Origin of the sequence: Lacrimispora sp., assembly GCF_031982545.1 — a bacterium.
Lineage (GTDB): Bacteria > Bacillota > Clostridia > Lachnospirales > Lachnospiraceae > Lacrimispora.
The window spans coordinates 229,667-287,337 of sequence record NZ_DALYXB010000005.1; the positions used below are offsets into that span (position 1 = coordinate 229,667).

Annotated in this window: 59 protein-coding genes (1 of these 59 cut by a window edge); 9 read left to right on the forward strand and 50 right to left on the reverse strand. The window is 42.3% G+C overall.

The window, feature by feature from the left end; translation table 11 throughout:
* Nucleotides 1–89 precede the first annotated feature (89 nt).
* The 7 genes from prmA to hrcA form a co-directional block, all read right to left on the reverse strand.
* Complete coding sequence (gene prmA / locus ABS301_RS10495; RefSeq protein WP_349672182.1) at nucleotides 90–1,052, reverse strand: 50S ribosomal protein L11 methyltransferase; 963 nt, start codon at nucleotides 1,050–1,052, stop codon at nucleotides 90–92.
* 9 nt (nucleotides 1,053–1,061) lie between these two features.
* On the reverse strand, nucleotides 1,062–1,808 hold the full coding sequence (locus ABS301_RS10500) for a sulfite exporter TauE/SafE family protein (RefSeq protein WP_349672183.1): 747 nt from the start codon (nucleotides 1,806–1,808) through the stop codon (nucleotides 1,062–1,064).
* 452 nt (nucleotides 1,809–2,260) lie between these two features.
* The gene (locus ABS301_RS10505) at nucleotides 2,261–2,821 is read right to left on the reverse strand and encodes a glucan-binding protein (protein ID WP_349672184.1); all 561 of its coding nucleotides are present in this window, start codon (nucleotides 2,819–2,821) and stop codon (nucleotides 2,261–2,263) included.
* A gap of 38 nt (nucleotides 2,822–2,859) precedes the next feature.
* A complete protein-coding gene (gene dnaJ / locus ABS301_RS10510) occupies nucleotides 2,860–3,993 on the reverse strand; it encodes a molecular chaperone DnaJ (protein ID WP_349672185.1) in 1,134 nt (377 codons plus the stop codon).
* A 99-nt stretch (nucleotides 3,994–4,092) separates the two neighbouring features.
* A complete protein-coding gene (gene dnaK / locus ABS301_RS10515; protein ID WP_349672186.1) occupies nucleotides 4,093–5,952 on the reverse strand; it encodes a molecular chaperone DnaK in 1,860 nt (619 codons plus the stop codon).
* Nucleotides 5,953–6,004: 52 nt separating this feature from the next.
* A complete protein-coding gene (gene grpE, locus ABS301_RS10520; RefSeq protein ID WP_349672187.1) occupies nucleotides 6,005–6,646 on the reverse strand; it encodes a nucleotide exchange factor GrpE in 642 nt (213 codons plus the stop codon).
* Between the two features lie 17 nt (nucleotides 6,647–6,663).
* Nucleotides 6,664–7,713, reverse strand: coding sequence for a heat-inducible transcriptional repressor HrcA (gene hrcA / locus ABS301_RS10525; protein ID WP_349672188.1), 1,050 nt, complete (start codon nucleotides 7,711–7,713; stop codon nucleotides 6,664–6,666).
* Between the two features lie 265 nt (nucleotides 7,714–7,978).
* Here hrcA and ABS301_RS10530 point away from each other — a divergent pair, with 265 nt between their 5' ends.
* Together ABS301_RS10530 and ABS301_RS10535 are read left to right on the forward strand one after the other, a co-directional pair.
* Entirely contained in the window at nucleotides 7,979–8,542 is a 564-nt protein-coding gene (locus ABS301_RS10530; RefSeq protein WP_349672189.1) for a 3D domain-containing protein, read from the forward strand.
* A 228-nt stretch (nucleotides 8,543–8,770) separates the two neighbouring features.
* Nucleotides 8,771–9,481: a 3D domain-containing protein gene (locus tag ABS301_RS10535; RefSeq protein ID WP_349672190.1), complete on the forward strand. Its 711-nt coding sequence runs from the start codon at nucleotides 8,771–8,773 to the stop codon at nucleotides 9,479–9,481.
* 68 nt (nucleotides 9,482–9,549) lie between these two features.
* Here the strand turns inward: ABS301_RS10535 and hemW are convergent, their stop codons facing one another.
* From hemW to gpr, 4 genes are all read right to left on the reverse strand, one after another.
* The gene (hemW, locus tag ABS301_RS10540; protein WP_349672191.1) at nucleotides 9,550–10,764 is read right to left on the reverse strand and encodes a radical SAM family heme chaperone HemW; all 1,215 of its coding nucleotides are present in this window, start codon (nucleotides 10,762–10,764) and stop codon (nucleotides 9,550–9,552) included.
* A complete protein-coding gene (gene lepA, locus ABS301_RS10545) occupies nucleotides 10,754–12,568 on the reverse strand; it encodes a translation elongation factor 4 (RefSeq protein ID WP_349672192.1) in 1,815 nt (604 codons plus the stop codon). Before lepA ends, hemW begins: the two co-directional genes overlap by 11 nt.
* Nucleotides 12,569–13,142: 574 nt before the next feature.
* Nucleotides 13,143–14,525, reverse strand: coding sequence for a stage II sporulation protein P (locus ABS301_RS10550; RefSeq protein WP_349672193.1), 1,383 nt, complete (start codon nucleotides 14,523–14,525; stop codon nucleotides 13,143–13,145).
* A gap of 55 nt (nucleotides 14,526–14,580) precedes the next feature.
* Nucleotides 14,581–15,558 (reverse strand): GPR endopeptidase, encoded by a 978-nt coding sequence (gene gpr / locus ABS301_RS10555; RefSeq protein WP_104436705.1) that lies wholly within the window; start codon nucleotides 15,556–15,558, stop codon nucleotides 14,581–14,583.
* Between the two features lie 178 nt (nucleotides 15,559–15,736).
* On the opposite strand from gpr, the gene rpsT reads away from it, so the two are divergent.
* Entirely contained in the window at nucleotides 15,737–16,000 is a 264-nt protein-coding gene (rpsT, locus tag ABS301_RS10560; protein ID WP_349672194.1) for a 30S ribosomal protein S20, read from the forward strand.
* A gap of 92 nt (nucleotides 16,001–16,092) precedes the next feature.
* Here rpsT and ABS301_RS10565 read toward each other — a convergent pair whose 3' ends face one another.
* The 21 genes from ABS301_RS10565 to ABS301_RS10665 all read right to left on the reverse strand — a co-directional run bounded on the left by ABS301_RS10565 (nucleotide 16,093) and on the right by ABS301_RS10665 (nucleotide 29,945).
* The gene (locus tag ABS301_RS10565) at nucleotides 16,093–16,923 is read right to left on the reverse strand and encodes a peptidoglycan recognition protein family protein (RefSeq protein WP_349672195.1); all 831 of its coding nucleotides are present in this window, start codon (nucleotides 16,921–16,923) and stop codon (nucleotides 16,093–16,095) included.
* On the reverse strand, nucleotides 16,924–17,079 hold the full coding sequence (locus ABS301_RS10570; protein ID WP_277408913.1) for a hypothetical protein: 156 nt from the start codon (nucleotides 17,077–17,079) through the stop codon (nucleotides 16,924–16,926). It abuts the gene before it with no gap.
* Nucleotides 17,080–17,158: 79 nt separating this feature from the next.
* Nucleotides 17,159–17,587 (reverse strand): phage holin family protein, encoded by a 429-nt coding sequence (locus ABS301_RS10575; protein WP_349672196.1) that lies wholly within the window; start codon nucleotides 17,585–17,587, stop codon nucleotides 17,159–17,161.
* 250 nt (nucleotides 17,588–17,837) lie between these two features.
* Nucleotides 17,838–18,260: a hypothetical protein gene (locus ABS301_RS10580; protein WP_349672197.1), complete on the reverse strand. Its 423-nt coding sequence runs from the start codon at nucleotides 18,258–18,260 to the stop codon at nucleotides 17,838–17,840.
* A gap of 17 nt (nucleotides 18,261–18,277) precedes the next feature.
* A complete protein-coding gene (locus ABS301_RS10585) occupies nucleotides 18,278–18,937 on the reverse strand; it encodes a hypothetical protein (protein WP_349672198.1) in 660 nt (219 codons plus the stop codon).
* Entirely contained in the window at nucleotides 18,930–19,364 is a 435-nt protein-coding gene (locus tag ABS301_RS10590; protein WP_349672199.1) for a hypothetical protein, read from the reverse strand. Before ABS301_RS10590 ends, ABS301_RS10585 begins: the two co-directional genes overlap by 8 nt.
* A gap of 12 nt (nucleotides 19,365–19,376) precedes the next feature.
* Nucleotides 19,377–19,772, reverse strand: coding sequence for a phage tail-collar fiber domain-containing protein (locus ABS301_RS10595; RefSeq protein WP_349672200.1), 396 nt, complete (start codon nucleotides 19,770–19,772; stop codon nucleotides 19,377–19,379).
* Nucleotides 19,773–19,786: 14 nt separating this feature from the next.
* On the reverse strand, nucleotides 19,787–20,704 hold the full coding sequence (locus ABS301_RS10600) for a putative phage tail protein (RefSeq protein ID WP_349672201.1): 918 nt from the start codon (nucleotides 20,702–20,704) through the stop codon (nucleotides 19,787–19,789).
* The gene (locus ABS301_RS10605; RefSeq protein ID WP_349672202.1) at nucleotides 20,697–21,752 is read right to left on the reverse strand and encodes a baseplate J/gp47 family protein; all 1,056 of its coding nucleotides are present in this window, start codon (nucleotides 21,750–21,752) and stop codon (nucleotides 20,697–20,699) included. The genes ABS301_RS10600 and ABS301_RS10605 overlap by 8 nt, the downstream gene beginning before the upstream one ends.
* Entirely contained in the window at nucleotides 21,753–22,154 is a 402-nt protein-coding gene (locus ABS301_RS10610; RefSeq protein ID WP_349672203.1) for a DUF2634 domain-containing protein, read from the reverse strand.
* Nucleotides 22,155–22,167: 13 nt separating this feature from the next.
* Nucleotides 22,168–22,482, reverse strand: coding sequence for a DUF2577 domain-containing protein (locus ABS301_RS10615; protein ID WP_349672204.1), 315 nt, complete (start codon nucleotides 22,480–22,482; stop codon nucleotides 22,168–22,170).
* Nucleotides 22,475–23,431 (reverse strand): XkdQ/YqbQ family protein, encoded by a 957-nt coding sequence (locus ABS301_RS10620; RefSeq protein ID WP_349672205.1) that lies wholly within the window; start codon nucleotides 23,429–23,431, stop codon nucleotides 22,475–22,477. Before ABS301_RS10620 ends, ABS301_RS10615 begins: the two co-directional genes overlap by 8 nt.
* A gap of 12 nt (nucleotides 23,432–23,443) precedes the next feature.
* A complete protein-coding gene (locus ABS301_RS10625) occupies nucleotides 23,444–24,112 on the reverse strand; it encodes a LysM peptidoglycan-binding domain-containing protein (protein ID WP_349672206.1) in 669 nt (222 codons plus the stop codon).
* Complete coding sequence (locus ABS301_RS10630) at nucleotides 24,112–26,574, reverse strand: phage tail tape measure protein (protein WP_349672207.1); 2,463 nt, start codon at nucleotides 26,572–26,574, stop codon at nucleotides 24,112–24,114. Before ABS301_RS10630 ends, ABS301_RS10625 begins: the two co-directional genes overlap by 1 nt.
* A gap of 61 nt (nucleotides 26,575–26,635) precedes the next feature.
* Nucleotides 26,636–26,800: a hypothetical protein gene (locus tag ABS301_RS10635; RefSeq protein ID WP_349672208.1), complete on the reverse strand. Its 165-nt coding sequence runs from the start codon at nucleotides 26,798–26,800 to the stop codon at nucleotides 26,636–26,638.
* A 14-nt stretch (nucleotides 26,801–26,814) separates the two neighbouring features.
* On the reverse strand, nucleotides 26,815–27,243 hold the full coding sequence (locus tag ABS301_RS10640) for a phage tail assembly chaperone (protein ID WP_349672209.1): 429 nt from the start codon (nucleotides 27,241–27,243) through the stop codon (nucleotides 26,815–26,817).
* A gap of 20 nt (nucleotides 27,244–27,263) precedes the next feature.
* Nucleotides 27,264–27,737: a phage tail tube protein gene (locus ABS301_RS10645; protein WP_277408930.1), complete on the reverse strand. Its 474-nt coding sequence runs from the start codon at nucleotides 27,735–27,737 to the stop codon at nucleotides 27,264–27,266.
* Between the two features lie 17 nt (nucleotides 27,738–27,754).
* On the reverse strand, nucleotides 27,755–29,053 hold the full coding sequence (locus ABS301_RS10650) for a phage tail sheath family protein (RefSeq protein ID WP_349672210.1): 1,299 nt from the start codon (nucleotides 29,051–29,053) through the stop codon (nucleotides 27,755–27,757).
* Nucleotides 29,047–29,247, reverse strand: coding sequence for a hypothetical protein (locus ABS301_RS10655; protein ID WP_349672211.1), 201 nt, complete (start codon nucleotides 29,245–29,247; stop codon nucleotides 29,047–29,049). The genes ABS301_RS10650 and ABS301_RS10655 overlap by 7 nt, the downstream gene beginning before the upstream one ends.
* A 13-nt stretch (nucleotides 29,248–29,260) precedes the next feature.
* The gene (locus tag ABS301_RS10660; protein WP_349672212.1) at nucleotides 29,261–29,674 is read right to left on the reverse strand and encodes a phage tail terminator family protein; all 414 of its coding nucleotides are present in this window, start codon (nucleotides 29,672–29,674) and stop codon (nucleotides 29,261–29,263) included.
* A gap of 40 nt (nucleotides 29,675–29,714) precedes the next feature.
* Complete coding sequence (locus ABS301_RS10665) at nucleotides 29,715–29,945, reverse strand: hypothetical protein (RefSeq protein ID WP_349672213.1); 231 nt, start codon at nucleotides 29,943–29,945, stop codon at nucleotides 29,715–29,717.
* A 135-nt stretch (nucleotides 29,946–30,080) separates the two neighbouring features.
* Between ABS301_RS10665 and ABS301_RS10670 the strand changes: the two genes are divergently transcribed.
* From ABS301_RS10670 to ABS301_RS10680, 3 genes are read left to right on the forward strand one after another with little or no spacing between them, the layout of a single operon-like run.
* Entirely contained in the window at nucleotides 30,081–30,563 is a 483-nt protein-coding gene (locus ABS301_RS10670; RefSeq protein ID WP_349672214.1) for a helix-turn-helix domain-containing protein, read from the forward strand.
* Nucleotides 30,564–30,590: 27 nt separating this feature from the next.
* Nucleotides 30,591–31,046 (forward strand): ImmA/IrrE family metallo-endopeptidase, encoded by a 456-nt coding sequence (locus tag ABS301_RS10675; RefSeq protein WP_349672215.1) that lies wholly within the window; start codon nucleotides 30,591–30,593, stop codon nucleotides 31,044–31,046.
* 58 nt (nucleotides 31,047–31,104) lie between these two features.
* Entirely contained in the window at nucleotides 31,105–31,332 is a 228-nt protein-coding gene (locus tag ABS301_RS10680; RefSeq protein ID WP_349672216.1) for a DUF6774 domain-containing protein, read from the forward strand.
* Nucleotides 31,333–31,388: 56 nt separating this feature from the next.
* Here the strand turns inward: ABS301_RS10680 and holA are convergent, their stop codons facing one another.
* The 12 genes from holA to ABS301_RS10740 all read right to left on the reverse strand — a co-directional run bounded on the left by holA (nucleotide 31,389) and on the right by ABS301_RS10740 (nucleotide 47,996).
* Entirely contained in the window at nucleotides 31,389–32,360 is a 972-nt protein-coding gene (gene holA, locus ABS301_RS10685) for a DNA polymerase III subunit delta (RefSeq protein ID WP_349672282.1), read from the reverse strand.
* A gap of 8 nt (nucleotides 32,361–32,368) precedes the next feature.
* Entirely contained in the window at nucleotides 32,369–34,771 is a 2,403-nt protein-coding gene (locus tag ABS301_RS10690; protein ID WP_349672217.1) for a ComEC/Rec2 family competence protein, read from the reverse strand.
* Nucleotides 34,772–34,833: 62 nt separating this feature from the next.
* The gene (locus tag ABS301_RS10695) at nucleotides 34,834–35,820 is read right to left on the reverse strand and encodes a GerMN domain-containing protein (protein ID WP_349672218.1); all 987 of its coding nucleotides are present in this window, start codon (nucleotides 35,818–35,820) and stop codon (nucleotides 34,834–34,836) included.
* Nucleotides 35,821–35,837: 17 nt separating this feature from the next.
* Complete coding sequence (locus tag ABS301_RS10700) at nucleotides 35,838–37,280, reverse strand: sensor histidine kinase (RefSeq protein WP_349672219.1); 1,443 nt, start codon at nucleotides 37,278–37,280, stop codon at nucleotides 35,838–35,840.
* A gap of 27 nt (nucleotides 37,281–37,307) precedes the next feature.
* Nucleotides 37,308–38,174 carry a DegV family protein gene (locus tag ABS301_RS10705; RefSeq protein ID WP_349672220.1) on the reverse strand — a complete coding sequence of 289 codons (867 nt, stop codon included), beginning with the start codon at nucleotides 38,172–38,174 and terminating at the stop codon, nucleotides 37,308–37,310.
* A gap of 24 nt (nucleotides 38,175–38,198) precedes the next feature.
* Entirely contained in the window at nucleotides 38,199–39,968 is a 1,770-nt protein-coding gene (locus ABS301_RS10710) for an ABC transporter ATP-binding protein (protein ID WP_349672221.1), read from the reverse strand.
* Between the two features lie 8 nt (nucleotides 39,969–39,976).
* Nucleotides 39,977–41,224: a hypothetical protein gene (locus tag ABS301_RS10715; RefSeq protein ID WP_349672222.1), complete on the reverse strand. Its 1,248-nt coding sequence runs from the start codon at nucleotides 41,222–41,224 to the stop codon at nucleotides 39,977–39,979.
* Between the two features lie 152 nt (nucleotides 41,225–41,376).
* Nucleotides 41,377–42,915: a 2,3-bisphosphoglycerate-independent phosphoglycerate mutase gene (gene gpmI / locus ABS301_RS10720; protein ID WP_349672223.1), complete on the reverse strand. Its 1,539-nt coding sequence runs from the start codon at nucleotides 42,913–42,915 to the stop codon at nucleotides 41,377–41,379.
* Nucleotides 42,916–43,093: 178 nt separating this feature from the next.
* A complete protein-coding gene (gene tpiA / locus ABS301_RS10725) occupies nucleotides 43,094–43,846 on the reverse strand; it encodes a triose-phosphate isomerase (protein ID WP_349672224.1) in 753 nt (250 codons plus the stop codon).
* 19 nt (nucleotides 43,847–43,865) lie between these two features.
* Nucleotides 43,866–45,077 carry a phosphoglycerate kinase gene (locus ABS301_RS10730; RefSeq protein WP_349672225.1) on the reverse strand — a complete coding sequence of 404 codons (1,212 nt, stop codon included), beginning with the start codon at nucleotides 45,075–45,077 and terminating at the stop codon, nucleotides 43,866–43,868.
* 88 nt (nucleotides 45,078–45,165) lie between these two features.
* Nucleotides 45,166–46,197 carry a type I glyceraldehyde-3-phosphate dehydrogenase gene (gap, locus tag ABS301_RS10735; protein ID WP_349672226.1) on the reverse strand — a complete coding sequence of 344 codons (1,032 nt, stop codon included), beginning with the start codon at nucleotides 46,195–46,197 and terminating at the stop codon, nucleotides 45,166–45,168.
* Between the two features lie 128 nt (nucleotides 46,198–46,325).
* Nucleotides 46,326–47,996, reverse strand: a complete 1,671-nt coding sequence (locus tag ABS301_RS10740) for a Na/Pi cotransporter family protein (RefSeq protein WP_349672227.1) — start codon at nucleotides 47,994–47,996, stop codon at nucleotides 46,326–46,328.
* Between the two features lie 222 nt (nucleotides 47,997–48,218).
* Here ABS301_RS10740 and ABS301_RS10745 point away from each other — a divergent pair, with 222 nt between their 5' ends.
* Genes ABS301_RS10745 through sdaAA form a run of 3 tightly spaced genes read left to right on the forward strand, consistent with a single transcriptional unit; the run spans nucleotide 48,219 to nucleotide 50,634 of the window.
* The gene (locus tag ABS301_RS10745) at nucleotides 48,219–49,016 is read left to right on the forward strand and encodes a histidinol-phosphatase HisJ family protein (protein WP_349672228.1); all 798 of its coding nucleotides are present in this window, start codon (nucleotides 48,219–48,221) and stop codon (nucleotides 49,014–49,016) included.
* A gap of 33 nt (nucleotides 49,017–49,049) precedes the next feature.
* Nucleotides 49,050–49,709, forward strand: coding sequence for an L-serine ammonia-lyase, iron-sulfur-dependent subunit beta (gene sdaAB, locus ABS301_RS10750; protein WP_349672229.1), 660 nt, complete (start codon nucleotides 49,050–49,052; stop codon nucleotides 49,707–49,709).
* Nucleotides 49,710–49,734: 25 nt separating this feature from the next.
* On the forward strand, nucleotides 49,735–50,634 hold the full coding sequence (gene sdaAA / locus ABS301_RS10755) for an L-serine ammonia-lyase, iron-sulfur-dependent, subunit alpha (RefSeq protein ID WP_349672230.1): 900 nt from the start codon (nucleotides 49,735–49,737) through the stop codon (nucleotides 50,632–50,634).
* A gap of 22 nt (nucleotides 50,635–50,656) precedes the next feature.
* Here sdaAA and ABS301_RS10760 read toward each other — a convergent pair whose 3' ends face one another.
* The 6 genes from ABS301_RS10760 to ABS301_RS10785 form a co-directional block, all read right to left on the reverse strand.
* Nucleotides 50,657–51,124 carry a YcxB family protein gene (locus tag ABS301_RS10760; protein ID WP_349672231.1) on the reverse strand — a complete coding sequence of 156 codons (468 nt, stop codon included), beginning with the start codon at nucleotides 51,122–51,124 and terminating at the stop codon, nucleotides 50,657–50,659.
* A gap of 67 nt (nucleotides 51,125–51,191) precedes the next feature.
* Complete coding sequence (locus ABS301_RS10765; RefSeq protein WP_349672232.1) at nucleotides 51,192–52,484, reverse strand: TRAP transporter large permease; 1,293 nt, start codon at nucleotides 52,482–52,484, stop codon at nucleotides 51,192–51,194.
* Nucleotides 52,484–53,008 (reverse strand): TRAP transporter small permease, encoded by a 525-nt coding sequence (locus tag ABS301_RS10770; protein ID WP_349672233.1) that lies wholly within the window; start codon nucleotides 53,006–53,008, stop codon nucleotides 52,484–52,486. The genes ABS301_RS10765 and ABS301_RS10770 overlap by 1 nt, the downstream gene beginning before the upstream one ends.
* A 69-nt stretch (nucleotides 53,009–53,077) precedes the next feature.
* Nucleotides 53,078–54,175 carry a TRAP transporter substrate-binding protein gene (locus ABS301_RS10775; protein WP_349672234.1) on the reverse strand — a complete coding sequence of 366 codons (1,098 nt, stop codon included), beginning with the start codon at nucleotides 54,173–54,175 and terminating at the stop codon, nucleotides 53,078–53,080.
* A gap of 267 nt (nucleotides 54,176–54,442) precedes the next feature.
* Nucleotides 54,443–55,816: an argininosuccinate lyase gene (gene argH / locus ABS301_RS10780; RefSeq protein WP_349672235.1), complete on the reverse strand. Its 1,374-nt coding sequence runs from the start codon at nucleotides 55,814–55,816 to the stop codon at nucleotides 54,443–54,445.
* 19 nt (nucleotides 55,817–55,835) lie between these two features.
* Nucleotides 55,836–57,671, reverse strand: partial view of a YfhO family protein gene (locus tag ABS301_RS10785; protein ID WP_349672236.1) — the 3' portion only. It continues 1,020 nt past the right edge of the window; 1,836 of the gene's 2,856 nt are visible here — the last part of the coding sequence; its start codon lies off the right edge, out of view — the gene reads right to left on this strand; it ends in the stop codon at nucleotides 55,836–55,838.

The following is a 57,671-nucleotide window of genomic DNA, read 5'->3' on the forward strand; positions in this document are numbered from 1 at the left end:
GTTCTTTGGACATAAAGGTATGTCCGCAGGACGTTCCTCTTTCTTGTCCATGTTCTTTGGACATAAAGGTATGTCCGCAGGACGCGCACCTATTTCTTTCTGACTGTCACAGAAACCCATTCTCCCTGATAGGTAATCTCCACCAGTTCAAAGGCATCGTTGGCAGCAAATGCCTGCTTTACAGCTTCTTCCTTCATATTAATGATACCGGAAGTTATAAAGACAGTTCCTTTCTTCATATGAACCGGAATTTCCTTCTGTAAAGGAATAATGACATCAGCCAGAATGTTGGCCACTACTACATCATATTTTTCAAAGCCTGCAGCCTCTTTTACTTCTTTGTCATTGATGATATTGCCTTTTAAAACCTTAAATTTCTCTGGATCTATGTGATTGGATTCCATATTTTCCATAACGGCAGTGATGGCATTTTCATCTAAGTCTGTTCCGAATACTTCCCCGGCTCCAAGCTTAAGTGCTGTAATTCCAAGAATCCCGCTGCCGGTACCCACATCAAGAACAAGGTCACCTGGTTTCACATATTTTTTTAACTGACGAATGCAAAGCTGCGTAGTCTCATGCTGTCCTGTACCAAAGGCAGTACCTGGATCAATTTCGATCAGAAGTTTTTCTTTATGCTCTTCCGGGATCTCCTCCCAGGTTGGTTTAATTAAAATATCGTCAACAGTAAATGGTTTAAAATACTGTTTCCAGTTGTTAATCCAGTCTTTGTCCTCAGTCTCGCTGGTCTCAATGGTGCGGGCTCCCAAATCCGTAAACATGGAAAGCTCATCAAGTCCCTCTTCCACCTTTATTAACATCTCTTCTATATTGGTATCAGAGTCCGGATCTAAGTAAAAGCTGACTCTCGCCACTCCCTCATCAGGTGGCAGTTCCGGAAGAATGTCAATAAACATCCCTTTCGTTTCCGCTTCTGTAAGAGGAATATTGTCTTCGATTTCAATTCCTTCAATTCCAATTTCATCAAACATGCTGCTGACTAAATCAACAGCCTCCGTTGTTGTAGTAAGAGTAAATTTTTTCCATTTCATAACGATTCCCTATCCTTTTATAATTTTCACAAAGAGACACAACAAAACCACAAGTACAACAGGGCGTACGATCTTCAGCCCGTTTTTCACCACAAGTCCGGAACCGATGTAATGTCCTGCAATACAGAATACACCAGCTGCCAGACCTAGTGGAATTAAAACTTTACCATTTATTAAAAATGTTGTCAGAGCCGCAATGTTTGAAGATAAATTAATCACCTTGGTGGTTCCGGAAGCACTTCTGATGTCCATTCCTGCAAGACCGGTCAGTACGAGAAGCAAAAACGTTCCCGTTCCAGGCCCATAAAAGCCGTCATAGCAGCCAATCACAAGGGCAGCCCCCATGGTGATCAGAATCATTTTTCTCTCAGATACTTCCTTATTTTCTTCCTGCTCTCCCAAATCTTTATTCTTTAATACATAAAACGCAACAACCGGCAGTGCCACTAACATCATGGTTTTTAACACCGTCTCACTTGCAAGCATGGATAAATGGGCTCCAATAACAGAACCTCCTATTGCCAGAAGTGCTGCGCACAAAGACAGTTTCACTTTTATATAACCATTTTTTGCAAACCGTGCCGTAGAGACCACAGTCCCCATGGCAGATCCCATCTTATTGGTACCAATTGCAAGATGCGGCGGTATTCCCGCAGCAAGATAAGCAGGCAGTGAAATAAGTCCACCTCCGCCGGCAATGGAATCTATCAGTCCAGCCAGAAATACAAGAGGACACACAATTAAGTATTGATTCATCTTCTGTTTCCTTTCTTTCGTCGAATCCTATCTGAATAAAAATCCTTCACAAGGAAAACCACATGATATCATAACATACAATGATATGGGTTGCAAGCGCAGAAAATCGGGCTTTCTCCAGCATATTCCGGAAAAAATATAATTTTTTTATTTTTTTTTAAAAAGAATGCAATAAAATTTCCACTTGGTGCATTAACTAATAGAACGGATGAAAAAGACTTTTGTTCCGTAGCAGATATAAGGGCAAAAAAAAATATCAAGTAAACGAAATTCCTTGATGCATTACACTCCATCACACCCGCCTGAGTGTCTGTGACCGGAACAGAATCTTTTTTACAAAATTACAATCTAAAGGCAATTAGAATTTGTAATGAAAAACAGGAGAAATTTGGAACGGCTGATGATTCAGTCATCTCAAATGTCTCCTGTTTTTCGTTTATACAAAAAAGTCCTCACGGAACCCATGCCCCGTCAGCCCCCACCTGATAACCATCCGGCGTGACTGTATTCAAAAGAAGTCTGCCCTGTGTTCCGTCAGACATGGTGTTAAAATAATATGCTTTTTTGTCAATCAGCTGCCAGCCAGTTCTCATGGCACCAAGCATTCCATCATCAACAGGATTTAGATAATACTTTGCGCCATTCTGATCCGAATACCAGCCTGTGACCATGTGTCCCCCCTGATCAAAGCGGTACCATCTGCCGTTTATAAATTTCCAGCAGTTAGAAGGCCATGTGCCGTCACTATACTGAAACCACCAGCCTGCAGGACTATAATACCATCCTCTTCCAGTACTGCGGTTTCCCGGTCCATCGTCATCTTCATCCTCATCATCCCAGAAGTCAAAGTAATCACCTGAGTTACCTGGTCCGCCGATTTTGGTGCCGGAACCATTCCAGCCCGGAAAATCTCTGGCAGTCTGTCCATTATCCGCCCATGCATTCATGGACAGCAGGATTATCATTCCTGACAAGACTGCTGCCCATACTATTTTTTTTCTTACCCCTCTCATACCTTCTCCCTTCTCCGTAACATGTACTTTCAAAGGCTTTATTTAAAAAGTCCCTTCTTTTTATGTTTATCACCGTCCGGGTTCCCGTTCATGGCTTCATCGAAATTCTTCAAAGCTTCTTTTTGCGCCTCAGTAAGACGTTCAGGTACGGAAACCACCAATGTAACATAGTGATCGCCTCTGACTGCACGGTTACGTAAAGTAGGAACGCCTTTTCCTTTTAAGCGCACCTTGGTATCTGTCTGTGTTCCTGATTTAACTTCGTATTCTACATCGCCGTCTACGGTTTTTATCAGTATGGTGCCGCCAAGTGCTGCTTTCGCAAAGGAAATGGGTACCGTGGAGAAAATACTGGTATCCTGACGTTTAAATATGGGATGATTGGAAACCACTGCTTCAACCAGAAGGTCTCCCCTCTCTCCGCCATTGGTTCCAGGCTCCCCGGCTCCAGCCAGTCTTACAGACTGTCCGTTGTCAATTCCGGCAGGAATGGTGACTTTGATCTTCTTTCTCTTTGTGATATATCCTGTACCATAGCAGTCCGGACATTTTTCCTTAATCACTTTACCGGTACCGCCGCAGTCCGGGCAGGTCTGTACGTTCTGAATCTGACCAAAGAAGGACTGCTGGGTGTACATAATCTTGCCTTTCCCGTTGCATTTGGGACAGGTTACTGGTGATGTACCCGCTTTTGCACCGCTTCCATGGCAGGAAGCACACTCTTCCTTAAAATTGATCTCGATCTCCCGTTCACAGCCGAAAATCGCTTCTTCAAAGCTGATGCGGATGCTGGTTCTGATATTTGCTCCCTTTAACGGGCCGTTATACTGGGCGCTTCTTCTTCCGCCCCCAAAGATATCTCCAAAAATATCTCCGAAAATATCTCCCATATCGGAGCCGCTAAAATCAAAACCGCCAAAACCGCCAGCTCCGCCGCTTCCATCAAATGCAGCTGAACCAAACTGGTCATACTGGCGTCTCTTGTCCGGATCGCTTAAAACGCTGTAAGCTTCAGAAGCCTGTTTGAATTTCTCTGCAGCAGCAGTATCTCCAGGGTTCGTGTCCGGATGGTATTTTTTAGCCAATGCGCGATAGGCCTTCTTAAGTGCTGCATCATCTGCATCTTTGGAAACGCCAAGGATTTCATAATAATCTTTTTTACTTTCTGCCATCTTAGGTCTACCTCTCATAATTGTAAGGAATTTATTCCTGCGGAAAAAGTGCTGTATTCCTACAACACTTTCCCCAAAGCCCTGTCAAACGACTTAATATTAAACTTCTTTGTAATCTCCGTCCACAACATCGCTTTCCTGGTAAGAAGCATCTGCTGCTCCCATGTCAGGACCTGCGCCTGCGCCTGCCTGAGACTGTGCCTGCTCATAAACCTTTGCAAACAATGCCTGAGCGCTGTTCATCAGTTTTTCGCGGCCTGCCTTAATATCTTCAACCTGAGCATCGGTCATATCTTCCAACGGAGCTCTGTTGATTGCTTCTTTTAATGCATTTAAATCAGCTTCCACAGTTGCTTTGTCTGTATCTGCGATCTTATCTCCAACTTCCTGAAGTGCTTTCTCTGTCTGGAATACCATGGAATCTGCATCATTTCTTGCATCAATGGCATCCTTGCGTTTCTTATCCTGAGCCTCGTATTCAGCTGCCTCTTTTACAGCCTTATCGATATCGGTATCGGACATGTTGGATCCGGAGGTGATGGTGATATGCTGCTCTTTTCCTGTTCCCAGATCTTTTGCGGAAACGTTAACGATACCGTTGGCATCAATATCAAACGTAACTTCGATCTGAGGAACACCTCTTCTTGCTGGTGGAATTCCATCCAGACGGAACTGCCCGAGAGTCTTGTTGTCTCTTGCAAACTGTCTCTCACCCTGTACTACATGAATGTCAACTGCTGTCTGGTTATCTGCTGCAGTAGAGAAAACCTGGCTCTTCTTTGTAGGAATAGTAGTGTTTCTCTCGATCAGTCTGGTAGCCACGCCGCCCATTGTCTCGATGGATAAGGAAAGCGGAGTTACGTCAAGAAGAAGGATATCGCCTGCACCTGCATCGCCTGCAAGCTTACCACCCTGGATACATGCACCGATTGCTACGCACTCATCTGGGTTTAATGACTTGGAAGGCTCTTTGCCTGTCAGCTGTTTTACTTTTTCCTGAGCTGCCAGCATACGGGTAGATCCACCAACTAAAAGTACTTTTCCAAGCTCTGCTGCTGTCATTCCTGCATCTTTTAATGCACTCTGTACCGGAATCGCAGTACGCTCGATTAAATCAAGTGTCAGTTCGTCAAATTTAGCTCTGGATAAGTTCATGTCCAGATGCTTAGGACCTTCTGCTGTTGCAGTAATGAAAGGTAAGTTAATATTGGTTGTGGTGGAAGAAGATAATTCTTTCTTAGCCTTCTCAGCAGCTTCTTTTAATCTCTGCATAGCCATCTTGTCACCTGATAAGTCAACGCCTTCTGCCTTTTTGAATTCATCCACCATCCACTGTGTCAGACGGTTATCGAAATCATCTCCGCCTAAACGGGTATCGCCGTTGGTAGAAAGTACTTCAATTACTCCATCACCGATTTCGATGTTGGAAACATCGAATGTACCGCCGCCTAAATCGTATACCATGATCTTCTGTTCTTTTTCATTATCAAGACCATAAGCAAGTGCTGCTGCTGTCGGCTCGTTGATAATACGTTTTACATCAAGACCTGCAATTTTTCCTGCATCCTTGGTTGCCTGACGCTGTGCATCGTTAAAATAAGCCGGTACGGTAATAACTGCTTCTGAAACTTTTTCTCCTAAATAAGCCTCTGCATCTGCTTTTAATTTCTGAAGAATCATTGCAGAAATTTCCTGAGGGCTGTAGTTCTTTCCATCGATGGTAACTTTATAATCGGTACCCATATGTCTTTTGATGGAAGAAATGGTACGGTCTGCATTGGTTACTGCCTGACGTTTTGCAGGTTCACCAACCAGTCTTTCTCCATTCTTTGTAAATGCAACAACAGATGGTGTTGTTCTTACGCCTTCGCTGTTTGGGATTACAACTGGCTTACCGCCTTCCATAACGGCTACGCAGCTGTTTGTTGTTCCTAAGTCAATTCCAATGATCTTACCCATAGTTTTTTCCTCCTATTTTATAAACAAAATTGTGAGAGTTTCTGATTTATTATTAATTAGCTACCTGTACCATGGAGTGTCTTACCACGGTATCCCGATAGGTGTAACCTTTTTGAAGTTCCTGGGAAACTACATTCTCTCCAAGAGAGTCATCCTCCACATGCATAACCGCATTGTGGTAATTGGGGTCAAATGGCATTCCAACCGCTTCAATGGGCTTAACCCCTGCCTCATCCAGAGTTTTCATCAGCTGTTTATAGATCTTTTCCATACCGTCAGCAAAAGGTGATTCCTTATCTGCTTCCGGAATCGCTGCCAGGCCCCGCTCAAAATTATCAACTACGGGGAGAATTCTCTCTATGATGTCCTTAGCTCCGATTTCAAACATGGCAGACTTTTCTTTTTCAGTCCGCTTTCTAAAATTATCAAATTCAGCCATGGATCTTTGAAGACGGTCTGTAAGCTCCTCAATCTTCTCATCCTTTGGATCTTTTTTCTCTTTCTTCTTACCGAAAAAGCTTTTCTTTTCCGGCTCCTCTTTTGCATCGCCTTCCGGTTCTGGTGTCTCTTCCTGTTCCTGTGAACATTCTTCCTTACTGTCGCAAGTAACGTCTATCTCTTTTTCAGAGGAAACGGCATCTTCCTGATTTGTCGTCTCTTCTGCCAGATTCTCGTCTGTTTTAACATCTTCCATGCTCAATATTCTACCCTTTACCTTTCATCTTTTTTCAAAATGGTATCCAGCTGGGTCATTAAATTCCTCAGCGTATTGAGTACCTTTTCATAATCCATTCGCTTGGGGCCAATGATACCGATGGTACCTCTTAAACCTTCCCCAAGTTCATAGTTGGCGGTAACGATACTGCAGTCCTTCATCGTCTGTACAGGTGCTTCATCTCCGATGTACACCTGGATTCCAGAGCTGCTTTCTGAACTGTTTACATCATCTACCAGTTCCTGAAGTAGTTCCTTCTGTTCCAGCGCACCGATTAACTGACTCGCTTTTTCTCCGTCGCTTAATTCGGGATATTTAAAAATATTGGTTGCTCCGCTGGTATAAATCTGAAGATCTTCATCATCGGCTCTGATGGCCGCTGCCACCTCCGATAAAACCCGGTCCACCACTTCGCTGTGGGGACCGGCCTGGGTCTTTAACCTGCTGATCACTTCTAAATTGATCTCTTCTATAGAAAGCCCGTTTAAAGCATTATTTAAAAGAATGTTAAGATTCAATATTCCTTCGTCGCTCAGTTCTGAACGAATGGGGATTATGGCGTTCTTTATAATATTGCCTTCCACCACAATTACCACAAGCAATTTTTCTTCATCAACCTTGGACAGCTGGATAAACTTTAACTTGTTATGATGGTACTGGGGCGCACTGATCATGGCTGCATAGTTGGTATTCTGGGCAAGCAGCTTAGCTACCTGCTTTAACATGGATTCTACCCGGTCCACACGCTTTATCATTAATTCTTTAATCTCAGTAAACTCATCTTCCTTTTCCTGAAGAATGGTATTCACATAGAAGCGGTATCCCTTATCGGAAGGAATCCTTCCAGCAGAAGTATGGGGCTGCATAATATAACCCATCTCTTCCAGATCAGACATCTCATTCCGGATAGTGGCGGAGCTTAAATTCAAGTCCGTATATTTTGAAATGGTACGGGATCCTACCGGTTCACCTGTTTCCAGATAAGTTTTAATAATCGCTTTCAGTATAATGATCTTCCGTGCATCCAGCTGATCCTTATCATCCAAACTGCCACGCTCCTTTCAGAGGTATTTGTTAGCACTCGACGTTTAGGAGTGCTAACATCTTCTTTTCATAATATATTCTTTTTTTCTACATTTGTCAATACATTCCTGAAAAATTTTAAATGAAGTTTTTATGACCTGCATGTACATTTTATCTCAATTTTCTATCAAATATTACAAAGCCTATGACATTTTTTTCTTGACATTTAACACTTTTGTAATATAATGGTAATTGATACACCATAACAACACGATTGCGAGGTAAATCATGATTAGTTTTTCAAGACGTTTCCGGATCACCGGATTACTGACACTCCTTTGTATTCTGCTGTTATCCACTACTGCAATGGCTGCCCAGACGGCTGATAGCCAGAGTACAGCAAGCCAACAGTCAGGGAGTGTAGATACGGATAAGCAAATGAAAAAGAACAGTACCGAAACGGTTGCTACTGCAAGTGACGCTACGATGAGCGATGTAGGACCGGGCATAGAAAAGAAAGAACTGCCAGAAGAAAAAGCACCCACAGGTCCGGTTTTTGAAAGAGGAGCATCTTTGGGAATATTCTCTGCAACAGCCTACTGCCCCAGCAGCTCAGGAAGACAGCAGAAGACTTACTCCGGAACCATACCACAGCCGCTGCACACATTATCTGCAGATCTTACTGTACTGCCACTTGGATCAAAGGTCATGATTGATGGCGTTGTCTATACGGTGGAAGATACCGGAAGCGGTATCAGAGGAAACAAAGTGGATATCTATTTCGGAAGCCGGGGAGAAGCTCTCGCTTTTGGAAGACAGTCAAAAGAGATATTTGCTGTAATAGAAAGATAATAAATCATTGTCCATATATGTTGCCGGAAAGCGGATTTCTCCCTTTCCGGCATCTTTTTTATGCAGAAAATCCTGCTGCCGGGTATAGAAAGATATAAAAACTTGACAAATATGGAAAAAAGTGTAAAATAATTACTTGTACCTCATTTATTACAAATCTGTTACATATATTTATATTATATTAATTTGTATGTACTTTTTGTGAAAAAGAAAGGAAGTAATTATTACATGAATAAAACAAAGAAATTACATTGGTTCCTCGGAACATTACTAATGATAGCATTTTATACAATATCACCCGCTTATGTCCTTGCAGAGCAGACTCCTGGGATTATAGACGGTGCGGATGAAACCAGCATCCGGGGATGGGCCTGGAACAGCTTAAATCCCTCTTCCACCCAGGAGGTTCAGGTCATCATTACCAATCAGGCAACCGGAAGTGTTGTGGGAGAACTGACTGCTTCTGCAACGAAATACAGAGAGGATCTGGCTGATCAGGGCACCGGCACTGGAAATTACGGATTTGAAGTATCCGCTCCCTGGAACAGTTATGGAGATGGTTCCTATCTTGTAGAAGCTTATGCGGGCGGTCAGAAGCTTTCCGGCTCCAGGGTATATGGTGTTGGTTCCTTTGCTTCTTCAAACGGGCTTCGTTCCCTTGGAATGTTCAGGACCACAGCTTACTGCCCATGCAGAGGCTGCTCAGGCAGATGGGGAGGAAGAACCAGTACGGGCACGGTGGCCACTGCAGGCCATACCATTTCCGTTGATCCAAGAGTGATTCCTTATGGAAGCCGCCTTATGATCGACGGAGTGATTTATACGGCTGAGGACTGCGGCAGTGGGGTAAGAGGAAATCATATTGATATCTTTTTTAATACCCATGGAGAGACCCGGGCTTATGGCACCAGGAGTGTGGAGGTCTTTCTGGTTCAGTGATGAAGCTTCATAATAGAATAAGGGGTCTGCAAAGAAAGTAATTGTTCTCTCTTTGCAGACCCCTTATGTTATAATAAAAACTCGCTCATCACGTAATTGCTGATATCAATTCCCCGTTCTGTAAGCCGGTAAAACCCTTCCTTTAATTCCATCAGGCCTTCCTGCTCCAGTTTATCAAGGATTGGGCCATATACATGGCGTATATTCTGGCCGAAACTGCTGACAAAACCATGAGCAGAGACTCCTTCAATCAGGCGGAGACCCAAAAACATAAACTCCTCCATCTTTTCTTCCATGGAGAGGTGTTCAAACTCCTGTCTTAAAAGCTTGTCAAACTCTTCCTTTCTTCCAAAACTGCCTTTGATATAATTCTCGTAACTGGCTGTGTTATGAGAACGGCAGCCATTCATATAGGAAGAAGATCCAAGTCCCAGACCTAAATATTCCACTCCTGTCCAGTAGCCGATGTTATGCCTGCATTCATATCCCTTTCTGGAATAGTTGGAAATCTCGTACCGCTCATATCCCTGTTCTTTTAAGAACTCTCTGGTCAGATAATACATTTCTCTCTCCATATCTTCGTCAGGGAGCTCAGGAAGAGACATCAGACGCCTTCGTTCCTCTCCCGTCATAGAATCATTATCCATTTCCACATGATCTCCATAGCGGTCATAAAACGGGGTTCCTTCCTCAACGATGAGGCTGTATGCCGAAATATGCTCTGGCTTTAACATGGTAACCTTTTTTAATGTATTCTTCCATGATTCCACTGTCTGACCGGGAATGGCCGAGATTAAGTCCACATTTACGTTATCAAATCCCGCCATGCGCACTCTCTGATAGCTTTTTAAAAACTCATCGTAGGTGTGTATTCTGCCAAGATAGCCAAGTTCTTTATCGTCAGCTGACTGAAGTCCCATACTAATCCTGTTTATTCCGGCACGTTTGTACTGAATGAGTGCCTCTGAGGTAACGGTTCCCGGATTGGCTTCCAGGGTAATCTCCGCCTCCGGATGTATGTCAAACTGACTGTTTAATGCGTTAAGAATGGCAGTCATCTGATTTGCTTCCAGAATAGAGGGCGTCCCTCCCCCGATAAATATACTGATGACCTGATATTCTCTGGTATATGCACTCTGGTATTTTATCTCTTCCAGCAGCTGTTCTGTATATTCCTGCTGCATCCGTTTATTTCCGGGAAATGATAAGAAATCACAGTAAGCGCATTTACGTGCACAAAACGGGATGTGCACGTAAATCTCCATATTTTTTTTATTCATCATCTAATTTTAGTACGCTCATAAATGCCTTCTGCGGTATCTCAACGTTACCGACCTGGCGCATACGTTTTTTACCTTCTTTCTGCTTTTCAAGAAGTTTCTTCTTACGTGAAATATCACCGCCGTAGCATTTGGCAAGTACATCTTTTCTCATGGCTTTTACTGTCTCGCGGGCAATGATCTTGCCACCGACGGCTGCCTGAATGGGAATTTCAAAAAGCTGTCTGGGAATCTCATCTTTTAGCTTTTCACACATTCTTCTGCCGCGCTCATAGGCGGATTCTGCATGTACAATAAAGGAAAGTGCATCCACTTCTTCTTTGTTGACTAATATATCCAGCTTTACCAGTTCCGACTTTTCATAGCCTTTCAGCTCGTAATCGAAGGAAGCATAGCCTCTGGAACGGGATTTCAGTGCATCAAAGAAATCGTAGATGATTTCATTTAGCGGAAGTTCATATTTTAAAAGGGCTCTGGTAGCTTCCATATATTCCATTCCAAGATAAACACCACGGCGTTCCTGACAAAGCTTCATAATGGCTCCTACAAATTCCGTAGTTACCATAATTTCTGCGCTGACAATGGGCTCCTCCATATATTCAATCTCGGTAGGATCAGGAAGATTGGAGGGGTTGGTCAGTTCCAGCTTCTCCCCATTCTTTTTGAATACATGATAGACTACGCCAGGCGCTGTAGTCACAAGATCTAAATTATATTCCCGTTCCAGACGTTCCTGAATTACCTCCAGATGAAGAAGTCCCAAGAATCCGCAGCGGAAACCAAAGCCAAGGGCAAGTGATGTCTCCGGTTCAAAGAATAAAGAAGCGTCATTAAGCTGAAGCTTCTCAAGTGCATCACGAAGATCATTGTAACGGGCTCCGTCGGAGGGGTAGAGACCGCAGTACACCATGGACGTTACCTTTTTATAACCAGGAAGAGCCTGCTTACATGGCCGGTCAGCATGGGTAATGGTATCTCCCACTGCCGTATCCTTTACGTTTTTAATACTGGCAGATAAATATCCAACCATACCTGCTGATAATTCTTCACAGGGTAAAAACTGGCCTGCGCCGAAATATCCGACTTCCACTACCTCTTCCACCGCACCGGTGGCCATCATGCGAACTTTATCTCCTTTTTTCACCGTTCCTTCTTTTACACGGAAGAATACGATGACTCCTTTGTAAGAATCATAAAGGGAATCGAAGATCAGAGCCTGAAGGGGCGCTTCCGGATCTCCCACAGGGGCGGGTATTTTCTCAACAATCGCTTCCAGTACCGCTTCAACATTGAGACCTGTCTTGGCAGAGATTCTGGGTGCATCGTGAGCTTCAATGCCGATTACATCTTCAATCTCCTCAACCACCCGCTCTGGCTCCGCACTGGGAAGGTCGATTTTATTTAAAACTGGAAATACATCCAGATCGTGATCCAGTGCCATATAAACGTTTGCAAGGGTCTGAGCTTCAATTCCCTGGGAGGCATCTACTACTAAAACAGCGCCGTCACAGGCTGCCAGGCTTCTTGAAACCTCATAATTAAAGTCAACATGACCCGGTGTGTCAATCATGTTAAAAACGTATTCCTGTCCGTCATTTGCCTTATAAACAGTACGAACTGCCTGGGCCTTGATGGTTATTCCACGCTCCCGTTCCAGATCCATATTATCAAGAATCTGAGCCTGCATCTCTCTGCTGGTCAGCAGTCCTGTTTTCTCGATAATTCTGTCTGCGAGAGTTGATTTTCCATGATCAATATGAGCAATAATGCAAAAATTACGTATTCTATTCTGCTGGGCAGCTGCCATAAAATATAATCCTCTTTTCTGATGTTTCTGGTGTCTTCAAATATACCATTAAAATCAACGGTTGTCCACCGGGAAAGCGTTGAATTCCCTGATTCATATTCATTTCCTGTTACTATTTTCGCTTGCAAATACAGGAATTATGTATTAGAATAATAGGAAAGAAACAACCGCCCCATTACAAGGGGTTGGCCAATTAAAAGAGTTGAAATTCCACCCTCGAACTCGCCAAAGTATACAAGGGTGGTTTTTCTCTGTCCATTTTCAGGACTCTAGAGAGAAATTTGCTACTTACAATTATAAAAAATAAAGGTAAGCAATGCTAAAATGAATGTACCAAAAGCCATAAGGTCTTTAAAGTCATATTTCATTCACATCACCTCCCATCTATGTAATGATGGAAGGCCAACGCCCCTGCAGTGACACGATTGTTCCATGTTCTTATGGTAACATATCCCAATTTGACATGCAATTGATTTTCCCCTCTGCAGATTACATTTTCAGAAAAGACCCAAAGCTGGATAATCCTGATAACATAACAGGCTTCCAGCTTTTTTATTTGCTACTATGTTGTTTGTTAATTACCTTTTAAGACCATATCCAAAACCTCTGAAAGGGGTTCCATGGCATTTAATGCTTCCTGATAGGAATTGGTCTGGGCGCCGACTTCAATCAAAGCGGATCTGGCTCTTAAATGCTGGTTATAGCGTAGCCCTTTTATGTAAATCTTGCGGGTAAGCCCAGGGAAATAGGCTGCGCTGTCCAGCTGCATCTGAAAGCTGAAAGCAAGATTCTTCTCTCTGTATGGATTGGGCAGATATTCAATGGGACCTTCCGGGGTCTGGCTGACTCCGTTAAAGAACATGACAGGAGCTGTCATTTTCCCATTAACTTTATTTACCATATGCAGATCACTGCTTACTCCATCCCGGTGCACATCCAGAATCACTTCGATAGACGGATTATCCTGAAGAATTCTGGTAATGCCGTCAAGGGCGTATGTATATGCTTTGTTTCTGTCCAGCTTTCCATTTTGCAAGTCATAGACAGAGGTATCGTGAATGACATTGTAACCCTTTGCTGTTAACAGCTGGGTTAAATAACTTCCGATTCCCACTACTGTTGCTTCCTTATTACCAGACGCAAAATCAGTATATTCTTCCTGGGAGTGAGTGTGGTAGATTAAAATCTGGGGTTTGTCATTTCCTCCTTCCAGAGTAAATTTCTCTGAAAGAAACTGATCGGCTTTCATTAAATCCCGCCCAGCGGTGGTTGAGGTATGAACACTGTAAAAATGCTTCATCATATAATCGTAGTCTGCCAGCTGCTCCTTCCGGTAGGTGGTTCCCACAATGGGCCAGATACTGCTTGATGCGCAGGTCATTGCAGCATTCTTTTCCCCACTGACAGGTACGGGCTGTTGGGGCTCTTTGGCCACTTCCTGTTTTGGGGGTTCAGCGGCCGCCTGGCTTTCCGGTGTCTCCTGGGAAACCTTGGGTGCACCGGCATTTACGCTTCCATCTTCCCCACTCTCTTCTCCCCCATCATATAGAAGAAAGCTGTGTTCCTCGTAAAATTTTCGGCTTTCTAGATAACTCCTGTAGGCAGGATCATTTTCTCCGTAATAATCTTCTGTTGTTCCGTTTTTATTCGTATAACGGGATAAGGGGGAATGACTGAAGAAAAAACCACAAAACAGGCTTCCAAGTGATTTTTCCCGATACAGGTTCTTCCCGCCTTCCCCTTCCTGCTCCCATACGGAAGCAGGATACTGGTAACGCCAGATTATGGCGGCGCTATCTGCAACGCCCTCTCCAATCCAGTTTTGAATATCTTTTAAATCCAGCCTGCCTGCTGCCTGGGAAGCTTCTTTAAGACTCAAAAAAACGGCCAGAATCAGGCTTACTGTAATCATTAATTTTTTAATTATCCGGTTCAATCTTTCACTGCTCTGTTTCATAGCCGCCTTCCTGCATTCTTGATTATAATATACTATGCAGAAAGGTGGCTGTTTACTACGAAACTTCCTGTCCCAAAAAGGTCATGTGGATCCCCTCGGAGATGGTAAAGCTTAATTCTTTCACAGTTTCGTCAATATCTGGAGGGGTTACATAAAGCGGTCCGAATTCTGGCTCTAAAAGTTCCCGTATCAGATCATACTGTTCATCAGAATTAAGATTTTCCATAAAATCTCCCATTCCTTTGGTTTCCATGTTTTCTGACAGTGCCCGGATTAAGGTTGTCACTGTATCATGGACGATTGCGGCCGCCCCTACTACAGTAGGTACGCCAATTGCCATGACCGGTACCCCTAAACTTTCTTTTGTTAAGCTGTTACGGTGATTCCCCACTCCGGAACCTGGATGGATTCCGGTATCTGTAAGCTGTATGGTTGTGCCAAGACGTTTGACGCTTCTTGCAGCCAGAGCATCAATTGCAATAATGAGATCGGGCTTTGTCTCTTTAATAATACCTTTTAAAATCTCGGCTGTCTCCATTCCGGTCTGAGCCATAACGCCTGGTGCAATCCCGCTGATCACAGGCATGGGTTTCCCACGCCAGAAATCGTCTCCATACTGAACCTTTAAATGCCTGGTAACCTGGAGATTATTAAGAACTCTGGGCCCCAGAGAATCGGGAGTTACAGAAGAGTTACCAAGTCCTGCCACCAATACATGAAAATTGGGTTTCGTGAAATCTTTTCCTTCCAGTAGCTTGGAAATCTGTGCTGAGAGTTCCTTAGACACCTCTCTGTGATAATCCTCATCTTTTAAAGACAGCTGGTCTGCCTCCAGGGTAATATAGGTTCCAATGGGTTTTCCCATGGCCTTTGACCCTTTTTCATCAAGGATTTTTACCTCTGTCATTTTAATCCGGCTGTCAGCCCGATGCCATTCCCTTAATGATACTCCTGATATTTCTCCGCCGTCACCAGGAAAACTTTCTTTTTCTTCAACTGCAAGGTCTGTACGTACTTCAAATGTGTTTTCCATTTCTTCCTCCTTTCCAGCATTTCTAAGGTATTTTCTGCAAAAAAGCAGGAATTATGTATTGACATATGTACTGAAATTAGCTAAAATATAAAAGTATGTTTACATTGAACTGTCCGTGTCCAGACTTTGATGCAAAACAAAGAATAAATCATATTACATTTTATTGGAGGTGTACAGATTGGCTAACATTAAATCTGCAAAGAAAAGAATCTTAGTTAACGAAACTAAGGCTGCTAGAAACAAAGCGATAAGATCCAAAGTGAAAACATCCATTAAGAAAGTGGAAGCTGCTATTATTGCCGGTGACAAGGCTGCTGCACAGGTAACATTAGTAAATGCTATTACAGAGATCGACAAAGCTGCTACTAAAGGCGTATATCATAAGAATAACGCTTCCAGAAAAGTATCCAGAATCTCTAAAGCTGTTAACGCTATGGCTTAATTCATAAACGATATTTATCCCGTTCAGACTAACCCCCTGAATGGGATTTTTTGGTTTGGCGGGATCTCATTTCACCGGATCCCGCCAGGTTTTTATTGGATCTGAAGTGCGCCGTTCTGGTCTGACTTTAAGTGAAGCTCACCTTCATACATACTGCCGTCAGCTGTCAGGTGGTAAAGTTCATTTTTCCAGATCACCCACTGGTCTTTTGCCATTTTTCCGGCACTGTCTAAATAATACCACTTTCCGTCACTTCCGGTTTTCCAGGTATCTTTGACCATATATCCAGCTTCATCAAACCAGTACCAGGTATCTCCATCCTGATACCAGTCATTTTTCACATAATCTCCTGTATTCCCTAAATAAAATCTCCATCCGTTCTCCTCTTCCACCCAGCCGGATTTTACTTCTGCTGCGGATAAAAGAGAATCTTTAAAATCTTCCCATGTGTGAATGGTATTATTGTATACATAAGGATTGGGGCAGATTTTACCGGTTACATCGTAGTGTCTGATTACGTGATCTTCTCTGATTCCGTATTGTTCCATCAGATTTTTAGTTAATTTTTTGGCTGAGGCTACGGTTGCATCTTCAAAATACCAGTCTCTGCTTGTGTCGGATTGGCTGCCTTTGTTTCTGACACACAGCTCAATACCAATGCTGTTGCTGTTGCGGCATTCGGGATGGATATAGGTTTTGGCTCCGCAGTGCCATGCGACGTTTTTGTCTTCAACAGATTGCCAGATTTCCCCGGAAAAGCCTACAAAGTAGTGGGCGCTGGCGCCTACGTACTGGGAAGCATAGTATTTACAGTTTGCTTCCGCGCCTCCCAGCGCTCCTACATAATGAATGACGATATATTTAATACGGCTTAGCTCGCCGTTACTGTAGTTATATGGGGTTAGAAGTTTATTTATTTCCACTTAAATCCCCTCCCTTCTTCCCGAGAATCCCATGTCATCTGCATCAAAGGATTCCCGGAAACGTTCGATTTCTGTATAATCGGAGTCTTTTAAATTTTCCTGTATTCCAAGTAGCTCGATGTTGCTCATGTCTTTGGTTGATTCGCTTTTTACCATAGATATCACCTTGTCCCTTTCTATTTATCATATGAAGAAAGGTGGAGAAATGTCACGGGGCGGTGTACTTGGTAAGATTTTAGGTGCGGTCAGGAAGCTCGTCGGTGTACTGTGACAGGAACTTCTTTATGGCTTCCCATATGTGTTTTACGGGTAGTCCGCATAGTGTCATGTTTTTTAAAATACTGACCAGTTCGTATGCTATGTATAGAAGGCCGAAAAACTCGGCCACACCTATGGAATTAACTGGCAGATAAGATCGGATTGCTTCCGGAATAAAACCAATTAAGTTTAGATGTACAATTTGGTCAAGTACAAGGAGGAACGCGAGTGAGGCTACCATGGAGATTTTACGGATAGCTCCGTCTATTCCAAAACAGCTGTTAAATTTATGCTCCTTTATTGCTCTGATGCAACCGAAGCATGTGTCCATTACTACTGCTAAAATAACTAATTTAATAATTGGACTTCCCCAAGCTAGGGCAAGCAGTTCTAAAATTTTATCCATACACATTTTCCTAACACTTTCTTAATTTTCCCAATAGTTTCTTTTCCCTAAATGCTCTCTTTAGGGGTGATTGTCACAACTTATGGATTTTCTGTATTTGATAAGTCCACAACACTAATAATTTGTGAGTTGTCCATAATTTCTATTTTTATAAATTGAAATCATTTAGGAATTTATAATTGTTCATCATATTCAGTGTCATATATTCTACCATTCTTATCAAAGAAGATTACAGCTTCATCTATTACATTTAATTTAAAAATTCGATTTTTGTAATATTAACTCCACCATATATAGCCTTACTAGCACTCCAAAACTTAAGTTCGAAAAAAGCCTGCTCATTTATGCCACTAATATCTATCTCCGTTGTTGTGTAAGTTTGATATCCAGCATAAAAAACGTTATAAAGAGTCTTAATATATTTCTTTTTTGTCGAATAAAACAATATATTACCTACGCAAGCCAAACCATTTGGATCATATGCAAAAGTTGATGTGTAGGTAAATCTAATCCTGGAAAATGGGGAGTAATTAGCACTTACTTTACTTCCTATATAGGTATAGAGTTTCATATCATCATCGCTGCCACTATCCATTCCTTCTAAATAAATTCCACCAGTGCTTATACTATAGCGATAACCCCCATAGTAAGGTCGCACGCCATCAGCAAGCACACCTGAAAACGCGCCATTTAAAAAACCACCCGACCAGTTGCTAAATAAGAATAATCTGGTAATGTACCAACAAGTCCTCCAATATTGACACCTTGTTTAATATTGCCCGCATTAAAATTAGGGATACTCCCTTGAATCCAGTTAACTCCATTTAGATAATGTGCATTCCTAACCCCTAAACATACAGTACCTTCCCAACATGAATTATTTGTAGCATATGCACGGTCAGTACCTGAAACATCAACATTTTGCCATGGAATACTACCATTGACTTTAACACCATTTACCCAACCGCTTCGACCACTTAGAATAGAATTTGTATCTGCATTTCCTTGAGTTTGACTTGCTAAATTGTTGGCCGTGATCTTTCCGGAGCCATTATGATATCCGGCTGGGACTGCATAACTCCCACCAGCATTAAGTGAAGCTGAAACAGCCCCAATGTTTTGCATCGTACCAGTACGCTTTGTTTTTGCATCTTTATTATAATAGGTCTTTTTGTCAAGTACCTGACTATCCGATGCGTCTCCCGTCAACTCTAGAGTTCCATCGACCACTTCATCATCTGAATCAATTGTAATAGCTGCATAACCCTTTAACAATTCTGCCCTTGTTGCTGTACAATCATCAGATCCAACTCCATTACCTCCGGTTCCTGAAATACTCACTTTACCCATTCACACTCACTCCTCTCATATATACACTAAAATCTTCTGTTGGCTTCTTTTCCCCGCAATACAACGTCATATACCCATCTTCTGTCTCCCCGTAAGTTACCATTCCTGTCATTTTTCTTTGAAGCTTTACAGCTGCAGCATCCAGATTTTTAGGCGTACAAGGACTTAGTACCGGATTATCAGTTGCTTTCAAACCTGCCACCGCAACTCTTTGGCTGTAAGGTGCCGTATTGCTCCAGCCAGAAGCAGGAATACTTACCTCTATTAACTGTTCATGCTGCTCCTGAACCATCTTATTATAAAAAGTATTATTAAAAAGCTGTTCAATCTCAACCGCCAACTCCTGGCCATCTGCCAGTGTATCCCTGTCCCATTTACGAATTTCTGCCGTATATTCCGGCGGATTCTTTACATCACAAAATGCCATAGTAAAACCTCCTTAAAATATTTCATCCATATCATAGATTTGAGGAATATCTGCATCTTTCCCTTTTCGCATAAAGGTTCGGTATGCAATTAAATCTCCTTCTGCATCAAATAATCCCATTTCGGATATTTCACTTCCAGTTAATTCTCCTTTTTCCAATGTAGCCGTATAACGGCAGGCAGTCTCCTCATTGTTTACGTAGGTGTGAGCCTCCACTTTCTTTTTTAAAAGTTCATGATAAAGAGCGACCTCACCTCCGGAAGCTGCCTTTGGCTTCCCCTCATCATTTACGCCCCCGTCTCCCCACGCCATATGAGTGATAATGGGAAGAACCATATCTCCTGCATGAGCTTTGCAAAATTTCTTTCTCCCTGTTACTGTAATAACTCCATTTGTAATGTCTGCCATATATTTTCCCTTTCCTATAAAATAGTTAAACCGCCATTTAAGTTACGATTACCGTCCATTGCCCATTCATTTTCCAATACATTCCTGTTCGTAATACAAACAGGACCGACCGCCATATATTCCATCGCACTAAAACTAAAACTCATCACTTCTTTTATTTTAGAATCATTTTTTGATTCTGCTTGTACTACAATCATTTCATTATCTAAAAATAACTGCCTTGGTATGCCAACTGATATATGTAACTGCTCTTCCCCTTTATGGGCATGCTGTATTTCTGCGCGAACCCTGGTTCCCACAGGATAAAAGTCAATGGGACTTTCATCATTGTACCCATTTAATTTATTGTCCCCGTTCAAGATCCAATTACGATCCAGATTCAAATGCGCCAGATTATATCGAGGAAAAAAAACAGTGCGAAAAGTTACGGTGTTAAAAAAAGATATGTTTGCGTTATAATTCCCCTGGTATTTACTGCAAAATTCTGCTTCCAGATTTGCTGGTATTATTCTTCCTACCATGTCCCGAATGCTTTCCACAATGACCAGAGAACACTCTTTTACTACGATTTTTAAATTGCTCTTAAGGATATCCACGTAGATTTCATAACTGTCACCAAGAAGTGATGTTAACTGCTCCAGTAACTTTCTTTGGGTATAGGGGAGCTGATAATTCCAGTTTGCTAATACAATATTTCTTCTTTCCTCAAGAGAAAGTGACGCGTCCCCTTTAATTCCTAACAATGACTCCCATCTCTTTATCCCCTGATAATCCGAGGATACTATAAAACTGTTATCCCACAGAATTCCAATGTTTGAATACAGCTGCCTCAATTCTTTTTCTTCAGCTCCGCCTATTTCATTAAACTCTCGGATTCCTCTTAAATAATCTGGAAAATATGATATTAAATCAATTTCTCTTTGATTAGGCATCCACATCACCTCGTAATGCTATCTTCTCAGAGGAAATTACATAATTACCATTAACTCCATTGATCCTTGTATCCATGACATCAAGAACCCCTTCCACATCCAGCAATCTGCTTTCAATTCTGGAAATCCTGACAATAATGTTATTTAACTCTTGCCACGAATGATTCAGTTCTTCAAAATATTCATCCATAGTTTTTTCAATAAAATCTTTACATTTACTGGAGTCATACCCTGTCTGATATGTGATTTTTGCAGTAATTGATACTACCTCTGCCTGGGCGCCTACAACAGAAACTTTATGACCAATAGGCGCAATCCCATAGCCTTTCCCCTGATCTGTAATTGGATCAATCTGTTCCTGCACATGTTCAATTAATTCCAGGCTGGGAGAATGAAAAGAAGAATCAACAATGACCAGTTTCACCGTTCCGCCTCCATTCCAGGCAGGAAACACCTTTACTCCACCTACTCCAGTAATCGCCGAAACTTTCTCTTTATAATCTGCAATATTTCCACCGTACGCCTGAGATTTTAAACTGTCAAAATATCGTTTACGAAACCGTTCTGTTTCCTCTTCCTCTTCTCCTGGTACTAAAAGTTCTGTAAGTTCAGCAAATGTTAACCCTTTCATATATTCAATGGGAATCAATCTGCCTAAATTTGCATTTCCGGAAGTACCAATCGTTTCACACCGCATCCGGTATTCAAAGTTACCTAATTTTTCTATAGCCTTGTAATTCATTAAGTTTTGAGAGAAACGACTTCCTATTGGAATTTCCATATTAAATCGTGCCTTTAGCTCTGCATAAGAAGCTGCCTTGGGAATAATTCCGCGCTCAGCTGCTCTACGTATTAAAAATTCTCTGTCTGCTGTATCCGCAAAAATCTCTTTTAAAACCTGGTCAATCTCTATGTACATAATAGCAAGCTCTGCAGCAGCTGGAGCCAGCGCAGTATAGATTACAGAACCTTCCCTTTTATCTAAGTCAGATGATACTTTATCTAACATACGCTTTAATATGTTCTCATACGAAACACTTTCATACACTTAAAAATTCACCTCCTTTTCAGCATTAATTTCTCCTACCGGAGTATGGACAGTAAATGTTACAAATAGTGATGTACCATTCTCTTTGAAAGAGAAATTATCTACCTCATTGATTCGGTCATCTTGCTTTAGGGCTTCCTTGATTCTCTTTTTCACTTTAGCTTTAACCAGCCCTAACGGTTTTCCAAAAAGCCTGTTTAATTCCACTCCATAATTCCAGCTATAAATTAGCCAGTCAAAACGCTCCGTATTCAGAATGCAGTAAACAGACTGTCGAATTGCCTCTAAACCATCTGTCATCCCCATAATACGACCGCTGTTCATAACAAGACGGAAGGTTTTAGATGGCTGCTCAATTACTTTAAAGTCCTGCTCCAAAATATCACCTGTTACTGGAAGCATAGTATCCCCTCCTTTACCATCTGCCCGCGACTACGTATTGTTGTCCTCCCCGTTTTTGAATGAGAAGAATCTTGTCTCCATTTTTCAGCCCCGCCTTTACAGTCACTGTCATCTCTCCCAAGCCTGGTATTTCCATTACACTTAAATGGTCTGTAAACTGTTCTGGTAATATTATCTGGGACTTTGATAAAATAGTTTTCTGATCTATTCGGATTTCTAAGGGATCCGTGTTAAGCACAGAAGCGGTTATAACATCACAAGGATCTCCAGCCTCTACAGCCTGCATCACAATTCTTTTAATGTTCTCTATCCATTCAACGTCAGCCAACTATTTTTGCTCCTCTCAATGTTAAATCCATCGTATGAATTCCTTCATCAATTTTGTGAGTGACTGATTCAATAACCAGATAATTTTTACAACTTGTGTCTAATGTATCCAGAAAAACCGGGATAAGACAACCAGCTCTGGCACGAATATCACCAAATGCATCTTTTATTGTCAGGGAACGGGAAGGGCGATTGTACAATGTTAAATAGGTTTCTGCTATTTTTTGCCCATCCACTCCCTTTTCAATGGATTCATCTTTTTTAAGGACTCCCCATTTATTTATGTTCTCTGTACTTTTCGTAATGTAACACTCTCTTTGTTTGGTATCACTATTGTCGTAATACAGTTTGATGAGATTAAAGGTATTGCTGTCAATACTGACTTTATAGTCATAGTCCTGTGCTGTTGTTTCATCAATCATGATATCCAGCTTCATGTTTTCCATAGATTTAAGTGTTAATTTTCCTACATCATCATAGAAAGTATATAATTTCCCTGAATGTATCATTGCAAGATCCATATTGTTTAAAATAATATCAAACAACGTCTTGTCTTTTTCTTTTCTGGAAAATCTCTGACCAGTATCCTCAAGCTCTCCTGTCTTTAGATGAAAATCATCCGCAATCATCTGTATTATTTCAGCGGCAGTTAAATCCGTATAATTATAAGTTTCTTTATTTTTAAGATACCGAAGCTGATCGTATGCTGTAACCTTTACCTGACCATCACTGTTCCAGTTACGTTCGAAAATAAACCCAAAGAAAACAGGGATTCCAGTTACGTCCAACCGGACAGCATTGCCCTCTTCAATTTGAAGCATTTTGTCCGGGAGAAGCGTAAATGTGCACTTTCCTGGCTGTCCTCGTCGCTGGGTTTGCCATGAAATATTTCCGCATACGACTGGTTCATAAACGGTTCGATTGTTTTGGATATATAAATGTGCTTTCATTTTTCTCCTTTCCTAAGGCATCATTAATACCTGATTTGGATAAATCAAATTAGGATTGGAAATTTTATCGCGATTTAACTGGTAGATTTCTTTCCACCGGCTTCCATCTCCAAGGTTTCTTTTAGCAATGGACCAAAGGCAATCTCCTTTTACAACCGTATATTCTTTTTCTATAGGCGGCTCTCCCTGACGTTCTTCTTCCAAGCTGGTCACTTCATTTTGCGATTCATCCTCTTCGATTTTAAAATTCATGATTTTTGTTCCATAACTTTTATATTCTTTCATGTTAAGAGACACTACCAGGTCAAACCCCTCACTGACATCATCTGTGACTTTATAGTCCTCCAAAGTCACATCAAGAGTTGTGTCAAATAAACTGTTTCCCATTAGTCCTTCTCGAATTGCAGTAAATTCAAAAAAATTTCCATTATCCTTAAGTTTTTTTATTTTAGTTAAGAAATCTTCTGCACTCCCTATACTTCCATCCCAAGTGGCACATGGATATTCCATTTGAGGAATAATTACATCCAGGCTTATTTCAGCAAGACCAGTTGGCTTAACTAAATTTATCTCTTCTCCATTAATGAGATTTACAGTTTTATTCTGTCCATTGTACTTTAATGGTATTTTTTCTGGTGGAAGAGGAAGAAGCATTTCATCAATATAGATTTGATAAGCCACTAATATTCCATCCCTTCTGCGGAAGAAACCAGCATTTCTGTAGTAACATCGCTAAGCATTCGAGCTACGTTATCAATGTCCGTAACAGTCTTTATGGTGTTATTGTTATTAACATCCACCTTCAATTCCGCCAGTGTAAACCGGTTAATAATTTCCTGCTCAGCTGCATCCCGCATGTACTTTAATTCCTCATCTACGATATCCATCGAATCTGCCATAGCTGCTGTACTCGCCGCCGTATTACCTGTGTTTTTTATAATATCTTCATTGGGTACCTGTGTATTTTCCACAGGATCATGCTGCTTAACATTTGTTTTTAATTCCTCATATTTATTTTTAACTCCATTTTCTATACCCGTCCCCCAATTATTACCATTCTTATAAGCATCACCATAATTAAAACGATCATGTTCTAATCCCGCTTCAGACATCATCTTATCTAAATCCAATGGTTTAAACTTTTCTTCGTAAGTCCCATTTCCATGTTTCTTAGCAAATCTATCATAAAAACCATAAATGTCTTCTCTCCAAACTGATACTGTTGCTTCAAAATGAGAACCAGTAACCAGATCCAGAGCTTTTGCCACCTTCTGAATCAGGCCCAAAATTTGATCTCCGAAATCAGCAAATAGATACACTGCCGAAGCAAGAGGATCGCGGAACATATTTGCTATAAAATTAGCCAAGAAAATAAAAGGATTCAGCATAAATTCAACTACTCCAATAACCATTTCTCCCATAGCCATCAGGATATTACCGATTAAAGCTAATGCCGCTGAGAATACCCCGCAAATTATTCCTGTAGCACTATAGGATGTTCCAGCAAAATGATTAATAGCCGCTACTCCTGCATAAAAAAGAGCAATAATCGCAATAAGCAGAATCAGGAACCAAGTCAGAGGGGAAGCTCCCAGTGCTGCATTTAGACCTTCGACTGCAATCTTTTGTGCTGTTGTAGCTACAACATTGGCCCAACCGCAAACCGTACTCAAGGCTGTTTGAGCCGCATTAGCAGCCATTACCAGCCAACCAGCTCCCAAAACTGCATTATAAACAATTAAGGCAGCAACAATACCCAGGATAACAGGTTGGAGAACCGACCATGACTCAGCAATAAAACTACCAATAGTTCCCGCTACCAGTCCAATTACACCAAAGATCCCACTGATATTTTCAACATCTCCCTGCAATCCTGATGTAAAATCTTGAATACTTTTTGTAACAAAGTCCACTATCCCACCAATTGGTCCTGCTAATCCAACATTAATTGTCTTCGCTAGTGTACTGAGAGCACTTGCTGCATCGTTATACTTTATATTGTCTAGTTCCTCCAGATGATCTTTTGTCAATTCAACAGATCCACTTAGGTCAGCCAGTGCCATTACACCGTCACTTCCAATATTTCCCCAGGCATCACCAAACAGTTTAACTCCTGCCAGATTCCTGCTTACCGGGTCTTCCATATTGTTTAAGGCATCCAATGTCTGCATAAAAGCTTGCTTTGCGGTCTCTCCTCCACCTTTAAATGCTTCCGTCATTTTATTTGCATCAAGTCCCAAAGCAGCGAATCCCTGGCTGGAATCTTTTCCCCCGCTGACTGCCCGCTTTGAGAATTCGCTAACTGCAGCACCAAGAGAAGCAATTGAAACTCCTCCATTTTCAGCACCGTTGATTAGTGCCTGGAACATTTCGTCACCGCCAAGGCCCAGGCTTTTAAATCTGGATGAATACTGATTAATTGTCGCCAGTAAATCGCCATTCTTATTAAGACCAGCCTGTGTTCCCTGAATAATTAAATCAAACGCTTCTGCACCAGATATACCAAACTGCTGTTCCAACATGCCTGCAGACTTTATACTATCTGTCAGTCCATACCCAAAAGTATCTTGCATCAGCAGGCCTGCACGGGTTATCTGCTCTAATCCGCTTCCCGTTTGTCCAGTAAGCTGATTCACTGCAGAAAGGCTTTGTGCTGCCGAACTAAGACTGGGACTTAAATTATCAATATAAAGATTGGAGGCACTTTTTTGTGCTGCACTAAGATCCGGTCCTTGCATACCGGTTCTTGTCTGTATGACATTACCTGCGGATTTCATATCGTTTGCCTGATTGAAAATATCCATGGCACTTGTCTTAATACCCATTTTCTTTGTAACAGAAACAACTTTTTCCCAGGCTTTCTTTAGCTTTTCGACTTCTTTCTCATTCTCTCTTGTGTTCTCAGTTAACTCATCCTGCTGGTCTTGCACTTGATATACCGTTTCTTCTATTCTGTCATACTGGAGGCGAATTCCAGCCAGTGAAGATTCCCACATTTGCATACCAGGTAGCGCCAACGCATTTGATGATGCCATTTGTAAGCTACGCATAAGACCGGCAGTCATATTAATGGAAGTACTGACTCTTTTTAGTACAGGTGTTGCACCGTCAACAAGCTGTATTGAGTTTTCTAATGTCGCCACACTTCTACCTCCTTTCCATTTATTATTTGGGAAACGTCTGTTAAGGCGCTTCCCTCATTTACTACCTGTGCCTGGCCTTTGCTTTTTGAGCCTGCTTCTTATCATTTTCCAGTTTCAGATTCACTGCTGCAATAATAAATGCTTTCTCATAACGGTCAAGGCTTAAAAATTCATGTGGCCATTTGTGAAGCTTGTGGAGGCAATAGTAAGCAATGTTGGCTTCCATATCGCCTCCATCTATTAGTTTTTTGCCTCTTCCACCTGCTCTTCCAGTGTTGTATCAAATCCATTCACCTGCTGGATCCGCTCTAAATATCCGGCATATTCCCCGGCAGTCAGCATTGCTTTTAACAGAGCGTCTGCCCCCATTACCTGGTAGGAATCCTGTAGACCTTTATCATTTAAATTGGGATACACAGTACATTCTGCCGCCAGCTTTCCAAGATAAAGATTATAATCAGTCTCCTGTGTATACTGCCCCTTTTTGCCAGTGACCTGTACCCGCTTTGTGCACTCTTTCCTCAGCGCTTCATCTTCTTTTGAAGTAATCGCTTTAATCTCCCACTCCACCGGTTTATTTTTCTGACCAATAAAACGTTTTGAAGCTACAAATTTCTCATTCTCCGCTTTAACAGCATTCTGACTTAAAAAACAACTTAAATCTCCCATTTTCATATCCCTCCTTGTATTTACTGCATCCCTGCAATTGTTCCGAAACGTTCTGGCATTTCCCAGCTCTCAAATGTAAATTCAAATTCATCCTCTAAATATTCTCCTGAGGCATCAAACTTGGTAATGATTCCACCGTTTAAGTTACAGTTCTTTAAAATGACAGTTTGTCTTCCTACACTGGAAGCAGGGTCTTCATTTGTAACCTGGATATCAAAGTAGATATCCTTGCCAGTCTGCTGGTATCGATATAAAATATCACGGAAAATGCTTGTGTTATAGTGAAATGTTGCAGAACCGGTCCCCTTCATTCCAACCGTCTTGTTACCTTTCATAGCTCGTCCGAGAATAGGAATTTCAGACTTCACTTTTTCAATCTTTGCTTCCAGATTTAAAGCCTGCATGAAATTAAAACGCTCATTTTCAATTGTAATAAAGCACTCTGCTTTTGCTGCGCTGACTGCGTCCCACGCATTCATTGTTATATTACTCATTATTCATTACCCCTTTCTTATGAAACGACGACTGTCATGTACAAAATACTCATACAATTAATAGGCTGAACCGGGAAATTCACTAAAACAGACCGTTTCCCCTCCCCCTTATCCACTGTGACCGCTTTTGCATCAAAGTCTTCAATTGCTCTTAAAACTGCCAGCTGTTTTCCGTAAGTTACAATATCATTCCACAGGCTGATTCGCCCTGCATTATCATTGGGCATCTTTCCCAGATACCGGGAATGAAAAAGTTCAGCAATATCATTACCAATCTGGTCCAGTACGCGAATGGTCTGGTTATTGGAGAAATCTTCACCTTTTTCATCTGTATAGGTTACCAGTGTATTAATATCTGTAAGAACCCGGATCTCACTTCCAACTTTATGTAAAAGGAACTTGCCGGCCTTCATTGCATCTGCAAGCTGCAGCTGGGTATAAGGAACTTTTACAGTGTATTCTCCGTCATACTTCCTGTTTTCCACTGTTTTGTTAATATCGCAAGCTGCTTCAGCACCTGTTACCCAATAAACCAGGCCTGCAGTATGCTCTTTGGCCTCATTTTCCACTGATATAATTCCTTCATGATCTGCTTTTGAATATTGATGTAAAACTGTCTGGAATTTTACTCCGACATCATCTCTCATTCTCCTGGTAAAGGCCGCAAATAGTGCTTTTACATTATCATCCTGTGAGGGGCAGCAAAGTATCTGGTAAGAGCTGCTTTCTATTGCATGTAAAAATTCAGAATAATCTTCGCCGGTTATTTCGTTTCCATCGGTACCACCAGCAAATGGAAGTCCTGCAGTTTCTGCCAGTGTTGCATCCTTTTTAAAAACTACGTAATTGTTATCCTTAAGTTCAGCTGATTTTGAAACAGTCTGAACATCTATTTCTTTTCCATCAAACAAAATGCTTACATTAAATTTTGAATTGTCATCCACATTTTTTGAGATGACTGCCATCAAATTGTTTCCCCGGATTCCGGAATATTTTGCTGTTCCATAGTCACAGAATGCATGGTTACCGGTATTTAACCGATAGAAGATTCCCTTTTTCATATTTTGGAATAATTCTCTTACAGGCAGCATTGCTGCATCCTCAACCGAATAACCAAAAATTTCTTTACTGTTATATTGGAGTTCCTCAGAGGTGACTTCAAAAATCTCCTTTTCCGGTCCCCAGCTTAAAATCATTGGAATTGCGGCCACACCTCTGTCACCAAAGGATACCCCAGATGTAGCACGATTAATAAAATTTATATACGCACCGGGAAATACCTTATTTTGTGTTTTAAAATTTCCTCCACCTAACATACGTTTACCTTACCTTTCTTAAATCGATTCATTATCTCATCTGCTTCTGCCAGTGAATAAGTTTTTCCGTTATCTAACAATGCACATAGCAAGTCACTCTGGCTGCAATACTTCTCTGAACAGATTAACTGTTTTTTTGTATAACGTACTGCCTCAGATTTTTCCGCAGCCTTTCTTCTACTGTTTCCAGTCATTAATTTACCTCTTTCATTTTAAGTTAATGTCCTCCATAGACACTTCCTCCTCCTGATTTTTCAGAAAGAATATTTGATATTCCGTTTGAAATTTCAGATTACCGTTTTCTACTAATCCAGATCTGTCTTTGCTTCCTATAACTGCCCCATTTTCCAGAGAAATCGATTCCAAATGTTTCATTAACAACTCCAATACATGGTACCGGTTCTCATATTGCTCATCTGCTTCCTTGGGATAATAATTAATAAATATTTTTATAATACAGCAGTATCGCTTCCCGTTTATACAATTTTCCGACACCTGTGAAATTCCGGCTACGAAGAAGGATTCTTTCTCCTCTTCTTCAATAGATCCTAAACAAATCTTTGTTTCAGGAAAGATAAACCTCAACTTCTTAATTATTGATTCCATTAGTTTGTTATACATTCTTTGCCTCCATCCCTCTCACCTACCTTCTACCAGAATTTTATGTAGTCTTTTTGTCTACACTGTCATTAAAAAAAATATCACTAATCTCTTCCAACGATGCAATCCCAAGCAACTCACACAGCACTTTAATCTCACCCGCCTTAAACTGACTCTTATTCCACAGTTTTCTTCGAAACCCATAACTGGACAAGTGAAGTCTGTCCGCAATCCACCCCTTTTTCAGCCCGGATTTTTTGATTAACTCATTTAACCGAACCGTATTGGTCATTCCCTCCTCCTTTCTTGTAGTCTTTTTGTCTACACCATCATCATACTCCGTCGTTTCCTTTTTGTCAACACGTTTCTCAATTTTTGTTGAAAGTAATTCTACTCCGTGTTATAATGCTGTCATGGAGGTGGTCCTATGGATATCGGTCAGATTATAAAACAAAGACGTGAGGAACTGGGAATGTCTCAGGAAGAGCTTGCGAATAAGGCGGGTTACAAATCCCGTTCTTCCATCAATAAGATAGAGGTAGACGGCAGAGGCCTTCCCCAGTCTAAAATTACTGCAATCGCAAAAGCACTGAGAACAACTCCGGCTTCCCTCATGGGCTGGGAGGAAACAGATATTTTTGCGCTGGATCATGAAAACAGCTGTTTTGGAGAGTCTGCCAGAGAAATGCTCAGTAATTTTCAAAAGCTCAATGAAAGCGGACAAAAAGAGGCGCTAAAACGGGTCAGTGAGATGGTTCACATCCCTCAATATACAAAAGCAGACCCGGTTGTCCGTCCTTTGCATCCGGATTCCCGATCTTATTTACAGCCGGTAGCGGCTCATGAGCGGACGGATATAGAAGTGACTGAGGAAATGAGACAGCATGATGATGCCTTTTTCGATGAATAAGGGATAAAATTCGTTGAGGTGATTTATTTGAATTATGATATATTATTAAAGGAAGCAGACTCTGACGGAATCATGATTAAAGAAAAACCATTAATTGGTAATGACGGACGGATTAGGGGCGATCAGATCCTGATCCGGCAGAACATGTCCGGCTATCAGAAAGCCTGCGTACTGGCTGAAGAACTTGGACATTACTACACCACTGCTGGAGATATACTGGATCAGTCTGATGTTTCAAACAGAAAACAGGAACGCACGGCACGTTTATGGGCTTATAACAAAATGATCACGTTGGAGAAGCTGGTTGCCGCGAAAGAGGCCGGCTGCAGAAACAGCTTTGAGATCGCAGAGCATTTAGAGGTTACAGAAGAATTTCTTTTGGAAGCACTGGAATGCTATCGGTCAAAATATGAGAAGGGGCTGCAAAAGGACAATTATTTAATTCTTTTTGAACCGTTTAATATTTATAAAATGGCAGAATAATTTTTTTCTTATCTTAATGTCACCTGATGCATCATATATTATCCAGAGGTGATGAACTATGCAGTCCTGCGAACTGGTAACACTTGTGTCATCCATTGCCTGCTGTCTTGCAAAAGACCGGACAGCTGACGAAATTGCACTCCTCAGCTGTATTTTCAGTCAGCTGGGCGATACCCTGGAGACGATTGCAGCCCACCAGGCTCTCTGTTGCGGCAATGATAAAAATGACAATATTAATGATGATATATTTTTTGGCTTTCAAGGCGAAAGAAGACGGGAGCGATAAGGAACTACTCACCAGTTCCTTATCCTCCCGTTTTCTGATACAGACAACCTGTTGGTTTAATATTTTGCAGTCAGCAAAAGCTCCACTGCCATACGATCCGAAAGTCTTCCCGTTTTAACCGCTTCTTCCGCCTCAACGCAGGAATTCACATAAGAAAGAATCTGTTCCTTGGAAAAAGTTCTTGCCTGAGGCATCAGCTTACCGGCAGCAAAAGGCGGAATTTTAAGCTTTGCAGCGATTCCCCCTTTATCCATTCCCTTGCCCATCAGTTCTTTTACCTGCAACAGCTGATTAAACTGTCTTGCAATGAGAAACATGATTCTCATGGGAGGTTCCTTTAATGTAAGCAAGTCCTCATAAAGTTCAAGGGCCCTTTTTGTCTGGCGGTTAACGATGGAAGTCACCATATCAAATATTTTATTGGTCGTCCGCTCTGTACAGATCGCCATCACATCTTCATCTGTTATGACATCTCTTCCTAACGTAAAGCTAATCAGCTTTTCCAGCTCCATGCGGATATTTTCCATATCATCACCGGTCATGTTTAAAAAAAGCTCCATGGTCTGTCCAGTCACCTTCTTTCCTTCTCTGGAAAGTAATGTTCCTGCCCACCTGGCCAGCTGATTCATATCCTGACGCTCCATCTCGGCGGCATAACCAAGTTCCTTTATCTTTTTAAACATTTTGCTTCTCTTGTCCACTTCTGATTCCACAAACATCATACAGGTTGTATCCGGCATCTGGGGCAGATAGTTAACCAGTTCTTCTGCAGCCGCCTTAAAAAATCCACTGTCTTCTACAAGGATCAATCGTTTCTCCGAAAAAAAAGGCATCGTATCAGCAAGACTTATGAGCTCCTTTACATCAATGGATTTTCCGCCAAACTGATTGAAGTTCATGGTATCTCCCTGAGTTATGGCCGATTTCATCTGATTCTTGTAGCTGTTTTTTAGAAATGCCTCTTCTCCATATAAGAGATAAACCGGCTTAAAACTGTTATTTTTTATATCCTGATTCAGGGTCTGCATCGCATGTTTCACTCCTTTTCCTTCTTAACATTATACCCATGGTTCCTGTTTCCGTCAACGAAAGTTGAAAAACGGATCCTGGTTCCATCCGTTTCCAGCCTGACTGCTCCATACATTCCAGTTCCAAACACTGTAACATTCCGCTCATTAAAACGTTCTAACACTTCTTTGTGAGGATGTCCGTAAGAATTCCCCTGGCCATAAGAAATCACAGCCCAGACAGGTGAAACTGCATCAAGAAATGATTCGCTGGATGAATATTTTGAGCCGTGGTGAGCCGTTTTTAAAACGTTTACTTCACATAATGACAGATCTTTCTTTTTTTCAAGAAGAAGTTGTTCCTCCCGCTCCCCCATATCACCGGTAAACAGCATATGGCAATCACCATAGTCCATTTTAAGCACCTGGGATTCGCCGTTAACATCTGTTGGTACGTCATCTTTTCCAGGATAAAGACAGGTAATCGATAGCTTTCCTATCTTCATTACATCGCCCCCTGTCAGATACCGCACACAAGCTCCCCTGTTTTTTCCCAGTGCTGCCAGAGATTGTATCATCTCCTCATCCCGTCCATGATAAGGAAGATATAAATTCTTAATCTGTATATCCTCACAGCTTTCCAGCAAATATTTTACTCCGCTTAAATGATCCAGGTCTCCGTGACTGACGAATGCATAATCAATTACTGAAACACCAAGAGACTTCAGACATGGGGACAGTGTATACTCTCCCAAAGATTTTTTAGAGGAACTTCCACCATCAATCAGCACGCACGCCCCTTCTGTCCTGAGCAAAATCCCATCTCCCTGCCCTACATCAAGAAACCAAGCCTCCAGTCCCTTTACCGGCTCTGGTAATATAAGAAATATGGATAATATATAAAATCCTGTCAGGAAAAGAAGTTTTCCTACATACGGAATTTTTCCTTTTTCCGGGATACGTTCATTTCCTCCCACGGTATCAATGCTATTTTTCTCTGCTTCCTTTTCAACCCTGCTAAATAATTTCATTATAAAAATGCAGCCAGTAAGAAGACCCCCATAAGTCACCAGCGTTCTGATACCAGGCCTGCCTAAAATAATATTGCTCCCCGGCATTTCCTTCGCAATGTTTAAAAGAATCTCATACAGAGACAGTATATAATGCCCGGTTCCCGCTGCCGCGGTTCCAAAAACAGGACTTAAAGAGCCAAATGCAATCACTCCCAGACCGGAACAGAGAACTCCGCCCATCAGTGGAATGACCAACAGATTCAAAACCAGACCATAAGGCGGAATCTGGTAGAAATGAAAGGCTGTCACAGGCAGCGTGATCATCTGCACCGCAAAGCATGCAGAAATACTTCCGGAAAAAAGGCTATCCTTTCCCAGCCAGCCGTGTATAAGCGGAGCGATCGCTCCTATTGCCAATACGGCACCGAACGAAAGCTGAACACCTCCCTGCATCAGGAGTGACGGAGACTGAAAACCCAGAAAAAATAATGACAGCGAAGCTGCAGACAATAAATCATAGGTTCTTCCAAGACAGGCAGCATAAAACCCCAGACACATCATCACCCCGGCCCGTACCACAGAAGGGCTTGCACCCGTTAATATGCCATATAAAATCAGAAGCACCATACTAACAAGACCTGCACCCCAAAAGCCTGCACCAGACCTTTTTATCAGCTTGTAAAAAGACAGTCCGATAAATGACATATGGAGACCGCTGATGGCAAGGAGGTGGGCAATTCCATTTTTCTGGTATAAATCCTTAAGATCCCTGGAGATACCCATTTTATCGCCCAGCACTGCAGCCGTAAAGATTCCTGCATCTGTTTCTATTGCGTCCCGGTAAAGAAGAGTTTTACTATAGACTTTAAATTTTCTTAAAAACTCCAAAAGCGGAGACTTCCCCACTTCTACTATATCAATCCTCTCTGCAAAAAGGGTAAAATCCACCCCCAGAGACTGATAGTAGCTCTTAAAATCAAACTCTCCCGGATTTCTTGCCTGTGAAAAGGGCTGTACCTCGCCCCGCACAGCAACAATCTGTCCGATTCCCAGAGATTTTAAAGAAGCACCTTCACACTCCTTTAAAGAAACTATGATTCCGGGGGGATCATAAAAAACCTCTTCCCACTTCCCTTTCATCATTTTTCTGATCCGGTTATTCTTCAGAGTCAGACTGACAACTCCCTTCTCATCTGCAATAGATGAGATACTACCCCGTACCTCTGTGTAATAACCTGTAATTTCTAAAAGCCCGCTATCCCGTTCTCTTAATTGATCCATCTCAAGATCTGCACGAGCCGAGCCCAGATAGAAAAAAACAAGAGGCAAAAAGACCCAAAGCGGGTTTCTGCCTCTCCTGCAACCACAAAAAATCATCCCGGCAGCAATCAGCGCCGGAATAAAAAGCCAAGATGTCAAAGCCAGCAGTACGGCAGTCTCTCCAAGTACAAATCCCCCTGCAATCAGACATAATGGGCGTTTTATTGTTGTGTTCCTCCTGTTTCTTCTGTTGATTCCTCATTTTCCTTATTGTAATCCAGATTTCGCTCAAACTGCTGGTTCAAAGAAATGGAGTCCCGAAACATCACATCCTGAGAACCATTGACTGTGATCTGAACCTTGTTAATGGATGAAACCGCAGCCAGAGAGTTGACGATGGAATAGATGGGGATATATTCCTTTACCTCCAGAGTATTATTGAGAAATGAGGAGTCAAAATTGATGTAGCACACATTTTCATTGACCGACACATTGATCAGTTTGGTCTCCTTCGGCAGCGTAGGGTTCAATCCCGGTCTGCCAGGACCTGCAATCAGCTGTTCAATTACCAGCTTTTCCAGAGAAGTATTAATATTATGAACTACTTCTCTTGACTCCTTTACCAGCTTTTCTCCGCTTTCATCGGCAAAATACAAGGACAGTTCTGTCTTTTCAAATGAGTTGACATTGCTGATATTATCAATAAAATCCGTACTCTGCATTGGTCCCACCGGATTTCCGGTGCTGTCCATAAGCGGCTGTTCCGCTGTGTAGATTGCTACGTATGCGATTCCCTTGATCTGAGTCAGGGTTCTGACAAGAGCCGCCCTGCAAAGAATCTCTCTGGTGCTGTTCATCATCGCATAATTATTATCAAAATACAGATACAACACTGTATCCTCCAGCTTATACCGCTCAAATCCCACCTTGTCCGGGACGGCTGCCTGCCGGTCTAAATCCTTGGGAACGTTACGCAGCTGTTCCATCAGATTTTTAATTTTCCAGTCTGTTTCCTCTTCTGATTCATCCACAGGCTTTTCAGGCATGGTATATGGCTGAGGCTCCATTTTGGTCATGGCCGAATTCAAATAGTAGATCTGATAAAGTTCCCCGCTATCCGTGCTTTTTTTTTGTGCTCTTCCTGAGCAGCCGGATAAAAAGCATACCACAGACAGCAGAAATATCAACATACCCATTCGTGGCTTCATCCCTATCCCTCCTGTTCCTAAGAAATGTATGTAAGAGGAATACGTACAGTAAATGTAGTACCCTCTCCCTCTTTGCTCTGAAGCTTGATCGCTCCCTGATGCATCAGAACAATCTTTTTAGTTATGGATAAACCAAGTCCGGTTCCTCCAGTCTCCCGGGATCTCGCCTTATCCACCCGGTAAAAGCGGTCAAATACCCGTTCCTGGAACTCTTCTGAAATCCCAATCCCTGAATCTGCAACTTTTACATAAAAGAACTTGTGGTCTGCATCAAGGGTAACCCGCACCCAGCCGCCTTCTATATTGTATTTAATGGCATTTTCAACAAGATTGCTCAGTGCCAGAGACAGCTTCATCTCATCCACATCTGCCGTAACTTCCCGCATGCTTTCAAAGGTCAGTTCAATATTGCGCTTCCCGGCAATGGGACGAAGACGTTTTAAAATCAGCTCCAGCAGGCCGTTAATTTTAACCTGGGCTACATTTAAGTTAGCCCCTGCTGTCTTATCCATTCGAACAAGAGCAAGGAGATCATCGATAATTTTATTCTCTCGTTCAATCTCTTCCGATATATCGCTTAAGAACTCCCGGTACAGTTCCACCGGAGCATCCTCCATCCCAATGAGAGAATCTGCAAGTACACGAATAGACGTAATGGGGGTTTTCAGCTCATGTGATACATTGGAAACAAACTCTTCCCTGGACTTGTCTACCGCTTTCAGTTTCTTTAACGTAGTATTAATGGAATCTGAAATCTGCCTGGTCTCCTTGTAAACACGGGAGATAATATCTTCATCTATGTTTCCTTCTGCCGCACGGTTTAACATCCTCTGCAATTCCCGAAACGGCTTCATTAAAAGTTTTACCAGAAGAACTACCACAATTGCCAGAATTGAAATAATTAAAAGCTGCAAAAATGATCCTTTATCCGATACTGTGACAATGCGGTTTAAAAGATCTTCAGAAGATGCTGTGATGATCATAACACCATCAATCTCTTTTTCCTGACTATTGGAATAGATTGGAATTGTGAGAGAAAAATACTTTTTTTCCTGATTGTATTTGCTGCTGTTTTCACCGTTAAAGCAACGGATCACTTCCTCCGACACATTGGTCTTACCTGCAGAGAGCGAAAAGGTATCGCTGATAATACGAAAGCTCTTATTGATAATTACAATTCTTCCGTTAAACATATCCGCTTTCACAGCCATCTCATTATCCAAAAGGGGATCCTTAGGATCCATCGTTAAATATCCAATTCTGGTCATCTTATTGCTTAATATCCAGCACTGGTTTTGGATCTCCTGCATTCGTGAATCGATCAGGTTTTGCCGGAATGCTCCCAACAGAACAGAACTCCCGACAAAAACCGGAATACTTCCTATAAACAAAAAGACGAGGATCAGAGTGACCTGCAGGCTGATAACGGGCTTTCGGCTGAATAGTTTATCCTGAAACATGGTCTCACCTCTCCAATCTCTGACTTATCATAAATTTATTTTTTTGGTACATGTAACTGCCAGTGCACCCGGACCGATATGACAGGAAACGCTGAGGGAAAGATGATCCACATGGATCTCCCCTGTTTCCGGAAATAGCTCCTGAAGCTCCCGCTTAAATTCCTGAGCTGCTTCCAGACTGTCTGAGTGTACAACTGCTATATGAGTCACCGCACCGTTTGGATCATTAAAACGTTCATCCATGTCCTTTTTTATGGCTGCAATCATCATGGCTTTCGCCTGCTTCATGGTTCTTGCCTTGGCAAATGCATCAAGCTTTTCTCCCTGAATGGTGAGAACCGGTTTAATCCGCAGAAAACTGCCAAGCAGTGCAGCCGCAGGAGTGATTCTCCCCCCTTTTTTCAAATATTCCAGAGTATCCAGGGTAATGTAAATGGTGGAGTCCATCTTAGTCTCCTCCAGTTTTTCCTTGATTGCCTGAGGACTTATCCCCTGATCTGCCATCTCCTTTGCATCAAGAACAGACTGCCTCTGGGTCACAGAGATTCTCTGATTGTTAACAACAAACACTTTCCCTTCATAATCATCCGCCAGCATAATGGCTGTCTGACAGGAACTGCTTAAACCACTGGACATGGGTATGTGCACAATGGCATCGTATTCTTTTAACAGTTCATTCCATAAATCCATTAAATCACCGGGTGACGGCTGTGAGGTAGAAATATCAGCGCCGCTTTCCAGCTTTTCATAAAACTCCTGCTGGCTTAAGCTGATATCCTCATAATACATCTCTCCATCCATCATAAATGGCATGGGAACGACATAAATTCCAGCTTCCTTTCCCTGCTTCTGGGTAATTCCGCTGTTGCTGTCTGTAACGATCGCTACTTTCATTCCGGCTCTCCTTTATTTCTCACATTAAGTATTCTTCTCTGCTTCACTCACAGAGGTATAAAGCTGGTAGTACATGCCTTTCTTTAAAAGCAGTTCTTCATGATTTCCTTCCTCCACAATGCTGTTATCGGAAAGGACTAAAATACGGTCAGCATTCTGTATGGTAGTCAGACGGTGTGCGATAGTCACCGTTGTTCTTCCTTTGGAAAGCCGTTCCAAAGACTGGGAAACCAGCTGCTCGCTTTCATTATCCAGCGCAGAAGTTGCCTCATCTAAAATCAGTACCGGCGGATTTTTAAGGAATACTCTGGCAATACTGATCCTCTGCTTCTGACCTCCGGAAAGCTTTACACCACGTTCCCCAACGTATGTATTGTATCCATCCTTTAATCCTGTAATGAATTCATGAGCGCCTGCCATCCTGGCGGCCGAAACCACCTCTTCCATGGAAGCCCCGGGACGACCGTATTCAATATTCTCAAAAACGGTTCCTGAGAACAAGTAAACATCCTGCTGTACCACACCTACTGTGCTTCTCAAGCTCTTAAGGGTCACTTCCCGGATATCCTGACCATCAATTAAAATTCTTCCCTCAGTGGGATCATAAAACCGCGGTACCAGGCTGCAGAGAGTGGTTTTTCCGCCTCCCGACGGGCCTACCAAAGCCACCTTTTCACCCGGTCTGATCCTTAAGTTAATGTGTGACAGAACTGGATTCCGGTCATCCGGATATTCAAAAGAGACATCTTCAAAAGAGATTTCCCCATCGATCTTCGTCAGAGGTCTTGCCCCCTCTTCATCAAATATATCTACATTGGCATCCATCAGTTCCATGAATCGGTCAATTCCTGTTATTCCTCTCTGGAACTGCTCCGCGAATTCAATAATTCTTCGTATGGTAGTCAGCAATGTGCTGACATAAAGAGTGTATGCCACAAGATCTCCCGGCTCAATGAGACCTTTAATCATAAAAATACCGCCTGCAACGATTACCACTACGTACATCAGACCGTCAAACATCCGAATGGTATTCTGGAAAGCCGCCATATATTTATAAGTTTTTCGCTTGATCTGTAAGAATTCCTGATTGTCCCGATTGAATTTCTCTATCTCTATCTTTTCATTGGCAAAGGCTCTTACCACCCTGTTTCCAAGCAGACTGTCTTCTATCCTTGCATTCAGTTCGCCAATATGATTTCTCTGATGCTTAAATGCTTTTCTCACCTGTATGTTAAAATAGGTACAGGATACTGCCATGACCGGAATCAGCAGGAAAATAAGGATGGTTAAGGGGAGATTAATCCCAGACAGGATAATAAAAGAAATTACTGTCTTTAAAAATGCAATGAAAAATTCTTCCGGACAATGATGGGCAAACTCCGTCACCTCAAATAAATCGCTGGTTATCCGTGACATAATCTGCCCGATCTTGGTGTTATTAAAATAATTATCCGAAAGCTTCTGGAGATGGCTAAATGCCTCCTCTCTCATATCCGTTTCAATGGCAGCTCCCATCACGTGACCCGTATAAGCCATATAGAAACTAGCCATACCATCAATGATCCTCAGACCGAAATAAAGTGCCCCAATGCTTATAATGGTGCGGGCAGTCAGTGCCGATAAATCCCGCAGCCCCTGATTGGTGATATACCGAAGAATCAGGGGCAGCACCATCTCACAAATAGTGGTTAAAGACGCACAGATTAAGTCCATTACCATGATTTTTGTATACTTTTTATAATAAGGCACAAAGCGCCTCAGCAATATGCCTGTTTTCATCTCTTTTTGATTCATACGTTCCTCTACTCTGTTATGCGAATGCTTTTTATCAGTTCCAAAGCCCAGTCTTTTTCCCCCGGTTTTCTGCTTACAATATTAATATTCATACGCTGGTCTTTATAAAGTACCTGGGCAGATACTCCATATCTGGTCTCTCCCGGCTTCTCCTCCGGTTCATAAAATGCAACCCTGACCTTCGCGTTATTCAGTTCAAAATCCAGAATCTCCTCAGGTTTGCCCTGTTCAAACCACTGGGGTTTAAACTCCGCTTCTCGTCCTGCAAAGACCGCTGCGTAAATATAGTAATCATGACCGCCGTAATCTCTGCCGTCATAATAATGATCCATTGCGCTGTTATCTTCCTCATCGTACAAAAAATTCCCTGGAAGGGCAAAACTCATATTACCGATCTTACGATAGACCAGATATTTTCTGCAACCGATGGAATCTTCAATATCCATAGGATTTACAGACTTCATCTCCATGGGAGTATGGGAATCAAGAGCACAGATGTCAAGATAGGTTTTATGGGGAAAGGGAATATCCGGATCCATCACATATGCTTTTTCAAGAAGCTCTATAATTCTTTGATTTACATAAACGTCCTGAGTACTCCGCTGGGATGGCATAAAATAACAGGACTGGTTTAAAAGAACCATAGCACTGTTTCTGTAATATCTGGCATCTTTTTGAAGATCATTCCACACAAAAAAATCCTTGGCAAATGCAACACTCATGCCGGAATGAACCATACCTGCAATCTCTTTAAATGAAAAAGACCGGATGTGAGTAATCAGCTTTCCTTCCTGCCTGGATGGAACATAGTAGATGGCAGGCCAGCAAAACATATATTCCCCTTTTTCACTCCAGCCGGATACTAAATCCATCAAATCGGAAAACCATTGGTAAAAATACTTTTGTCTCATAGCCAGAAAATCTCTTTTTATGAAATAACCGGTTCGGTCCTCTACTTTTAGTTTTAGCTTCTTTTCCCGTGCTGCTGCTTCTAAAAATTCTACCACTGCAGCATGAAACCCGGGACCTGCAATGTTTGTCTGGCTCTCTCCCTGAAGCTTACGCTTATTCCAGTTAAACCAGATATATCCTTCCGGACACAGCTGAACAAGCAGCATGCCTTCAATGCGAAAACACTGATATCCCATCTTCTTTGCCAGATCCTTTACCATAAGCTCCGCGGACTGAGTGTTCCAGGCAAATCCGGAAAATATTTTTTTCTTGGGCTCCAAAGAAAATCTGATTCTTATACTCATCTGAAATCCTTCCTAACATACCTTTCTATATTCTATCGTATTTTTGTTAGAAATGGAAGCACAAAACGTATATGGACAAAGTAATTTTCAAACTTTTATAAAAAAGAAGACCACCCAGCAGGTTTACCGGGAAGCCCTCTTCGTTTATTACATTAACGGACAATCAGTGATTTTCCTGTCATCTCTTTCGGCTGTTCCATACCCAGCAGTTCAATTAAGGTCGGTGCGATGTCTGCAAGGCAGCCGCCCTCTCTCAGCTTACAGGCCGGATCCGCATTTACCAGAATGAAAGGAACCGGATTGGTTGTATGGGCTGTAAACGGTTCTCCCGTCTCATAATCCAGAAGCTGCTCTGCATTACCATGATCTGCACAGATAAACATGACTCCGTTCATCTCCTTCACCGCATCAACCGTTCTTCCCACACACGCATCAACCGTTTCAATGGCCTTAATTGCAGCATCTTCAATACCGGTATGTCCAACCATGTCCGGATTTGCAAAATTCACAATGATAACATCGTATTTGCCGGAAGTCACAGCCTCTGTCAGTTTGTCGCAGACAACCGGAGCGCTCATTTCTGGCTGCAAATCATAGGTGGCAACCTTTGGTGACGGCACTAAAATTCTGTCTTCTCCCTTATTGGGCTCTTCCACACCGCCGTTAAAGAAAAATGTTACGTGTGCATATTTTTCCGTCTCAGCAATTCTGGCCTGAGTCATGTTGTGATCAGCAAGGAATTGGCCAAATGTATTGACAATTGCTTCCTTTTTAAATGCAACCAGCTTATTTTTAATTGTCTCATCGTAATCCGTGAAGCAGACATAGGTGAGATTCAGACGCTTCTCTCTCTCAAATCCTTTAAACTCATCATCGCAGAAAGCTCTTGTCAGTTCTCTGGCACGGTCCGGACGGAAGTTAAAGAAGATAACCGAATCGCCATCCTCTACCACAGCAACCGGTGCTCCGTTCTCAGTCACAACAAATGGCTCTACAAATTCGTCATTCTTCTCTGCCACATAGGAAGCCTGAATACCAGCAGTTGCTGACTGGGCCTGATTTCCTTCTCCCTTTGTCAGTACATCGTAAGCCCGTTTTACACGGTCCCAGCGGTTATCTCTGTCCATGGCATAATAACGTCCGGAAACAGATGCTACTTTGCCTACGCCAAGCTCATTCATCTTTGCTTCCAGCGCTTCCACATAGCTTTTTCCTGAAGCAGGAGGTGTATCACGGCCGTCTAAGAAGCAGTGAACAAATACCCTCTCAAGGCCGTTTTTCTTAGCAAGTTCCAATAATCCATAGATGTGACCGATGTGGCTGTGAACACCACCGTCTGAAACCAGGCCCCACATATGAAGTGCGGAATTGTTCTTTTTGCAGTTTTCCACTGCCTGTAAAAATTCTGGAACGGTAAAGAAGTCTCCGTCTGAAATTGCTTTTGTAATTCTGGTCAGCTCCTGATATACGATACGTCCTGCACCCATATTTAAGTGGCCAACCTCAGAGTTGCCCATCTGGCCGTCCGGCAGACCGACTGCCAGGCCGCTGGCATTGCCTTCTACGTAAGGACACTGGCTCATCAGCTGGTCCATAACGGGAGTTCTCGCTTCACACACAGCATTATGGTCGCAGTTATCATTTAACCCGTAACCATCAAGGATCATTAATACAACCGGTTTTTTGCTCATAACTAGTTCTCCTTTTCCTTCTGTTCATTCTATCGTAATTATGCTTATTGCAATCATTGTCTTTCAACACATTATTTTACATGATTTCGAAATTTCTTGCAACCTGGGAATGGTGATAAATTATCAGGAAGCAAAAAGCTGCTCCCTGCCCGAAAGCAGACAGGAAGCAGCAGCTGTGTTATTTCTTATAATTGACAATATCTCCGAATTCCGGTTTTAAGGATGCTCCTCCTACAAGACCGCCGTCGATATCCGGCTGTGCGAACAATTCTGGTGCGCTGCCGGCGGAAACAGAACCGCCATACTGAACCCGGATTGCCTGTGCAGTTGCTTCATCATAAATTTCAGCAATACAGGAACGGATAGACTGGCAAACTTCCTGAGCCTGCTCCGTAGTTGCAACCTTACCTGTACCGATTGCCCAGATAGGCTCGTAAGCGATGACTGCTTTCGCAGCATTCTCAGCCGGTATATTTAAGAATGCAATCTTAATCTGCTGGCGAATCCAGTCAATGGTAATTCCCTGTTCTCTCTGTGTCAGTGATTCACCACAGCAGATAATAGGAGTCATTCCATATTCAAAAGCCTTTAATGCTTTTTTGTTAACGGTTTCATCCGTCTCTGCAAAATACTCTCTTCTCTCGGAATGACCGATTACCACGTATTTTACACCTGCGTCCTTTAACATAGCCGGTGAAATCTCTCCGGTATAAGCGCCCTTGTCCTCATAGTACATGTTCTCAGCGCCGATGTTAATGTTAGAACCTTTTGCTGCCTCCATGGCAGGAATGATGTCGATAGCGGGTACGCAAAATACCACATCTACTTCATCGCTTGCTACTAATGGCTTTAATGTATTAACAAGCTCCACCGCTTCGGTTGGAGTCATATTCATCTTCCAGTTTCCTGCAATAATTTTTTTTCTGGACATAAAATAACCTTACCTTCCGTTATTTATTATCTGCTGCTGCAACGCCTGGCAGTTCTTTGCCTTCCAGGAACTCTAAGGATGCTCCGCCACCAGTAGAGATGTGGGTCATCTTATCAGCAAAGCCAAGTCTCTTTACTGCATTTACAGAATCTCCGCCGCCGATGACTGTGGTAGCATCACTAAGTTCTGCAACTGCACGGCAAATCTCCAAGGTACCCTCTGCAAAGTTAGAGAATTCAAATACGCCCATCGGTCCGTTCCAAACAACAGTCTTAGCGCCTTTTAATGCTTCCTTAAACAGTTCAATGGTTTTAGGTCCGATATCAAATCCTGACCATCCAGCTTCAATGGTTTCTACCACTTTACGCTCTGTATCATTGGAGAATTCTTTGCCTATTACATTATCGATAGGAAGAAGGAGTTTCACGCCTTTCTCCTCTGCCTTTTTGATCATCTCTAATGCATAGTCAAGCTTATCTTCCTCACATAAGGAATTTCCGATCTCTTTGCCCTGAGCCTTCGCAAAGGTATAAGCCATACCGCCGCCGATAATTAAGGTATCAACCTTGTCAAGAAGGTTGTTGATCACGTTAATCTTATCGGAAACCTTTGCACCACCCAGGATAGCCACAAAAGGACGTACCGGATTCTCAACTGCCTGACCCAGGAACTTAATTTCTTTTTCCATTAAATATCCAACAACATTCTCAGATGTATATTTGGTAACACCTACGTTGGAGCAGTGAGCTCTATGAGCAGTACCAAATGCATCGTTTACAAAGATTCCATCACAAAGAGATGCAAGCTCTTTTGCATATTCTTCTGCGGACTCATCTTTGCCGTATTTGGTCTCTTCCACTCTGTAACGGGTATTTTCAAGAAGAAGAACTTCTCCATCCTTTAATTCCTCAGCCACTTTCAGTGTCTCAGGACCAGTTACCTTAGGATCGTTTACGAATTTAACTTCTACGCCAAGACGCTCACTTAAAGCCGGAGCAACTGGTGCTAAAGATAACTCAGGAAGAGGCTCGCCCTTTGGTTTTCCCAGATGGGAGCACAAAATAACTCTTGCGCCCTGATCAAGCAGCTTCTTTATAGTAGGAATCGCTCCGTCAATACGGTTAAAGTTCTGAATAACACCATCCTTTAACGGTACATTAAAATCACATCTTACAAGTACTTTCTTACCCTTTAATCCGGTTAAATCATCAACTGTTTTTTTATTAAGCATCTTTTTATGCTCCTTTCAGAATATGTTGTTACAACATCATAAAAAAACAAAAGGCCCGGTCCTTTACGACCGGACCCTTCGTGGATCTTTAGCCTAATTCAGCAAAGTACTTAATTGTACGAACCATCTGGCTTGTATAAGAATTTTCATTGTCATACCAGGAAACAACCTGTACCTGATATAAATCATCACCGATCTTGGAAACCATAGTCTGAGTTGCATCGAATAAAGAACCAAATCTCATACCGATTACGTCAGAAGATACGATCTCATCTGTGTTGTATCCGAAAGACTCACTTGCTGCTGCTTTCATAGCTGCATTGATTCCGTCTTTGGTTACATCAGCACCCTTAACGACTGCTACTAAGATAGTGGTTGAACCTGTAGGAACCGGAACACGCTGAGCGGAACCGATTAACTTACCGTTTAATTCAGGAATAACAAGACCGATTGCTTTAGCAGCACCGGTAGAGTTTGGTACGATGTTTGCTGCACCAGCTCTTGCTCTTCTTAAATCACCTTTTCTGTGAGGTCCGTCAAGGATCATCTGATCACCTGTGTAAGCGTGAATGGTGCTCATGATACCAGACTGGATCGGAGCATAATCGTTTAATGCCTTTGCCATAGGAGCAAGGCAGTTTGTTGTACAGGAAGCAGCGGAGATGATTGTGTCTTCTGCTGTTAATACATTCTCGTTTACGCTGAAAACAACAGTTGGCAGATCGTTGCCGGCTGGAGCAGAGATAACTACTTTCTTAGCGCCTGCATCGATGTGAGCCTGGGACTGAGCTTTGGAGCAGTAGAAACCAGTACACTCAAGTACTACATCTACGCCAACTTCTCCCCAAGGAAGATTTTTTGCATCTTTTTCTGCATAAATTTTGATGGTCTTTCCATCAACTGTAATAGAATCCTCAGAAGCTTCTACTGTGTGAACTTTCTCACCGTAGTATCCTGCATATCCGCCCTGAGCTGTATCATATTTTAATAAATGTGCTAACATCTTTGGATCTGTTAAATCGTTGATTGCTACTACTTCATAGCCTTCTGCACCAAACATCTGTCTGAAAGCAAGACGGCCAATACGTCCGAAACCGTTAATCGCTACTTTTACTGCCATAATTCAATTCCTCCTAAGAATAAAATTAAAAGTGATCGTTAAATATTAATCAACTACCGTTTATTCTACCTAATATTCCAGTAAATAGCAAGTCCTTTTTTTAATTTTAGCAATTCCTCACAATTATTTTACATTTCATTCTTGACGTATCCGGCAAGATTGTAAGCATGATCGGAAATGCGTTCCAGGTTGCTGATCAGGTCTAAAAATACCACGCCTGCGGCGGTGCTGCACTCTCCAGTCGAGAGACGTTCGATGTGTTTTTCCCTCAGCTCCTCCTCCAGGGCATCTACCTCATCTTCATACTTAATCACCTTGCGGACCTCATCCATATCTCCTCTTCTCCTTGCATCAATGGAATGGGAGAACGACTGAAAAGCCGTCTGACAGATCACCTTAAGGTCAGATATTCCGGTTTCAGAAAATGTCACTTCATGCTCCGCCATATATTCCGCCTGTTCCGCCAGATTTTCTGCATGGTCACCGACACGCTCAATATCGTTGATACTGTAAAACAGGTTGTTGACTATTATTTTCTGCTCCTCTGTCAGAGACAGATTGTTGATTTTGACCAGATATTCCGTCAGCATCTTTTCCATATTATTAATCGTCTTTTCGGTTTTATACACATCTTTTGCTTTATTGACATTTTTAGAAATAACCGCATCGATGGCAAGCTGCACATTCTCCATGGCGATCTGTCCCATATGTACCACTTCCATGGCAGCGGTCTCCACTGCGAATGCAGGTGATTCAAAGATTCTTTCGTCCAGATGCTTCATGGTTTCACTTTCCTGATCACCGGCTTCTTCTGATCCCTTTTTCTCCTCCGGTACCAGCATACCAGACAACTTCACCAGCTGATTTGCAAAAGGAAACAGAATGCAGGTATTGGTTAAATTAAATATGGTGTGGAAAATGGAAATCTGCACTGCTGTAATGTTGTGGCCTGCAATATCTGGCAACGCTATAAATATAAGAAACGATGCAATTCCAAATATGATAGAACCAATGACATTAAAGGAAAGATGAATCGCGGCAGCCCGCTTTGCAGTCCTGGAACTGCCGATACTTGAGATCAATGCAGTCACACAGGAACCAATGTTTTGACCCAGTGTAATGAAAATAGCAGCATTGGTAGTAACCACTCCATTCATTGCAAGGGTCTGTAAAATACCAACGGAAGCCGAAGAACTCTGTAAGAGGGCTGTTACCAGCGCTCCGATTATCATGCCAAGAAAAGGATTATTTCCCAGGACACGGAATGCTTCTGAAAATATCGGCGCGTCTGTATAAGGTGAAATTGCACTGGACATGAAATCAAGCCCTATAAACAGCATGCCAAGTCCCACCAGTATCTCACCGATGGTTCTGGTCTTCTGCTTTTTCACAAATAAAAGAAGAACCGCTCCGATTCCCACAAGAAGGGGAGCACAAAATGAAGGTTGAAATATAGAATATGCATCTCCCAGCTGATTCATGGAAACAATCCATGCTGTAATGGTCGTTCCGATGTTTGCACCCATGATTACTCCCACAGCCTGAGTCAGATTTAAAACTCCTGCACTAACAAAACCAACTACCATAACCGTAGTTGCACCGCTGCTCTGGATAATAGCCGTAATTACTGCTCCCAGGAGTACTGCCATAAAGCGGTTGTTTGTCAGCATACCCAGAAACTGACTCATACGGCTTCCTGCACTTTTCTGCATGCCGTCTGCCATGGTATTCATGCCGTACAAAAACAGTCCCAGCCCTCCCATGAATGTAAACAAACTCGATATGTCATTAACCGACATTGTTACCTCCTTGTAACCAATATGTATTTTTTACTACAGATATCTGACCGTGCATTTATCTGCGCCGTTTAAAATAATACCATAGAAAGATTTCATTTATCAATGGTTTTTAAAATTTATGTAAAATTCTGTTTAAATTTGTGTAAAACAGTCCGTTGAGCAGATTGCATTTCCAGTCATGTTTGTTTATAATGAATTTAATTTTTGGAAAAGGAGACTCCTATGCTGCCAGACTATCATTTTCACACAGAATTTTCAGGGGATTCCACCACACCAGTCAGAAACCAGATTGAACGTGCCATTTTGCTTCAAATGGATTCCCTATGTGTGACGGATCACCACGACTATGACGTAGATTCCCCCATCGATTTTACCTTAGATCCGGAATTATATTTTAATACCATGTGTCAGCTTCGGGAAGAATATAAGGAACGAATCGACCTTCGCATCGGAATCGAACTGGGACTGCAGCCCCATTTAAAACAGTACTATGACCAGCTGCTGAAACGCTATGATTTTGATTATGTAATCGGATCCACTCACTTCATTAACCGCAAGGATGCTGCCTATCCCGAATTTTTTGAAGGCAGGCGGGAAGAAGACGCATATCTTCAGTATTTTGAGGCGACACTGGATAACGTAAAACTGAAAGACGCTTATGATGCTGCAGGACATATCGACTACATCGTCCGATATGGTCCGAATAAAGCAGCTTATTACAGCTACCATGCGTATCAGGATATTATTGATGAGATATTAAAGACTGTAATTGAAATGGGAAAAGGAATTGAACTAAACACCGCGGGTTACAGAAAGGGAATCGGTCAGTCTAATCCATCCGGGGATATTATCAAACGTTACCGGGAGCTGGGCGGCGAGATTATTACGGTGGGATCTGATGCCCACATACCAGAAGATTTAGGTGCAGATTTTCAGACTGCAAAAGAGCTTCTGAAACAATGCGGTTTTTCCTATTATACGGAATTCAGAAGAAGAAAACCGGAATTTAAACCACTGTGATGCATCAAAGACAATACGGATTGGAGAACTATCATGAATGTATTTGACATCGTCGGGCCTGTAATGATCGGACCTTCCAGCTCCCACACAGCCGGAGCTGCCCGAATTGGTAAAACTGCTGCGCTCCTTCTTGGAGAACCGGTAGCAAAAGCGGATATTTTGTTTCACGGTTCCTTTGCTAAAACCTACAAAGGCCATGGAACCGACAAAGCCATTGTAGGTGGAATCTTAAAATATGATCCCTGGGACCCAGGAATCCGGACCAGTCTTGAAACGGCCGAAAAGCAGGGCATTTGTGTTAACATTCATACCGGTACCATTGAAAATGCCCATCCAAATACGGCTTTAGTGACCCTTACCGGATCAGGCGGTGCTACGCTTTCCGTCCAGGGTGCTTCCATTGGAGGCGGCAATATTGTGATAAACAAAATCAACGACATGGAAGTATATTTTACCGGTCAGAATACCACATTAATTGTCATGCATCAGGATGTTCCCGGTATCATCGCCCAGGTCACAAATCTGGTTGCTGCCGGCAACGCCAACATCTGCAATTTCCGGTTAAACCGCCAGGAAAAAGGCGGAATTGCAATTATGACAATTGAAATGGATTCCGATGTGGACCCTTCTTTAGTGCCTGAGATCCGACTTCTTCCTCATGTATACAATACCATTCTTTTAAAACTGGGCTGAAAGAATCAACCGACTGGAGAATATAATGAAACTAAAATATAATACGGTGGAAGAGCTGGTTGAGGCCGCTTCTTCCAGCCACAAGAAAATTTCTGAAATCGTTTTGGAGCAGCAGGCCGGAGATATGGAATTAACCATAGAAGAAGTCTATGGAACCATGGAAAGCAGTTTTGATGTGATGCGCCAGTCAGTAATAAGTGGACTGGACGAAACCCTCCGGTCTCCCAGCGGTCTTTCCGGAGGTTCTGCTGCAAAATTAAAAAAAGCCGTAGAGGAGGGAAAAAACCACTACGGTCATCTTCTTGGCAATGCCATCAGCATGGCACTGGCCGTTACGGAATTTAATTCCTGCATGGGAAAAATTGTAGCTGCTCCAACTGCCGGATCCTGTGGGGTAATTCCTGCAGCCCTGATCTCCGTTATGGATGAATACGATCTCCCAAAGCGTGACATTGTCATGTCTCTGTTTACTGCTTCTGCCATAGGTATGGTCATTGCCAAATGCGCCAGCATTGCCGGAGCGGAAGGCGGCTGCCAGGCTGAGGTTGGTTCTGCTTCTGCCATGGCAGCCGCTGCTCTGACAGAGATTTTTGATGGTACACCCCAGATGGTATCCGACAGCTGTGCCATTGCATTAAAAAACACCATGGGCCTTGTCTGCGATCCCGTTGCAGGACTGGTGGAAGTTCCCTGCATCAAACGAAATGCCATGGGTGTAGCCAATGCCTTTACCGCATCCGAGCTCGCCTTGGCAGGAATCAAAAGCGTGATTCCTGCAGATGAAGTAATATTCGCCATGAGACAGGTGGGACAGCTCATGTCTACCTCTTTAAAAGAAACAGCCGAAGGAGGGCTTGCTGCCACACCTACCGGCTGCCGCCTGTGCAGACAGATTTTTGGTCCGGAAGCCTGCAGCGGAGAATGATCTTATAATTTTATATCTGATATCATTTCTTCATTTTGGAAGAGAGAAAGGCATAGAAGTCATTTTTCTCTTCCTTTAATATGCGGTTGGGCAGAACAAATCCATGTGTGGAATTTAAGAACACCAGTATCATGGAAGGCTTTTTTCCTATTCTTCTGATTTTGTTCCAGCTTATTTCCTGCTTTCCCTCTCCCTCGCCCACATGTATTCCGGTGTCATCAAACCGGATTATGATATCCTGACTGGCTGATGCCTGTTTCTTTGCTTTCCCATAAACCGCAAGAGGCTGAATGACAGGAAAAAGGCAGCAGCCTAACACTGCACAAATCCGGAAGAAATTTCCCGAAGTTTCCCATCTGACTATGGTAAGCGTAAGAATTGCAGCCGTAAAAATCAGATTGCATACACCTACCATAGACCCGTAAATATAGTACATGGACAGCTGCCAGATATCCATGCCTGTATTTTTGTAAGTATACTGGTATTTCATAATTCATTTCCTCCCATAACAGAAATCAGGCATTGAAAATAGCAATGCCTGATTTTATACTTGCTTATCATTTTGCAAATAAGGACGGTAACCAGAGACTGGCTGCCGGTACAAACGTAATGATCAAAAGGGTGATAATCATGCAAAGGTAAAATGGGAGGGTCGCTTTTACCACCTTCTCCATTGGAAGCTTTGCTACCGCCGAACCAATAAACAATACCGCACCAACCGGTGGTGTTAAAAGACCAATACCGCAGTTAAGTACCATAATAATACCAAACTGAACCGGATCGATTCCAATGGAGGTTGCAATCGGAAGTAAAATAGGTGTTGCAATTAAAATAATCGGCGACATATCCATGATACATCCAAGTATCAGAAGAATCAGGTTTAAAAGCAGAGCAAGTACAATTGGATTCGATGTTACACCAGTGATTGCATGTGCCGCCATATCCGGAACATGAAGTGATGTCAGGCAATATCCAAATACATTGGAAGTTGAGATAAGGATAAGAACGATGGCAAGTGTATTGACGCAATCATCAATTACATTCCAGACACCTTTCCAGTCTAAACCTTTGTAAATAAAGACGCTGACTATGAGGCTGTAAATAACTGCAATTGCTGCAGATTCTGTTGCAGTAAAGACACCGCCAACTACTCCGAAAACAACAATCAGTACGGCTGCAAGAGCCCAGAAAGAGATACCCAGCTGCTTTACCAGATTCTTCATGCTGAATTTATCTCCCTTTGGATAATTTCTTTTTACTGAAATTATGTAGGATCCAACCATAAGAGAAATTGCCAGAAGCGCTCCTGGTATATATCCGGCAAGGAACAGGCTTCCTACTGATATACCGCCGGCAGTCGTCGCATAAATAACCATATTATGGCTTGGAGGCACTAAAAGTCCCTCGCAGGAAGAGGTGATTGTAACGGCTGTTGAGAAATCGTCGTCATACCCCTGATCCACCATCATGGGGATGAGGATAGAACCCAGAGAAGCTGTATCAGCTGCTGCGGAACCGGAAATACCACCAAAGAAATAGGAAGCAACAATATTTACCATTGCCATTCCCCCGCGCATCCAGCCTACACAGGCATTTGCCAGAGCGATCAGCTTTTCAGATATACCGCCGGATCCCATGAGAACGCCCATGGTAATAAAGAATGGAACTGCCATCAAGCTGAAAGAACTGATTCCTTTTACCATCTGCTGACAGATTACTGCCAGGCCGCTTCCCTGGGAAAGCAGACACAATACTGCTGATAATGCCACTGCATAAGCAATGGGAAACCGAAGGAAAACCATAAGAAAGAAACTTCCCAGTAAAACCAGGATTGCAATATTACCGCCCATTACAGATTTTCCTCCTTTTCAAAAAGACGTTTGATATCATTGTATAAAGCTTCCAGTTCGAAAATAATCATGGCGCCGCCTGCTAATGGCACCGGGAAGTACATCCAGAACCGTGAAAGCCATGGCATACTGGTATAAAAGCCTTTTGAACCAATACCATGAGCATATTTCCAGCCAACAGTCAGCATAATAAATGCAAGTGCAAGAATGGATAAATCTGCCAGAATATCAAGAACCTTGATCAGATTTTTGGGCAGATAGGTATCCAGCGCGGTCATACGGATATGAGATCCTCTCCGAATGGCAAGAGCTGCGGACAATACCGCCATATAGCACATAAATGTTAAAACAATCTCTTCACTCCATGCCGGGTCAGGGATAAAGGAGATATATCTTCCAGCCACCGACATCGTGGTTATTAAAACATCTCCAATCAAAAGTAGCTTACATATAAACAAAACAATCTTATAAACAATATCATAAGCCGGCTTTATCTTATCAATTGTTTTGAAAATTTCTGGCATAAAGAACCCCTTTCTAATAGTGAGGGCACAGAAAGCTTTCATTTTCTGTGCCCCACTTGTCAACACTGATTATTTCATATCAAGAATCTTCTGATATAATTCTGCATTATCCTTTGTGTTTTCAGCAATTACATCTTTGCAGGCTTCCTGCCATGGTGTAATGTCATTTACTTCAACTACATTTACGCCAGCAGCTTTTAAACCGTCTAACACTTCCTTCTCATTATCCTGGGAAAGTTTCTGGTTAAACTCGGAAGCATACTTAGCAGCCTCCGTCATGGCTTTCTGCTGATTCTCAGTTAATTTATCCCAGGATGCATCTGAAATAATAACCTGAATGGCACCAAGTGTATGTCCGTCAAGAATTATATTAGGAGCAACTTCCTGGAATGCATTTCCCTTATAGTTGGCAATAGGCTGCTCTGCTGCATCAACAACACCTGTCTGAAGAGCGGAATAAAGCTCGTTCATGCTTACGACAGTTGCGTTTGCGCCTAATGCACTTACCATTCCTGTCATAACAGGATCACTGGAAACACGGATTTTTAAGCCTTTAATATCATCAATGCTGTTAATTGGTTTCTTGGAGAAGAAATGGCGGAAGCCCTCTTCACCGTAGAATAAACCTCTTACTCCTAAACCAATATCGTGGGGCTCCATTAAAAACTCTGGAGCAAGATCACTTTTTACAAATTTCCAGTAATGATCACGTCCTGCAAATGTGTAAGGAATGGATAACAGTTTTGACTTATTTGCGCCGTAGCTGGTAAGAGCGAATGCAGAGATACGAGACATATCAATGGTTCCGCCACCGCCAAGCATGTTATCAAGAACATCATTCTCTGCTCCCAGAACACCGCTGGCCTGTAAATCAATTTTAATGGATCCGCCAGACAGTTCCTCAACTTTATCCTTAAATGCCTGGTCTGTTTTACCTACAATTGTGTCTAATGGATTTACTTCTGCATATACAAGTGTTACCTGTGGATCTGTGGAAGAAGCCTCTTTGGATTCTCCTCCTTTGGTTGTCTCGCCTGCTGCTGCGGTAGTCGCTGCTGCAGTGGTTCCCTCAGTTGCGGTATTCGTCTTTGCATTACCGCCACATGCCGTCAATGATAAGGCTGCAATCGCAGCTAGCATCAAAGCACTCAGTCCTCTTTTTTTCATGTTAAAACCCCTCCTTTTAAATTTCCTCGCCTGTTGGGACCCATATTGTTGTCTCATAATCCCCCAGCGAAATTATTCTAACATACAAAAAGTCATAGAACCACGGTAAATAATTGCGAATCCTAGTATTATTTTAACATCTTTTTTATAGGTGGATCAATTTTCTTTATGTAGTATTAACATTGTTTTTGTTTTTGCAGCCTTCCATTTGACATTTCAGTCAAAAAAAGACCCGTACATCTTGTACGGATCTTCATCACTTTTTTCTTATTCCTCCATCTTTCTTTTATAGATCTCAATTACCCTTTTCATTGCCTCCTGGCCAGGAGCTCCGATGGTCATTCTCTTTTCCACACAGGTCTTTAAGCTGATTGCATCGTAAATATCTTCTTCAAAAACAGGGCTTATGGCTTTGTATTCTTCCAGAGTCATATCATCCAATGCGATTCCTTTCTCTATGCAGAAAAGAACCAGCTGACCAACGATTCCATGGGCATCACGGAAAGGAACTCCGTGGTTTACCAGATAATCTGCGGCATCGGTAGCGTTGGTAAAACCATTCTTTGCACTGACCTCCATCACATCCTTACGGAAGGACATGGAGGAAATCATTCCTGTAAAAAGAGCCAGACAGCCTTTTACTGTATCAATCGCATCAAAAGTCAGTTCCTTATCCTCCTGCATATCCTTATTATAAGCAAGAGGAATTCCCTTCATGGTAGTCAGAATGGAAATAAGTGCTCCATATACCCGTCCTGTCTTTCCCCTGATCAGTTCTGCAATATCCGGATTCTTTTTCTGAGGCATAATGCTGCTTCCCGTGCTGTAGGAATCATCAATTTCAACAAAACGGTACTCATTGGTATTCCATATAATAATTTCTTCACAGAACCTACTTAAGTGCATGGAGATGGTTGATAAGGCACTTAAAAGTTCAATTAAATAATCTCTGTCTGCAACTGAATCCATGCTGTTTAACGTAGGACCATCAAAGCCAAGAAGCTCTGCGGTGTATTCACGATCCAGAGGATAGGTGGTTCCTGCCAAAGCTCCGGATCCCAGCGGACAGTAGTTCATTCTCTTTCTAATATCCAAAAGGCGGGAATAGTCCCGGTCAAACATCTCAAAATAAGCACCTGCATGATGGGCCAGCGTTATTGGCTGGGCTTTCTGCAAATGGGTAAATCCAGGCATATAGGTATCCAGATTTTTCTCCATTAAAGCCAGAAGTTCCTTTAAAAGCCCCTTTACTAGAGCGGTTAGTTCATCGATTTCATCTCTGGTGTACAGTTTCATATCCAGAGCCACCTGATCATTTCTGCTTCTTCCCGTATGGAGACGTTTTCCAGCTTCTCCGATCCGTTCCGTTAAATTTGCTTCAACAAACGAGTGGATATCTTCATGCTCCGCCGTGATTGTAAGGGCTCCGCTTTCCAAATCGGCACAGATTCCTTTCAGACCGCCGATAATTTTATCCCGGTCCTCTTCACTGATAATTCCCTGTTTTGCCAGCATTGTAACGTGGGCAATGCTTCCCTCAATGTCCTGATGATAAAACTTCTGGTCAAAAGACAGGGATGCGTTAAAATTGTGAACCAGCTGATTGGTTTCCTTGGTGAAGCGACCGCCCCATAATTTCATAATTAGTTCTCCTCTTTCCTTAGTTAGTTGTATGAGTCCGCATGGGTTTGCGTTTTTTGTTCTTTCCTGCTGCCAGGCCTGTCAGCACCAGAAGTATCAGGATACTTCCTCCTGTAATCATTCCTCCGGCTTTTAAGCCCTCCGGCATATATTCAAGGGAAACTTCATGTGTTCCGGCAGTCATATGAACGCTTAAAAATGTATCAAAGATTTTATAGGGTTCTGCTTCCTTCCCGTCGATCTTTACAGACCAGCCCTTGTCAAAAGGAATGCTTAAATACAAAAGTCCTGCCTTCTCAGCATCAACCGTTCCCTTAATCTGGGTATCGGTCCACTTTGTAAGCTTAAGGGAATTCTTATTTAACACCTGATAAACAGATTCCAGGCCTTCGGGAAGAAAACGGTAAGCACTTGCTATTAAATCCTGATCATTGTCATCATTTCGAAGTGTAACTTCTTCTCCTGATTTTAAATAGCCAAGTTCCAGTAAATATCCACGGCTAACATTATCAAAGTTTTTTGTCTTCTCTCCCAGAAGGGCAGCGACTTTTTCAACCTTCTTATTGCTGACAAAAACATAGTAATCACCATCTGTATCCGGTGTAAATGTAAAGCTCTTTCCCTTTACTTCACTGGGTACTTCTGAAAGCACCGGACTTGCACCCAATACTACCGATAAATCATTTTGAACCTCAGCCGGATTAGTCAGCTCCAGCTGCCAGTTATTCTCTACATCATATGGCATCATAAAGCCTAATGAAAGTGCATAATTATTCTTCCACAGCTGCATGTCGTCCTGAACCGAAACAAGAGAGGATACTTCATTTTCTCCCGCTTCTTCTGAGTACAGCGCATATTTCACAGCAAAAAGTGCGTCTACCAAAGGAGTGCTGCCTGTTATACTGTAGGCATTGGTTGAACTTTCACAGCCAAGCTTTTTGAAAAATTTAGACAGATCCGCGTTGGCGGTGGACGAAAACAGGGATACTGATGGAAAATTCATCCATGCACCGTCGTTCTTGGTTTTTCTTGTAACCTTTTCCACCCTGTAAAAATCCGGGTTAGGCAGCAGACCTTCTGTTAAGTCTATGGAGGCCTTATTATCTTTTACATAGTTTGTACGGCTTGTAGTTGTTACACTTGTAACTGTAGTATTGACTGCTGCCTCCAAAGCTACCACTCCAAGAGCCAGCAAAATAAGTACATTCCGGTTGATTCCTCTCTGATAAAGACTGATCAGTCCTGTATAAACTGCCAAAAAAATTATGGCAACATAAAAGATAGAAAAATGGAAGGCATCGTCTGTAATCAGTTTCTGAGCCATAATCACAAAGATTACAGTGGCAAAAAAGGCTGTTACAACATGTTTCCATGGTATCTCATGTAAATAGATATAAGCATGATATCCTGCTGTCAGTATGAGAAAAATATAGATAAAGGACTGCCTGCAGGGAAGGCTGTTTGGATAATGAAATCCATGCCAGATAAAATTAAGTACATTAACGGAGAAGCTGGCATAAAAAAACAATAAAAGGGAGCACATGACAATCTTATCCCTCTGCCGGATCTTTCTGCATCCAAGATACAAAAGGAAAAAGATAAGAATTGCCACTCCACAGTAAATATTCGGCCAGTGATCCAGTCCGATTTCTGTTTCCACTGCTGGCAAATGTCTTGCTATCATATCAAAGATGGAAAAATAGGAGCTGAATGTCTGGGGAAAGTTAATATCTCCAGACGCAGTCATCTTCATGGCATAGATTTCAGGCAGCAGTACTACTGCAGCCAATCCTCCTGCAAGAAGTGAATACACTGCAAAATGAACCCCGTTTATCAGAACCTCTTTCCAAGGTTT

Excerpts from the sequence above, each read along its gene's own strand:
- prmA (WP_349672182.1), bottom strand. The coding sequence starts at position 1,052 with ATGAAATGGAAAAAATTTACTCTTACTACAACAACGGAGGCTGTTGAT.
- ABS301_RS10500 (WP_349672183.1), bottom strand. The coding sequence starts at position 1,808 with ATGAATCAATACTTAATTGTGTGTCCTCTTGTATTTCTGGCTGGACTG.
- ABS301_RS10505 (WP_349672184.1), bottom strand. The coding sequence starts at position 2,821 with ATGAGAGGGGTAAGAAAAAAAATAGTATGGGCAGCAGTCTTGTCAGGA.
- dnaJ (WP_349672185.1), bottom strand. The coding sequence starts at position 3,993 with ATGGCAGAAAGTAAAAAAGATTATTATGAAATCCTTGGCGTTTCCAAA.
- dnaK (WP_349672186.1), bottom strand. The coding sequence starts at position 5,952 with ATGGGTAAGATCATTGGAATTGACTTAGGAACAACAAACAGCTGCGTA.
- grpE (WP_349672187.1), bottom strand. The coding sequence starts at position 6,646 with ATGGAAGATGTTAAAACAGACGAGAATCTGGCAGAAGAGACGACAAAT.
- ABS301_RS10530 (WP_349672189.1), top strand. The coding sequence starts at position 7,979 with ATGATTAGTTTTTCAAGACGTTTCCGGATCACCGGATTACTGACACTC.
- ABS301_RS10535 (WP_349672190.1), top strand. The coding sequence starts at position 8,771 with ATGAATAAAACAAAGAAATTACATTGGTTCCTCGGAACATTACTAATG.
- hemW (WP_349672191.1), bottom strand. The coding sequence starts at position 10,764 with ATGATGAATAAAAAAAATATGGAGATTTACGTGCACATCCCGTTTTGT.
- lepA (WP_349672192.1), bottom strand. The coding sequence starts at position 12,568 with ATGGCAGCTGCCCAGCAGAATAGAATACGTAATTTTTGCATTATTGCT.
- ABS301_RS10550 (WP_349672193.1), bottom strand. The coding sequence starts at position 14,525 with ATGAAACAGAGCAGTGAAAGATTGAACCGGATAATTAAAAAATTAATG.
- gpr (WP_104436705.1), bottom strand. The coding sequence starts at position 15,558 with ATGGAAAACACATTTGAAGTACGTACAGACCTTGCAGTTGAAGAAAAA.
- ABS301_RS10570 (WP_277408913.1), bottom strand. The coding sequence starts at position 17,079 with ATGGTAAAAAGCGAATCAACCAAAGACATGAGCAACATCGAGCTACTT.
- ABS301_RS10575 (WP_349672196.1), bottom strand. The coding sequence starts at position 17,587 with ATGGATAAAATTTTAGAACTGCTTGCCCTAGCTTGGGGAAGTCCAATT.
- ABS301_RS10585 (WP_349672198.1), bottom strand. The coding sequence starts at position 18,937 with ATGGGTAAAGTGAGTATTTCAGGAACCGGAGGTAATGGAGTTGGATCT.
- ABS301_RS10590 (WP_349672199.1), bottom strand. The coding sequence starts at position 19,364 with ATGGCATTTTGTGATGTAAAGAATCCGCCGGAATATACGGCAGAAATT.
- ABS301_RS10595 (WP_349672200.1), bottom strand. The coding sequence starts at position 19,772 with ATGGCAGACATTACAAATGGAGTTATTACAGTAACAGGGAGAAAGAAA.
- ABS301_RS10600 (WP_349672201.1), bottom strand. The coding sequence starts at position 20,704 with ATGCCTAATCAAAGAGAAATTGATTTAATATCATATTTTCCAGATTAT.
- ABS301_RS10610 (WP_349672203.1), bottom strand. The coding sequence starts at position 22,154 with ATGCTTCCAGTAACAGGTGATATTTTGGAGCAGGACTTTAAAGTAATT.
- ABS301_RS10620 (WP_349672205.1), bottom strand. The coding sequence starts at position 23,431 with ATGAAAGCACATTTATATATCCAAAACAATCGAACCGTTTATGAACCA.
- ABS301_RS10635 (WP_349672208.1), bottom strand. The coding sequence starts at position 26,800 with ATGGAAGCCAACATTGCTTACTATTGCCTCCACAAGCTTCACAAATGG.
- ABS301_RS10640 (WP_349672209.1), bottom strand. The coding sequence starts at position 27,243 with ATGGGAGATTTAAGTTGTTTTTTAAGTCAGAATGCTGTTAAAGCGGAG.
- ABS301_RS10645 (WP_277408930.1), bottom strand. The coding sequence starts at position 27,737 with ATGAGTAATATAACAATGAATGCGTGGGACGCAGTCAGCGCAGCAAAA.
- ABS301_RS10650 (WP_349672210.1), bottom strand. The coding sequence starts at position 29,053 with ATGTTAGGTGGAGGAAATTTTAAAACACAAAATAAGGTATTTCCCGGT.
- ABS301_RS10655 (WP_349672211.1), bottom strand. The coding sequence starts at position 29,247 with ATGACTGGAAACAGTAGAAGAAAGGCTGCGGAAAAATCTGAGGCAGTA.
- ABS301_RS10660 (WP_349672212.1), bottom strand. The coding sequence starts at position 29,674 with ATGTATAACAAACTAATGGAATCAATAATTAAGAAGTTGAGGTTTATC.
- ABS301_RS10665 (WP_349672213.1), bottom strand. The coding sequence starts at position 29,945 with ATGACCAATACGGTTCGGTTAAATGAGTTAATCAAAAAATCCGGGCTG.
- ABS301_RS10670 (WP_349672214.1), top strand. The coding sequence starts at position 30,081 with ATGGATATCGGTCAGATTATAAAACAAAGACGTGAGGAACTGGGAATG.
- ABS301_RS10680 (WP_349672216.1), top strand. The coding sequence starts at position 31,105 with ATGCAGTCCTGCGAACTGGTAACACTTGTGTCATCCATTGCCTGCTGT.
- holA (WP_349672282.1), bottom strand. The coding sequence starts at position 32,360 with ATGCAGACCCTGAATCAGGATATAAAAAATAACAGTTTTAAGCCGGTT.
- ABS301_RS10695 (WP_349672218.1), bottom strand. The coding sequence starts at position 35,820 with ATGAAGCCACGAATGGGTATGTTGATATTTCTGCTGTCTGTGGTATGC.
- ABS301_RS10700 (WP_349672219.1), bottom strand. The coding sequence starts at position 37,280 with ATGTTTCAGGATAAACTATTCAGCCGAAAGCCCGTTATCAGCCTGCAG.
- ABS301_RS10705 (WP_349672220.1), bottom strand. The coding sequence starts at position 38,174 with ATGAAAGTAGCGATCGTTACAGACAGCAACAGCGGAATTACCCAGAAG.
- ABS301_RS10710 (WP_349672221.1), bottom strand. The coding sequence starts at position 39,968 with ATGAATCAAAAAGAGATGAAAACAGGCATATTGCTGAGGCGCTTTGTG.
- ABS301_RS10715 (WP_349672222.1), bottom strand. The coding sequence starts at position 41,224 with ATGAGTATAAGAATCAGATTTTCTTTGGAGCCCAAGAAAAAAATATTT.
- gpmI (WP_349672223.1), bottom strand. The coding sequence starts at position 42,915 with ATGAGCAAAAAACCGGTTGTATTAATGATCCTTGATGGTTACGGGTTA.
- tpiA (WP_349672224.1), bottom strand. The coding sequence starts at position 43,846 with ATGTCCAGAAAAAAAATTATTGCAGGAAACTGGAAGATGAATATGACT.
- ABS301_RS10730 (WP_349672225.1), bottom strand. The coding sequence starts at position 45,077 with ATGCTTAATAAAAAAACAGTTGATGATTTAACCGGATTAAAGGGTAAG.
- gap (WP_349672226.1), bottom strand. The coding sequence starts at position 46,197 with ATGGCAGTAAAAGTAGCGATTAACGGTTTCGGACGTATTGGCCGTCTT.
- ABS301_RS10740 (WP_349672227.1), bottom strand. The coding sequence starts at position 47,996 with ATGTCGGTTAATGACATATCGAGTTTGTTTACATTCATGGGAGGGCTG.
- ABS301_RS10745 (WP_349672228.1), top strand. The coding sequence starts at position 48,219 with ATGCTGCCAGACTATCATTTTCACACAGAATTTTCAGGGGATTCCACC.
- sdaAB (WP_349672229.1), top strand. The coding sequence starts at position 49,050 with ATGAATGTATTTGACATCGTCGGGCCTGTAATGATCGGACCTTCCAGC.
- sdaAA (WP_349672230.1), top strand. The coding sequence starts at position 49,735 with ATGAAACTAAAATATAATACGGTGGAAGAGCTGGTTGAGGCCGCTTCT.
- ABS301_RS10760 (WP_349672231.1), bottom strand. The coding sequence starts at position 51,124 with ATGAAATACCAGTATACTTACAAAAATACAGGCATGGATATCTGGCAG.
- ABS301_RS10765 (WP_349672232.1), bottom strand. The coding sequence starts at position 52,484 with ATGGGCGGTAATATTGCAATCCTGGTTTTACTGGGAAGTTTCTTTCTT.
- ABS301_RS10770 (WP_349672233.1), bottom strand. The coding sequence starts at position 53,008 with ATGCCAGAAATTTTCAAAACAATTGATAAGATAAAGCCGGCTTATGAT.
- ABS301_RS10775 (WP_349672234.1), bottom strand. The coding sequence starts at position 54,175 with ATGAAAAAAAGAGGACTGAGTGCTTTGATGCTAGCTGCGATTGCAGCC.
- argH (WP_349672235.1), bottom strand. The coding sequence starts at position 55,816 with ATGAAATTATGGGGCGGTCGCTTCACCAAGGAAACCAATCAGCTGGTT.